Origin of the sequence: Acinetobacter sp. AC1-2 (assembly GCF_016124155.1) — a bacterium.
Taxonomy (GTDB): Bacteria; Pseudomonadota; Gammaproteobacteria; order Pseudomonadales; family Moraxellaceae; genus Acinetobacter; species Acinetobacter calcoaceticus.
Genome location: NZ_JABFFO010000005.1, coordinates 115,344 through 173,014 on the forward strand (window position 1 = coordinate 115,344; position 57,671 = coordinate 173,014).

Sequence of the window (57,671 nt, forward strand, 5' to 3'; positions counted from 1 at the left end):
TGAGCCCGTAAGGAAAACACCAAGCCAACCTAAGAATGGCGAGAAGAAAGTAAAAGCATGACCCGTATGCGATAGAGCCAAAGCTAAAGTTGCAGATAACCCTGAATAGTTCGCAATAAAAGCAAAAGCTAACACCATACCAATTGAATAAATTGGTGTTTTTAACTCATTTAGCGTTTCACCAAAGGTCGTTACTGCCTCACTCGCTTTCATTTTCAAGAAAATAGCGGTGATAATTGCAGCAATAAAAATTGCAGTACCTGTCGCAGAGAACCAGTCAAACTTATAAATCGCTTCATATGGCTTCATCTCTGAGACAATCGGCGGCATTTTTTCGACTAATTTATGTAAGTACGGCACTTCAAGTTTAAAAATTAAATGTTCCAGTGCACCATCTTTTGCAAATAATGCTTTAAACGGCTTAACACTCCAGATGGTTACCATCACTGTTAAGATGGCAAATGGAGACCACGCCTTAGCAATTTTCCCAATGCTATAACGCTGAATTGTTGTAGGTTGCTGAGTTTGCGTTTGACCAGCTTCAGGTTCAAAACGGAAAATATGTTTTGGTTTCCAAAAACGGAACAACACAGTCAGGCTGACCAATGAAGCAATTGCCGCTGTAATATCAGGTAATTCAGGACCAATAAAGTTAGATGTTAAATATTGTGCAATCGCAAAAGCGCCACCACCAACTAACACCGCAGGCCAAGTTTCCTTAACACCACGCCAGCCATCCATAATCGCCATAATCCAGAACAGCACAATCAGCGTTAAAAACGGCAACTGACGCCCAACCATCTGGCTAATTTCCATGGTATCTACACCAGAAACCTGCCCCGCCACAATAATTGGAATACCCATCGCACCAAATGCAACTGGCGCAGTATTCACAATCAAACATAAGCCTGCAGCGTAAAGTGGTTTAAAACCTAAACCGACAAGTAGTGCAGCGGTAATTGCGACAGGGGCACCAAAACCGGCAGCCCCTTCAAGGAACGTACCAAAAGCAAAGCCAACCAGTAACATTTGTAGGCGCTGATCTTCGGTAATTGACAAAATGCTTGAGCGAATCACCTCAAACTGGCCTGTTTTTACCGAAATTTTATATAGAAAGACTGCCCCAATAATAATCCATGAAATTGGCCATAGACCGTAGAAGAAACCATAAATAATGGATGCAAAGGCCATTTGACCCGGCATTTGATAGAAAAAGAGAGCGATCAATAATGCAATAATGACTGTGCCCGTACCCGCAATACTGCCTTTTAAACGAAAAACCGCCAAGGCCAAAAAGAAGAAAATAATCGGGATTAATGCAACCGCACTGGACAGCCAAATATTATTTAAAGGGTCATAAAGTTGTTGCCACATATTGAGCATTGTCATCTCCTTGAAATGCTGGGGCGAATTTTTTGTACCTTAAAATTTTAAACATTTAGCAAAATTGGTATGACCAATTAAAATTTACGTGCAAATGTTATTCCTTAAACCACAGATCGCATCATAAACACGAGCATTAGCAAGTTCAAGCATTAAATAATCAACACAATTGGTATGACCAATAGTACCAAGTAAAATCAAGCTATTTCTAATTCATAAATTTATTTATTAGACTAAAGTCGTAAAAACACTTTCTTATAAACTTAAATATAAACTACAGAAATGAAGCGTAGAACTTGAATATAAAAACTATAAACATAACCATTAATTGATAAATGTATAATAATGCTCAAAACTCAAATCATTTGTATTGAACTGAATAATGACTACTTTAACGTGTTTTAAAGCCTATGATATCCGAGGTAAACTCGGCACCGAATTGAATGAAGAAATCGCCTATAAAATTGGCCGCGCTTACGGACAAATCTATAAACCAAAGACTGTAGTTGTAGGTTGTGATATTCGTCTAAGCAGTGAGTCTTTAAAACAAGCGACCATTCGCGGCCTAAATGATGCTGGTGTGAATGTGCTTGACTTAGGCATGACGGGTACTGAAGAGGTCTATTTCGCCGCTTTTCATTTAGATGTACAAGGTGGTATTGAAGTTACCGCTAGTCATAACCCAATGGACTATAACGGTATGAAACTGGTACGAGAAAATGCTCGTCCAATTAGTGCAGATACGGGTTTAAAAGAAATTCAGGCTTTAGCAGAAACAGATCACTTTGAAGAAGTTAGTCAAAAAGGGACTACTCAAAGCTATAACATCTTGCCTGAATTTGTCGAACATTTAGTCACTTATATTGACCCAGCAAAAATTCGCCCGTTAAAGTTAGTAGTAAACGCGGGTAATGGTGCGGCTGGCCATGTCATTGATGCCATTGAAGAAAAATTCAAAGCGCTCAATATTCCTGTTGAATTTATCAAAATTCACCATGAAGCAGACGGCACCTTCCCAAATGGGATTCCTAACCCAATTTTAATTGAAAACCGGGACAGTACCCGTAATGCTGTACTTGAACATCAAGCAGATATGGGTATTGCTTGGGATGGCGACTTTGACCGCTGCTTCTTGTTTGATGAAAAGGGGCAGTTCATTGAGGGCTACTATATTGTTGGCCTATTGGCTCAAGCTTTCTTGATTAAGCAACCTGGCGAAAAAATTGTTCATGACCCACGTTTAGTGTGGAATACGTTTGATATTGTCGATGAATATAAAGGTGTTGCAGTACAGTCAAAATCTGGTCATGCCTTCATTAAAGATGTCATGCGTGAACATAATGCCGTATACGGCGGCGAAATGAGCGCCCATCACTACTTCCGTGACTTTGCTTACTGCGACAGCGGCATGATTCCGTGGTTACTCACCATTGCCCTACTCTCTGAAACTGGACAATCCCTCTCAACCCTCGTTGAAAATATGATTGCCAAATTTCCTTGTAGTGGTGAAATCAACTTTAAAGTGGCTGATACACAGACCACTATTCAAAAGATTTTCGATTTCTATGCTGATCAAAACCCACAAATTGACCGTACTGATGGTGTAAGTCTGGACTTTGGCGCATGGCGTTTTAATGTACGTGCGTCAAACACAGAACCATTGCTACGTTTAAACATGGAAAGCCGTGCAGACCGTCAAGCCCACCCTATGCAACATTATGTAGATGAGTTGACAGGATTGATTCAAGGCTAATCCATAATAAAAAAGGAGCGATTCGCTCCTTTTTTATTGGTATTTAATTATATCCATTAGGATTTTTTTTCTGCCAGTTCCAACTATCAGCAAGCATATCTTCTAAACCATATTGAGGCTGCCAACCCAACTCAGCAACTGCACGGCGATTGTCTGCAAAAGATATTGCAACGTCTCCAGCTCGGCGCGGTACAAATTCGAAGGCTATAGCTATACCATTAACCTGTTCAAAAGTATTTTTGACTTGTAAAACAGAGGAGCCATTACCTGTACCAATATTCCATACACGACAACCTTTTGCTTCCAATCGGTTGTTTAATGCACATAAGTGCGCATTCGCTAAATCGACCACATGAATATAGTCACGTACACCAGTGCCATCTACTGTGTCATAGTCATTGCCATAAATGGACAATTTTTCACGGCGACCCACAGCAACTTGAGTCACATACGGCATTAAATTATTTGGAATACCTTGTGGATCTTCACCAATACGTCCACTCTTATGTGCACCTACTGGGTTAAAATAACGCAGCAATGCGATTGACCACTCAAGATTAACTATTGAAAGCTTTTGTAATAATTGCTCAACAATTAATTTAGTATAGCCGTAGTTATTACTTGGCATACCTGTGGGCATATCTTCATTTAGTGGAGAAGTATTAGCTTCATCGTATACAGCGGCAGAAGAGCTAAACACAAGCGTATAAACACCAGCTTTTTCCATTGATTTAACCAGTTGAATACTACCCGCAATATTATTATCAAAGTAAATGAGCGGTTTTTCTTGGCTTTCACCGACCGCTTTTAAACCTGCAAAATGGATAACGGCATCAATAGTATACTCTTGAAATACACGATCTAACTCATCTGGGTTGCGAATATCACCCTGAACAAAAATTAAACTTTTTTTGGTTATACCCTGGACTCTATCTAAAGATTCTTTCAAACTATTTGAAAGATTATCAAAAACAATAACTTCATGACCAGCTTCTAAAAGCTCAACACATGTGTGTGAACCAATGTAACCAGCACCACCAGTGACTAGAATTTTAGCCATCTACCTTTCCTAACAATATTTTAATTAATCCACACGTCGAGGCATCAAGTTTTGAAAAATCATTTTGAATACCATTTAGAATCGGAAGTAACTGATCAGCAATCTGTTTACCTTTCTCAACACCCCATTGATCAAACGGGTTAATATTCCAGATCACAGACTGCACAAAAACTTTATGTTCATATAAAGCGATCAGCATTCCTAAATTATACGGGTTTAGCTCATTTAATAATAATGTAGAACTTGGTTGATTACCTTCATATTGCTTATAAATTGGTAAATTCTCTAATTCAGTCGAGTCTAAAGCTTGATTACCAAAGGCTAATAATCTTGATTGTGCTAAACAGTTTGAAAGTGCAAGATGATGTTGTTCGACTAGAGCTTCTGCATTTTCCACATAGGTAAAATGATTTGCATTATAACGTTGGACTGGGGCAATAAAGTCACAACTTACAGCTTGCGTTCCTTGGTGTAACAACTGATAGAAAGCATGCTGGGCATTGGGTCCAACCTCGCCCCATATAATAGGGCAAGTATCAAGCTCAACTTTTAAACCATTACGCTGTACTGACTTCCCATTAGATTCCATTTCTAGTTGTTGCAGATAAGCTGCAAAATACTTTAATCGTCCATCATAGGGTAATACGGCATGAGTCTGAATATTTAAAAAATTATTATTCCAGATTCCTAACAATGCCATCAAAACTGGAATATTTTGATCAAAACTCGTATTTTGAAAATGCTCATCGACTGCATGAGCCCCTGCTAAAAGTTGCTGAAAACCGTCCACACCAATCGTCAAGGCTATAGGCAAACCTATACAAGACCATAGAGAATAACGTCCACCTACCCAATCCCACAGCAGTAACTGGTTTTCAGGCGCGATTCCCCATTCTGACATTTTGTCAGCTTTTGTAGATATGCCAATAAAGTGACTTTTTAATACACGGGCATGTGTTCCTAAGGCTTTTTCAAGCCACTGACGAACTGTTTGTGCATTTGATAAGGTATCAATCGTACCAAAAGACTTAGATGAAATAATGAATAATGTTGTTTCAGGACGAAGTTGATGGAGTAATTCTGATAACTGGCTACCATCCATAGTCGAAACAAAGTGAACATTTAAAGGCTTAGCCGTTTTCACCTTGAAATCAGACAACGCATGAGTAACCATTTGCGGTCCTAAATCAGAACCACCAACCCCAATATTAACAACATCTTGAATCACCTCACCAGTTGAACCCCGATATTGCCCTACATGGATTTTTTCCACTAAGGCATACATACGTTGTAACTGGCTATGAACTTGTTCTGTTAAGTCTGGAAACTTTGAATAGCCAGTCGGTAAACGCAATGCCCAGTGCATTGCTTCGCGTTGCTCGGTACAGTTAATTTTATCTTGTGAAAAAAGGCGATTAATCCACTCAGTTAAGTTTTTAGTATTCGCAAGAGCTACTAATTGTTCTAAAATATCTTTGGTTAAGCGATGCTTACTATAATCAAAAAATAATTGATCAAATTTTACAGAATAATTTTGAAAACGATCTGGCTCTAAAGCAAATAGCTCTTTTATATGTAATTTCGAGTTTTTTTCACCTAAAGTTTGCAGATGAGCTAAAGGCGAGACTAATTCCTTTGGAAATTGCTCAATTGATTTACTCATAAGCGACCTACTCCTTCATAAGCAAAACCTTTCGCCTTTACATACACAGGATCATAAATATTACGTCCATCTAAAATTAAAGGATGCTTCATTAATTGTTGTAGTTGCTTAAAGTCAGGACTCCAATATTGCTTCCATGCAGTGACTAGACATAGTGCATGCGCATCTCGTACAGCCTCATATTGATCAGTACATAAAATTAAATCTTCACGATGCCCATAAGCTGCTGCTATTTCATCTAAAGCTTGAGGGTCATGTAGGCGTACTATTACACCTTGTGCCCATAATGCAGCTAATAAAATATGAATCGGTGAGTTGTGTATATTCGAAGTATTTTCTTTAAAAGAAGCACCCCAAATCGCAACTATTTTGCCATTTAGGCTACAGTGATAATAATTCCATAACTTACGAAATAAAATTTCTTTCTGCTGCTCATTAATAGCCCAAACTTGTTCCAAAAGGCGGCTTTTTGTTCCAGTTTCAGACACAGTGCTCGAAAGTGTTAAAATATCATGCGAAAAATTCTCACCACCAAATCCTACACCTGGTGATAAATATGCAGCACCAATACGTGTGTCAGCAGCGATACCATGTTTTACATTCGCAATATCAATGCCTAACTTTTCAGCAACCATAGCCAAGTCATTCATATAACTAATGCGGGTAGCCAACATGCCTGAAATACTAAGTTTGGTGAACTCAGCATCTAAAATCGGCATAAATAAATATTGGTAACTAAATTGGAAAAAAGGACGCAATAACTCTTGCATGGTTTCACTTGCATCTCTAGATTCCACACCGATAATGACATGCTTTACATTCAATACACTATTAATGGCATTACCTTCCTGAATCACATCAGGGAAGTAAACCCACTCATCTTTTGGCAAATGCTGTTTTAATTTTTCTGTACCGTGCAAACCAAAAGTAGAACCATTAATCATTAACCGTGGGTGAACAATTGGTCGTTCACCCAATTTTTCAACCGTTTTTAATGCAAGTTCAATTTGTGTTGGGCTAAAACAGAATAAATAAACTTCAATATCTAAAGGAATCTCAGAAAAAGGGCTCTCTTTTAAGAAACCCGCTTTTCGCTGCTTATTTAAGTAATTATTTACGTCTTGATCTTGATACGAAAGTACAGAAATATTTTCTTCACAGGTGACACTTGTACACCAGTAAATTTGATTACCATATTCAGCTAATAACGCTGCCATCACGCCGGCATGTAACGTTGTTCCAAATACTGCGATTTTCATTGCACACCTGATTTTTTCGTATTTTATAGATTTCTCTTCCCTTTACAGGAAGAGAATATACTGCTCAGCTACTATATTCAGTAGTTTTTACAAATACTTAAGCAGAACTACAAAACTTTATAATTTAAGTTCTTGAATCAGCTGTTTAAATTCCAATCCTAACTTAGGGTGTGCAACACCATAGTGTAGTACAGCTTTCAAATAGCCAAGCTTGCTGCCACAGTCAAAAGTTTGGCCTTGCATCCGGTAGGCTTCAACGGTATCAGTTTCTTGAAGCATCGCAATAGCATCAGTTAACTGTATTTCATTGCCCGCACCTTTGGGTGTATTTTCCAAAAGCTGCATAATCTTAGCAGGTAAAATATAACGCCCCACCACGGATAAATTAGAAGGTGCAGAACCTATAGCAGGCTTTTCGATAATTCCCTGCATAGCAATACTTTCACCCTCATTCGGGCTCTGCTTCACATCAACAATTCCATATTGATCTACAAGATGATCTGGTACTGCCTCAACCATGATTTGAGCAGCTTGACTTGCTTCATAGCGTGAAATCATACGCGATAGATCATTTTTCCCTGAGTTATCTTGAACCAATACATCTGGCAATAACACAGCAAAATCATCTTGCCCAACAATACTTTTTGCACATAAAACAGCATGCCCCAAACCCAAAGGTTGGGGCTGCCTTACACTTACCACACTCACATGAGAGGGAATAATCTGAGTAATTTCTTCAAGTAAATCGAACTTTTTCTTTTGCTCTAGAGTCGTTTCTAGTTCAAAGTTTCGATCAAAATAATTTTCAATTGATGCCTTAGATGAATGAGTTACCAAAATAATTTGCTCAATTCCGGCTTCTACAGCTTCACGCACTACATATTCAATTGCAGGACGATCTACCACTGTGACCATTTCTTTGGGAATTGACTTACTTGCTGGTAAAAAACGTGTACCTAATCCAGCTACAGGTAAAATTGCTTTTTTGATCATAAAAATTAAAAATTGTGGATGATTAAAAGTTATGTTTAGTATAGTTAAATTTACACCTTTAATCTCTAGTTCCAATTTAACCATGGTTTTAGCACAAAAACTCTCTTGATGACTTCATTTTTAAAGTGCTATGTGAATGATTAGAGCATTGATGCTACCTTTGCCACAGTCATATGAATCAGTTGATATCGATGGAGGCTATCTCTGTATAAGCTTAATGTCTATAACTCTCTTTAAAACTATCAATAGATGTCCACTTATTTATTAATGGGCATTATCAGAGGATAAAACATAGATTTCGCTAGATGATTATTTTTCCAATTAAATAAAAATGACCACCTATTCCAGAGACAGGCTGTCATTTAGATCTAAAAAATATATTAATAATAACTCCAAATATTCTCCACTTACAACACTATACCAATACTTTATTTTGATATAACTAAAGTTGGAAAAAAATTAAGAGCATTTATTTTATATGCTGGTGAATTTGGTAAATAACCAGCATAATATTTATTCATGAATTTTTGGTCTTGAATATTAGTAGAATATATCAAGTTATATATAGTTTCACCAAGTTGTAAAAGTAATGGATCATTTTTCCCCCATACAATATAACCACCAGATAAATAAGAATTACTCAAACCATAAGGAGAAACACCTTCATCACAAGTCTTTCCTCCTTTATGATATCCCACTCTATACCACCCATTCGCGCCATTATAATAATTAGAAAATAGTGGATATTGCTTATCCTGATTCCAAATATTTGATTTTAATTGGTTAATAAAGCCCACCCTATCAGCATCTGATGGCAAAATATTACTAATATTATTACCATACACTTTTTTGATTGCCATACGATTTCTATCTAAGGCAAAGAACAAATTAGTTAACCTACGTGCATGGCTAAAATCCCAACCAAGATTTAGTTGTTTTTTGATATTTTTTAAATTAACTACAGCTATAGTTTTTTGGGAATTATTAGAGTCACAAGTCACTGGCCCTTCTAGACTAGAATAACCTGCATATTTATTCTCATTAATAGAATTCCAAAACCCCCGATCAATATCATTAATGCTAATTTTTTTATTATTATATATGATTGGATTTTTACTTACTCTAGCTTTCATTAAAGAAGATAGTGCTGAAAAATAGTTTTTTTGTTGGTCAAAATTACGTTGATTACCGAAAATCTTTATAAGATAATCTGGATGTCTATCTACGATACCTGCGATATTACTAAAAATTACGATCTGCCATAAGTCTTTATCTGTAAACATACTAGAAGATCCATTATGTATATCATTTGGTATTGCTGTTATTCTTTTAGAAATATTTGGAAGTGTATTCGTAGACCACTCACTTAATCGATTTACAGATATTTTTGCCGTTTGCAAAACGAACTGCTGAGCATGAGAATTCTTTGGATAAACTCGATCTAGCTCATTAGCCACTTCAGAAGCAAAACCTAAAAACTGTACACTATTTAACTGAACTTCTTTCCCTAGTAAATTTCCGTTTTGACAACGAGTGCCTCCACGACATACCCAGACAGCAGCCTGTCCCCCTATTTGAGGTAAAGGTTCTAACTTTTGATAGGTCATCTGGATAATATCGGCAAATTCTCGAATTCTATCTGGATAATGGCAACGAACAGCTAAATCAAATAAATTATTAAATAAAATTTGTGTATCATAAAGCGCATAGGTATCGCCTTGCTTTATGAGGCGAATATTTAATGTATCTGTGATACGTTTTTTCCCATAACTATCCCATAAACTCCAAGATTGTTGATCATGCAGCCCACCGCAACTATTGGCAGTATTGACTATATCTGCATGGGTAATATTTGTAGTTATATTTAATACGAATAGAGTAGCCAACAAAAATCTTAGAATAGATGAAAAATAAGTTCTTTTTCTTACTATTTTCATGGCAGCTTCTCTTTTTTATAGGTAATAAACAAATATAAAATTAGGGAAGTAAACACCATTTCCTATTTTTATTGCAGTCTATTAGTCCTTTTTATCGTATAAAAACAGCAAGCTGAATATCTAATAGATAAATTAAATTTACAGCTTGCTATATCTTGATATGGATTACATTTTACTTATCCCAAAGATATGTTTGACCTAAAAGCTTAAACAAAACTTTTTTACTATCATACGCTATTAGAATAAACTGCTTATCACAAAGTACTCTTAGTTCACTCTAACTTCACCGCTACGCTTGTAACCATCTACATAACGTTCAAGCTGAGTTAAAGCCCAGTCCACATCATGATCAATTGCCGTCATTTGATTGATTTTACCAAATACACACTCAATTTCTTGTAATGGGAAATGCTTCTCAAACGAACGTAAGATACGGGTATGTTCAGTATATTCAGTATTATCCTGATCAATAAGCAGTTCTTCATAAAGTTTTTCACCAGGACGCAAACCACTATAGGCAATTTCGATATCACCGTCCGATGATCCTGTTTCTTTCACTTTTAAACCGCTGAGCTTAATCATTTGGCGTGCCAAATCTTGAATTCGGACCGGCTCACCCATATCAAGCAAGAACACATCGCCACCAGAACCTAATGCACCCGCTTGGATCACCAACTGAGAGGCTTCAGGAATGGTCATAAAATAACGGGTTACTTCAGGATGCGTCACTGTTATTGGGCCCCCTTTCGCGATCTGCTGTTTAAATAATGGAACAACAGAACCAGAAGATCCCAACACATTACCAAAACGGACAATACTGATTTGCGTAGCAGGTTTGGTTTCGGCCACCGCCTGACAATAGAGCTCGGCCATGCGTTTTGAGGCACCCATGACATTAGTGGGTCTCACCGCTTTATCGGTTGAGATCAGAACAAAGGTTTCAACCTCTTTCTTCACTGCTGCATTTAAACTATTTGCTGTGCCAATCGCATTATTTTTTAATCCTGCAATTGGATTACATTCTACCAAAGGCACATGCTTATAAGCTGCAGCATGGTAAACCGTTTGTATATGATATTGTTCAATAATACGCTCCAGTTTTTGCTGATCCTGCACAGTTCCTAAGATCGGAACAATTTCACATGCCGCTGTTTGTCTTAACTCTTTATCAATATCATATAAGGCAAACTCTGTGAGCTCATATAGCACCAACATTTTTGGTTGATTCTTGATAATTTGACGACATAATTCCGAACCAATTGAACCACCCGCACCTGTTACCATCACGATTTTATTTTGAATATTTTTAGCAATTAAATGAGCAACTGGCGGAACTGGATCACGTCCCAATAAATCAATAATATCAACTTCTTGTATATCTGAGACCTGAATTTCACCATCCACTAGACGAGTCAAACCAGGCAATTCAGTAATTTTTAAGCGGGCAATTTCGAACTGCTGAATGATTTCTGTTTTACGAACTCGCCCCACAGAAGGCAGTGCCAGTAAAATTTCATCAATACGATCTTTCCTAAAGCGTTGTAATGCCTTTTCAACAGAATAAACTTTTAAACCACCAACCATATGGTCTTGCAAAGAACTATTATCATCAATGAAGAAAACAGGTAAATGGTTGTCAGAACGATAAAGCACAGCTGCAATTTGCTGACCAGCATCACCAGCACCATAAATTGCGATACGCTTTCTCTCTTCACCTGTGAGTAATGCAGTCTTTACAATAAAACGAATAAATGCACGGCTACACCAAACCCAACTAAACATTAAGAAACCAAACATCAATGGAATTGAAGTTGGAACAAACGCTGCTGAGAATGCATTTAGGCTATATAAAACAACTACCATCAGTGCAACAGCAATCGCTAATTTTGCAATAAAGGCTTCGTTAAAAGTACGGACAATAAAGCGATATACCCCTGTTATCATTAAACTTAAAATAGCAACGATAGTTACGATGGCTACTCCATAGTTAATGCCTGGGATAACTTCAGCACCTAAATCAAACAGTCGAATAGCGTAACATAGCCACAAAATAACAGGAAACGCAAAAAGGTCTACAAGAACCAAAAAACATTGTTTGGCGAGTCTTGGGGCAGACGCAAACTGATAAATAATCTTTTTCACAATACTCTTCTAGTCGTTCTAGTAACCGTGCGATATTTATACTCATTTCTCATATAACTAGAAATAAAATTTACGCAGCGGTTACATAACTTTAAATCAGATCATAATTCAAAAGGAAGCTATGTGAATAGCTTCACATTTTTTATGATTGTATAGCTCTACTAACGGCATTAATTGCAATAATTGTTTTTTCTATACTGTCTGGACTCAAAGTCGGATGCACCAAAAACATTAAGCTTGTTTCACCTAATTGCTGCGCATTTTCCAAACGTTTTTCTGGACGCCATGGGGTGCCATCGAAAGCATGCTCTAAGTAAACTTCTGAACAAGAGCCACTAAAGCAAGGTATACCTTGAGCATTAATTTCTTGCATTATACGATCACGTGACCAGCCATCTGGTAACGCCTCTAAATTCACTTGCACATAACATTTATAGTGTGCATGAACATAATCATCTGAAGGGATATGAACGTTAAAATAAGCAGAATTTTCAAACGCTTTTAAAATCTTTTCTGCATTTTCAGTACGCTTTTGTGTCCATTCAGTCATACGTGTTAACTGAATTCGGCCAATAACTGCTTGCATTTCCATCATGCGCCAGTTGGTACCAAATGAGTCATGCAACCAGCGGAAACCAGGAGGGTGTTGTTTATTATAAATACTGTCGTAGCTTTTACCATGGTCTTTATATGACCACATTTTTTTCCAAAGCGCCTCATCATTGGTGGTGACCATCCCGCCCTCACCACCAGTTGTCATAATTTTATCTTGGCAAAAAGACCAAGCAGAAATATGACCGATTGACCCAGCAGCTTTTCCTTTATATTTTGCACCATGAGCCTGTGCGCAATCTTCAATAACATAGATACCGCGCTCAGCAGCAAGTTGCATAATCGGATCCATATCGCACATCCAACCAGCCAAATGCACACAAATAATCGCTTTAGTATTTGGTGTAATTACAGCTTCAATTGTACGACGTGAAATATTCTGAGAGTCCAACTCTACATCTGCAAAAACAGGATTAGCGCCCGCCGTTACAATAGAACTTGCCGAAGCTAAAAAAGTGCGGGATGTCACAATAACATCATCACCTGCACCAATATCTAAAGCTTTCAATGCAACATCTAGTGCCACCGTACCATTTGCTAAAGCAACCGCATATTTTGTATCAGAAAATTCTGCGAATTCTTTTTCAAAAACTCTACACTCTTGACCGGTCCAATAATTTACTTTATTTGATAATAGTACATTTTTGACTGCGTCAGCTTCTTCTGTGGTAAAACTTGGCCATGGTTCAAATGCTGTGTTTAACATTTTGACTTCCTAATAAAATATTTCTTACTACTTTCTTTCTAAAATTCTTGCAGGATTACCTACAACAGTTACGCCAGCAGGAACACTTTTCGTTACTACTGCACCCATTCCAACAATAGCACCTTTACCAATTACTAAAGGCTTATCAGGCGTACCCTGTTTGATTACAGCTCCTGTACCAATGTAGGCATGATCTTCAATATGAATATTACCGTTACACTTAGCACCAGGCGCGAATGTAACATAATCTCCAATTATGCAGTCATGAGCCACATAACTATAAATATTAGCGTGGAAAAACTTTCCGATTTTTATATTAGAAGTTAAGCAAGTAAATGGGCAAAGTAAACTCCCTTCTCCTATCTCAACCTCATCAAGAATAACTGTGTTTGTCGCCTGAACCGCTAAATGCTGTATACCATCTTTTTCTAAAAGGCTAACTAACTTCTCACGAACAACACTATTTGCTATAGCGATTGTTACAGCTTTATGATCGATTGGTTTACTAATAAATTCGAAATAAGTTAGTACTGGATATCCATTTAAATTCGTTCCAGCTTGACTATCATCAATAAAAGCAAATTGTTCTTTACTTAATGTTGGGAACTGTTGACGCACTAAAGGCATAACTTCCTTACCAAAACCACTAGCACCATAAACACCAATAATTATTGTCATTTCTTCTCTATTTCCTTCTCTGCTGAACCTGTGAATTTACTCATCGTCGCTTCACCCGCCTGATTAATATCATCTTTAGCGATTACTTTTTTAACGGTTTGTAGCATAATTTTAAAATCTAACCAAAGCGATCTATTTTCAACGTACCACGTATCAAGTTTAAATTTTTCTTCCCAACCAATTGCATTACGTCCATTAACTTGAGCGTAACCAGTCATTCCTGGACGTACATCATGTCGCTTTGCTTGTTCTTTATTGTAAAGCGGTAAGTACTCCATCAATAAAGGTCGTGGACCAACAATACTCATATCACCTTTTATTACATTCCAAAGCTCAGGCATTTCATCCAAACTGGTAGAACGAAGCATTTTACCAAATGGCGTTAGGCGCTCACTGTCTGGTAAAGGATTACCCTGTGCATCTGTTGCATCTTTCATGGTTCGAAACTTAATCATTTCAAACGGTTTACCATATAAACCGGGGCGAACTTGGCGAAACAATACTGGTGAACCCAAATTCTTCTTTACCTTATAAGTAACATATAGGTATAAAGGTGAGAGTAGAATCAAAGCAATAGATGCAATAATGATATCTAGTAATCGTTTCATAAGTTATCCTTAAAAACAATATTCTCGAGCTTTTCTGCAATCATGGCATATTCAAGGTTTTGTAATACGAACTGTTTACCATTGGCGCCTAGCTGTTGCCGCTGCTCTGCAGTAAGCGCATATAATTGTTCTACCGCCCCTACGATTGCTTGAGGATCTTCTGCTTCAATCGTAATTCCCGCTTGCGCTTGCTGCACAATATCACCCTTACCAGAAAAGGCATGAATAATTGGCTTACCTGCATATAGGTATTCAGGTAATTTATTGGGTGCTATACCAAAACGATAAAGTGGATTTTTCTGCCAACCTATATAACAAACATCAAATTGCTCAAGCATTGACTGAATTTGTTTCTTTGGAATCGCATCAATAAAAGTAATATTCTGTAAGCCCAAAGAATTAACTTTTTGTATTAAATTATCTTTTTCCTTTCCTGAACCCACAAGAACAAAATGTAAATGTGGATTATTTGATAGCATTTGTGCTGCTTCAATAAGATCATCTATAGCATTAGCAACACCAATTGTTCCTGTGTAACCAATGATAAATTTGTTTTGAGGTAATTGAGTAAACGTTTCTGTACTTAGAAGTTGTTTTTGAGAAACTTCCGCTAAAGGCACCCCGTTAGGGATCCAATGAAACTTACTACTGTCTAAACCTCGACTTTGCATATGTTCAACAGCATTATATAAATTCGAAAATACGTAATCAGCTTTTCTATAAGCCCTGTCTTCAATCCATTGCATAAATTTGATGAATGGATGGCTTGGAGAATGGCCCCCTAACTCCATTAATGTTAAAGGCCAAATATCGCGCACTTCAAAGATAAAAGGAGTCTTAAATTTATTAGCTAAATATTTAGCACCCAAATAACCAATAAGTGAAGGAGAAGAATATAAAATTACATCTGGTTTTACTGGAATTACATTTGCCAAAGTACGCAAAAGCCATGAAAATTTAAACCAGTTTAATACACGTTGTTTGCTATGCGCTTCTTGGTATTCTGGTAAATTCACCCATACAAATGAGAAATTAGGAATAATTTCCTCAACGAGATACTGTTCTTCAAATTTCTTCGGATTACGAAGCAAATGACTATAACGCCCAGCAATCACATAAACTTGATGACCCTTTTTAGCTAACTCTTGCGCCAAATAGTAATGTCGACCACCCATTGCTGTTTCAGGGGTTGAACTATATTGGTTGATCAACCAAAATGTTTTTTTATTTTCCATAATTTCAAATATCCAAAATACTTGAATAGAAATTCAAAAGTTTATTTTCTTCAATGCTCCAATTGTACTTTTCTACAACTGCAGCTCTTCCCTGCTCTCCCATGACTCTAGCCTTATCAGGATTATTTATAAAATAATCTATAATCTTAGCAATTTCATGAGGTTTTAAAGGATCAACACAAAACCCACACTGTGCGTCATTTACAATAGAGCGCCATAAAGGAAAGTCTGAAGCAATTACTGGTATTCCTGCACACATATATTCAAACATTTTTACAGGTAACGAATCTAAATAGCTTCGTGTTGGATGTAAAACAACTAAGCCTGCATTAGATGAAGCTAAAGTATTTTTTATTTCCATTCGTCCTACATAGCCTAAAAAATCAACTTTACTCCATCCTTCCATTTCCATTACAGCTTGCTCTAAATTTTTATCTGCGAAATCTCCAGCGAGTACCAGCTTTGCTTGGCTTTGTGCTAGATTAATTGCCTGAACCATTTCAACAATCCCACGCACATCTGCTAAGCCCCCAATATAACAAACTTGATTTCCTTTTAAAGTATCTGTAGGGATCGAACTAAATTCTTCTAATTTAGGGTAATTATTGATATCAATTGTATTTTTATTAATTTTAAGAAATTTATCTCGAATAAAAGGTGTAGCTGCCACAACACCATCTAATTTCGCACAAGCATATTTTTCATAAGCTTTAACTAAAAAAGCGATGATCTTTTTAGATATAGGATTCAAATAATGTTTCGACATAATCTGATTAGGTAAATCTTCATGGGCATCAAAAAAAACTTTTTTTCCCATTTTTTTTAGTTTTAAACCTATTGGAATAAGTTCAGGATCGTGGAGATGATAAATTTCTGCCTCTAAAGCAAGTGCTTTTTCAAATACAGCATTAGGAGCATTAAGCATACGGTCTTTACGACCGTTAAATTTACCAACATCAAGAATATTAACCTGATTTTTGACTTCATTCCCGTTTCCATCAGCCACAACTAAATAAGTATCGTAGCTTTGGGTAAGAGAACAACATTGCTTAACAAAAATACGCGTATCAAAACGAGGATGGGCAGAAGTCAAATGTGCAACTTTCATAGCTTTACCTTCTGTTTAGCATCACAATATATAATAATATACAATAATACAGTTATAGACATTAATTGATATCCACTATAAGCATTATTAGTCAACATAATAATTAACGTTGCAATGGTATATAGAAACAGTGTTAAACCAGCAACATTATTTCTATTTTTAAAACCCTTAATTAAGAGATAGAAAATCAAAGAGGAAAAAACTAGACAACCTAAAACTCCATATCTCATTAATATAAGAATATATTCAGAGTCAAAATTTGTAGTATATTCTTCCTTAGATGGACCTACACCAAATATAGGCGAAGTATAAAACACATTGATAGCCATATCTAATGTATCTAAACGAGCATTTACACTACTATTGTCACCTTCTTTCGCATATTCATATCCATTCACTATATAAGATAAATCAAGATACTTGAATATAAGAAAGACTCCCACTCCCAAGAATATAGGAACTAAAATTTTATATATTAATCTAATTTTAGATAAAAAAGCATAAAATACTAAAGAAACAATTAAAGCAACTAAAGTTGTACGGCTCTGAGTATAAAAGACAGAAATAAAGCAGCATATAAAAATAATTAAAGCAGCTTTATTTTTCCTATATGCAAACAATATTAAGAAAAATAAAGTAAAAAATACTCCAATAACTGCACCTACATTAGGATTTGAGCCAGTTATTGGTAATCGAAAACCAGTTTCAATACCAAGCAAATGAGGACTACTAGCTCCGCCTAAATAAAAAATACTAACTAAATAACCTAAATTCAATGGGTTAATTAATTGTAAAAAGAAAACTAACAAATATATAAATACGGAAAAATAAATATATTTCAAAAATAGATCAAATGAAATATATTTATTAACACTATGAAAAATCATAATATATGGAATATATTGAAAATATTTAAAAGCCTCTAAATAATTAGAAAAATTATAAACAGAAAAACCAAAAGCATTTGAATACAAAGAACTAACAAAGACTACTAAACACAATAAAAAAACAAGAATTGTAAACCAACCTATTTTTACATTGTAGAATAAAATACAAAAAAGTAGAATTAAAGATATAAAGCTAGTTAAATATAGTCCAAAACCAAAAAAGGAAAAAAAGGGGAAAACTAATGAGGAAACTAGACCAAAAGAAGCCAAATTTATTAGTATATCATCTTTACTCATATCAAACCTTTAAATAAATAATCTTACCTATACTTCCAAATATTAATTAAAGAAGTAAAACTCATCTTAAAAATATTTAGAAATATAGCAACATTTGAAATAAGTAAAAGAAAAGCTCCAATAGCAATATAAATATAATTTAAATGCATTATTCCTACACTTAGCACAAAGCCAAGACATAAGAATGTTGATAAATATATTTTCTTACTATTAATACTTTCCCATACAATTTTAGAGAATTCAGTGCGAAAAATAAAATATAACCAAAAGGATACTGATATAGATATAGCGGCCCCTAGTGCTCCATAAGACGGCACTAAAATAACTAATAAAATTAAATTAACTATCAAACCCAAAATACTGATTAGCACAGAATATTTTGTTTTTCTTTTTACTAAAATACCCACTGCGGTAGCTTCAGATAAGGTATAAAACAATGGTTGCATAACACATAAGAGCACTACATACTCAATTCCTAAATAGTTATTAGGTAAAAACTTAGGGATTATAGGCATTAAAATACTAATGAAAATCACAACAATAGAAATTAATAAGGCAATATATTCGCTAACTTTTTCGACCTCATTTTTACCCCTTCCTTCTTTAATTAGCTTAAATACTGTAGGAGCCCAGATTGTATTAAAGATAGAAGTTAACACACTAAAACCTGCTGCTACACTAGTTGCAACTCCAAAAATACCAACTTCTTTTAATGTGGAAAATTTTAGCAGAAAAATTCGAGAAGAAGATTGCATTAACCAAAAAACTAATCCACTAACAACTAAAGGCAACCCAAAAGCCAACATTATTTTTAGTAAATAAATATTGAATTTTGCATAAAAAAGTTGCAAAAACTCCTTTCTAGTAAAAAAGATAAATATTAAAAAAACAAAAAATAAAGAAAAACTTTGTATTATTATTAAATTTTTAAAATCAAAAGTACTTTGGCCAAAAAAATACAAATAAAGAATTGCTAACAACAATATTAGTTTAGGAGAAAATTGACTAATAGAATATAACAATCCTCTTTCCTGCATTCTTATTGTTAAAGATATATATCTCAAAAATATTGTTAAAAGCACACATATTATCGTCATCCATGACAATAAGGCAGAGGGAACATGATAAGCATATTGTGCTATTAATTTAATATTAAATAAGAAAAAAAATACACACATCAAACTAAGCGAAATCGATGTTATTAGTACTGTTTTAAATAATACACTATGATTATCTGTTTCATGATATTCTCTTACATAAGCTTGGTCTAAACCTAAAGTAAATAAAATACATGAAAAACTCAAAATAATTTGTAAAATACTGAACCGACCAATATCTTCAATAGAAAACAGCCAAGCTAACATAGGTATTGTTAGAACACCTAAAACAGCAGCTCCAATAGGCCCAATACTAAAATGTAAAATTTTCTTTATATTCATTTTAAAACTATTTCATAGAGTTTCTTAAATTTATCCACTATTGCTTGGGCAGAATAATCACTATTTAATGCCAAGCCTCCTAATTCAAGTTGATCATTTAATATTTTATGCTCCAAATTATTCAAACTAAATTCAGAATAATCTTCTAAGATAAAACCTGAATTTTGCTCTACAAAATTCTTATATGGTTTTATATTACTTAATATTGGGAAGCTTCCTCTTAAAAATGGTTCAATTACCCCTCCTCCTAAGGCATCAGAAATAGGGATCGATACATGATATTTTGTTTGACTATAAAGAACAAACAGCTCATTTGTATTTAGTAATCTATTAATAAAAATGATTTTCTCCCCTAGTGCTGCTCCTAACTTATCTTTAAAATTTTTAACATCTTCCTCAGATGAGAAGCCACGCAAAACAACAATTTTTAATTCTTTAATATTCGAGAGCTTTTTAATAACTTTTACAACATTATCTGGATCATATACTTTTGATAGCCCCCGAGGAAAAACTATCAAATGATTATCCTTTTCAATACTATATTCCTTTTTCAACATAGCTTGAATCAATTGATAATTAGCATCTGAAGGTTCTTCTACAGGAAACCCCCAATAAAAAACATTAATTTTATTTTTAATAAATTTTCCATGTTTCTTTGTAAGCTCCTCTAATATATGATTAGAAGAGGTATGCATCAAATTTGCTCTTTTTATAACTATTGCATTAATTAACTTAAATATTTCTCTCTTTAAAAGTGAGCCTTTATTAGGTGCTAACATAACATCAGAACCCCATAATCCTACTATTAATGGCTTTTTCTGGAATATAGCCATAACCCCATAGTGATTAATAATATGAGCGTGAACAATATCAGGATTTAGCTCTTTTACTAATTTATTAACTTTATAAAATTTGAAATAATCAATAAAACTATTAATTTCACCTAAACTAATTACTTTTTTTTCTAAATCAGTTTCCACATTAAAGCTTGCAACCCAAACCTCACATTCACTATATTTTTCTAAAGCTTTAGATAAACGCTGAACAATAGGTGAAGAATAGGGTGCAAGCATTAATATTTTCATTTTATTTCCAACAATTTACAACTTTAATAATTTTTACTTCATCTAAGTAAGGGTGCATCGGCAAGCTCATTACTCTTTCAGCAATCGCATCACCTACAGGCAACATTACACTTGTATCGGCTACAGCAGGTTGTTTATTCAAAGGGATTGGGTAATGCACAGCTGTTGGAATACCTTGAGCTTTTAGTTTTTCTTGAACTTCTGCACGGTTATCAACCTGAATCGTATATTGTGCCCATGCACTCGTATTATGCGATTCAAGATGTGGTGTTGTGTGAATACCTGCCTGATTAAATAACTGATTATAAACTTCAGCTACTTTTTGACGTGCCTGCATTTCATCATCCAAAATTTCTAATTTTGGTAATAAAATTGCTGCCTGAATCGTATCTAAACGACTATTAACACCTACACGGATATGATGATAACGCTTGTCTTGACCATGACGTGCAATCTGACGAATCACTTTCGCCAACTCATCATCATTAGTAAAAATAGCTCCACCATCACCATAGCAACCCAATGGCTTACTTGGAAAAAAGCTAGTACAGGCAACCGTACTTAAATTACAGCTTTTACGACCTTTGTAGGTTGCACCAAAGCTTTGTGCAGCATCTTCTATTACAGGAATACCATACTTTGCAGCAATCGCGTTGATCGCATCAAAGTCAGCACACTGGCCATATAAGCTCACCGGAATAATGGCCTTAGTGCGAGGCGTAATAGCTGCTTCTAGTTTTTCAGCATCTAAATTATAAGTCTTCGGATTTACATCCACATAGACCGGCTTTGCGCCCAATAAAGCCACTGTTTCCGCTGTCGCAATATAAGTAAAGCCTGGTGTAATGACTTCATCACCTGGTCCGATACCAAATGCCATTTGTGCAATTTGTAATGCATCTGTCCCATTGGCACAAGTAATGCAGTGTTTAGCACCTACATAGGCAGCAAGTTTTTCTTCCAACTCAATTACTTCTGGGCCTAAAATGTACTGACCATGTGTCAATACATTTTGAATGCCAGCATCAATTTTATCTTTAATTCGATTTTGCTGTGTTTTTAAATCAATAAAGTCAATCATATTAGCCCTGCTTTATCAGTATCGTTCCATCGAGTTTATAAACTGCTCCTGTATGTGAACAGATTACTTGTGCTTGTCCCTGCAAAGGAAGGTCAAGCTGCTCACCAAATTCACTCATCCAGCCAATTTGTTTCGCGGGCACCCCAACCATTAGCGCATAAGCTGGTACATCTTTATTTACTACAGCACCAGCACCAACAAAAGCATAAGCCCCAATGGTAACACCACAAACAATAGTACAGTTTGCCCCAAGCGTAGCGCCCTTTTTCACCAGAGTGTCACGATATTGATCTTTACGCTCAATTAAAGAACGAGGGTTGTAGACGTTAGTAAACACCATGCTTGGGCCACAAAATACACCCTCTTCCAAAAATACATTATCGTAAACCGATACATTATTTTGGACTTTACAATGATCACCAATCACAACGCGGTTACCAACAAAGACGTTTTGACCTAAAGACACGCCTTTACCGATTTTGGCACCACCACAGACATGAACGAAATGCCAAACACGTGAGTCTTCACCAATTTGTGCGCCATCATCGACTATGGCAGTTTCATGTTGATAAAAGCTCATGCTTTTTTCACCTTTGCCAATAATGGATGTGGATTTTCTGGGTTTTCAACAATTGGAGAAACACGGATCACTTCAACCGTTTCAATTGCTGCACGGTTCTCTTCAACACCATAACCTTTACCTTCTAATACACGTTGATAGCTTTGTGTATGTAAATCGGTAAAGCCACCTGAAAACTCAAGCTCTTCATTTTCAATGGTAATACTACGATAGGTTAACTTTTCACCTTGCACAGCATTTTCTGGCAAGTTATTCGCGTCAATTGACAAGAACCAACGCACGCGCGCACGTTCGTATTCCAAATAACCAGAAGCCGTTTTCTCATCACGGAAATGCACTTCATTTTTAACGATTTTGCCAAAAATAAAATGCAACATGTCGTAGAAATGTACGCCGATATTCGTTGCTACACCACCTGACTTTTGGTCCAGCCCTTTCCATGATTTTAAATACCATTTACCACGAGAAGTTAAATAAGTAAGGTCAACATCAAATACTTTATCTGCTGGCGCAGCTTGGACTTTATCACGTAATGCAATAATTGAAGGATGTAAACGTAATTGTAAAATTGAGTTTACTTTGGCACCGTATTCCTTTTCATATTCAGAAAGCATATTTAAGTCTTCTGAGTTCAGCACCAGCGGTTTTTCACAAATGACTTCAATGCCATTTTTCAAAGCATATTTCATATGTGGTGCATGTAGATAGTTGGGTGAGCAAATCGCTACATAATCCAGCTTTTCACCTTTTAGCTTTTGGTCTTCTACATAGGCTTCAAATTCTTCAAACTCAGTAAAGAATTCCGCTTCAGGGAAATGACTATCCATAATTCCCACAGAGTCATTTACATCCATAGCAACTGCTAAAGTATTACCTGTTTCTTTAATAGCTTTAAGGTGGCGTGGTGCGATATATCCAGCTGCACCAATAAGAGCAAATTTTTTCATGATCAAAACTTCAATTTAATAATAAGATAAAATTAGAGACGGAATACAGTAAAGCCTGCAGCTGACATTTCAGTGCGATCAAAAAGACTCTTAACATCAGCTAACACAGGCTTTTCACCCTTCATATAACTGCGCAATTCACTTGCTGAAAGTGAACGGAATTCATTGTGACCTACCGCAATAATGACGCTATCTACAGGGTTTTGAGCATTAACTTTCCCAAGCTCAACACCATATTCATGTCTAACTTCGTCTGCATCTGCCCATGGGTCAGCTACTACAACCTGTGCTCCCCAGAACTCTAGCTCTTTAATAAGATCAGCTACTTTACTATTACGAATGTCAGGACAGTTTTCTTTAAAAGTTACTCCGAGTACACCAACTTTCGCACGAGGCACGTCAATACCGTTTTGAAGCATCAGTTTAATCGTGTTACGAGCAACGTAACGGGCCATATTGTCATTAATACGACGACCCGCAAGAATCACTTGGGGATGATAGCCAACTTCTTCTGCTTTATGAGTCAAATAATATGGATCGACACCAATACAGTGCCCACCGACTAAACCTGGACGGAAAGGCAAGAAGTTCCATTTACTACCAGCTGCTTCTAAAACATCTAGAGTGTCAATACCAATACGATCAAAAATTACAGAAAGCTCATTTACTAAAGCAATATTTAAATCACGTTGCGTGTTTTCAATCACTTTGGCAGCCTCTGCAACTTTAATACTAGTTGCTTTGTGAGTACCTGCAGTAATAATACTTGCGTACACCGTATCTACAGTATCTGCCACTTCAGGGGTACTACCACTCGTAATCTTTTTAATTTTAGTTAAGGTATTAACTTTATCGCCTGGATTAATGCGTTCAGGGCTATAGCCAGCAAAGAAATCTTGATTAAACTTTAGTCCAGATATTTTTTCTAGTATGGGAATACATACTTCTTCTGTCGCACCTGGGTATACCGTAGATTCATATACAACTATATCGCCTTTCTTTAAAGCGTGTCCTACAGTTTCACTCGCTTTTCTTAAAGGAGTTAAATCAGGACGATTGACCTGATCAACAGGAGTTGGAACAGTTACAATAAAAAAGTTACTTTGTTGTAAATCATCTAAATTTGCACTAAAACTTAAGTTTTGTGATTTTTGCAGCTCTTCAGGTGTAACTTCTAGAGTATGATCTTGGCCACTTTTCAATTCATCAATACGTTTTTGATTAATATCAAATCCAATTACGGGCCCTTTTTTTCCAAACTCAACCGCCAATGGCAAGCCTACATAACCTAAACCTATAATCGCTATTCTTAAATCGGCAAGTTGCATAAAAGTTAGCCTTATTCCTTACAAATTGTATATATTAAATAATGATACATATTGACCAAATATAGTCGTGCGTAACTATATCAGTTTTTTTTTATTAACCGTAATTCAATTGTATAAAAGTGTTTACAGATCTTAGGCACTTTTTAGATAACCTAATTTATACTTTTCATCAACATTCTGGTTCAGTAGAGGTTAGCTAATGATGTGGTAAAGAGTATTGATATAAATTAAACATACAAAGCTCTACGTTTTTTTCTATGTTTTTTATTTTTTTTTCAGCTAGAATCAGACCATCTCTGTCTAACCTAAGCATTTAATGCTATACGATTAATGATACAGACAGTATCAATTAAAGATAAATACACAAAGGGTTGCTTGTGAAGTATTGTCAGTTTTTTTCTGTTCTTACCTTAAGTTTAAGTGCTGCCAGTTGTGCAGTTACATCTGGTTTACAAACTTACGATATTCCAAATGAAGGCGTTTATAGAACCGACCTTGGAACTACGGTTAACGTTGTTAAAATTTCTCAAGAAACACTACCAGCAATACAACCAGCTCAGGTCGACTATCAACGTGACTATGCAGCTCTATTTAAAAATCAACAACCCATTTACCGCTTAAGCTCTGGTGATGTACTCTCAATTCAGCTTTGGGCTTACCCTGAGATTACTCCACTTGTAAACAACGTTAATAATGAACAATCTGTTCAAGCGAGTGGCTACCCTATTGACCAAAGTGGCTACATTCAGTTTCCACTTGTAGGACGCTATAAAGCTGCCGGTAAAACTCTGGCGCAAGTTAATCGTGAATTACATGGTCAATTAGCCCGATTTTTAAAAAATCCAGATGTAACTGTAAGAGTGTTATCCTATGAAGGTCAGCGTTTTTCGGTACAAGGCAGTGTAATAAAAGGCGGACAATTTTATTTAAGTGACCAGCCTGTAAGTGTATATACAGCTTTAGGACTTGCTGGTGGCGTGAGTGATAAAGGTGATAATACTTACATTCAGCTTATTCGTAATGGCCAGACCTATAATTTAAATACGATTGAATTAGAAAAAATTGGGTATTCTCTACATAAACTACTAGTTCAACCGAACGATACAATTTATGTGAGTACACGCGAAAACCAGAAAATTTATGTGATGGGCGAATCAGGTAAAAATCAAGCTTTACCAATGCGTGATCAAGGGATGACGCTAACTGATGCATTAGGTGAAAGCTTAGGAATTAACCCAATTTCGGCGAGTGCAAGTCGTATTTATGTAGTACGCACCAACCCTAATGACCATACAACAGAAATTTATCATTTAAATTTAATGAGCATTGGTGACTTTGGCTTAGCCAATCAATTTAAACTACGTAGTAATGATATTGTCTATGTTGATGCTACAGGCTTGACTCGCTGGCAACGTGTGGTTAACCAGATTATTCCTTTCTCAAATGCTTTATATAACATAGACCGTTTGGGGCAATAATTGTTATGCAATTTAAAAACATTTTAGTGGTCTGTATTGGAAATATCTGTCGTAGTCCTATGGCAGAATATTTTTTAAAACAACAATATCCCCAATTAAATATTGAATCTGCAGGCATTTCAGGGCTTGTAGGCTATCAAGCAGATAATAAAGCACAACTTTGTATGCAACGTCTAGGCATCGATATGCAGCCTCATATTGCAAGAAAGTTAAATGCGGAACATATTAAAAAAGCTGACCTTATTTTAGTGATGAGTCACAACCAGCAAAAACATATTGAGCAAGCTTGGCCCTTTGCAAAAGGTAAAACTTATCGCTTGGGTCATTGGCAGAATAGAAATGTGCCTGATCCCTACCAGCACGACCAAGCTATTTTTGATGAAACCTGTCAGCTCATTCAACAGTGCATTGCTGACTGGAAACCTTATATTTAACGCCAAGATTTTAAGCTTATGAACCAAAATACGAATACCGAAGATACAATTGATTTAAAAGAATTGTTTTTTTCACTCATTGCGCAGTGGAAGCTTATCGCTCTATGCGTTATTTTAAGTCTTGTATGTGCTCTACTCTACTTACGTGTCACCCCCAATACTTACTCTGTTGATGCACTAGTTCAAGTAGAAGACAGCAAGGGAGCTTCTGCTGCACTATTAGGTGATCTGTCCAATATGATTGAACAGAAGTCACCGGCTCAAGCTGAAATCGAAATTTTAAAGTCTCGTTTAGTTTTAGGTTCTGTCATTAAAGAACTACATCTAAATATACAGATTTCCAGTACAGAAAATACTCTTAGTCATCGCTTATTGAGCGATACTGAATATAAAACTGAATATAATAAAAAATCCGTCATCTTTAAGGATGGTCTAAAAAGTTTTGAAATTCGCACACTAGAAATTCCAGCGTATTATCTGGATAAAACCTTACATCTTAACTTTGATAAACAATCTTTACGTTTAACTGACCCAGCAACTGAAGAAGTAGTATTAAATGTCCCTTTAAATCAGTTAAACCAAATTACCGGACCACATGGCTCTTGGAAAATTGCTATTTTTACAAAGGATCAGTTTGATACAACTTATAACATCAGGAACTTATCCTTACCTGCTGCAGTGAATGCAATAAGCTCAAATTACTCCGTTGCAGAACAAGGGAAGCTTACCGGAGTGTTAGGCTTAAACTATCAAGGACAAGACAAAGAGCATATTACTAAAGTTTTAAATGCAATTTTAGCAACCTATAGCGCACAGAATATTGAGCGTCGTTCGGCAGAATCTGCTCAAACCTTAAAGTTTTTGGACGAACAACTTCCCGACCTTAAAAAACAACTGGATGATGCAGAGCGTCAATTTAACAAATTCCGTCAGCAATACAACACGGTTGATGTGACTAAAGAATCTGAGTTGTACTTAACTCAAAGTATTACTTTAGAAACTAAAAAAGCGGAGTTTGAACAAAAACAAGCTGAAATGGCTGCAAAATATACTTCTGAACATCCAGCAATGCGCGAAATTAATGGACAACTTGCTGCCATTAATAAACAAATCGGTGAGTTAAATAGCACATTAAAACAACTACCAGATGTACAGCGTCAATATTTACAATTGTATCGAGAAGTTGAAGTAAAAACTCAGCTTTATACAGCACTACTTAACTCTTACCAGCAGCTTCGTATTGCAAAAGCAGGTGAAATTGGTAATGTACGGATTGTAGATACTGCAATTGAACCCGTTGAGCCAATTAAACCTAAAAAATTACAAGTCCTTATCTTATCTTTATTCTTAGGTGGTTTTATTGGTACTTTAATTGCCCTATTACGCAATATGTTACGCACAGGCATCAAAGATTCTGGCCAAATTGAAAATGAACTGGATTTACCTGTTTATGCAACGGTACCACGTTCACCAATTCAAGAAAGTCGCATTAAGATTTTAAAGAAAAAGAAGAGTATTCCTATTCTTGCAGTTAAAAATAGTGATGATATTGCAATTGAAAGTTTACGTAGTATTCGTACCGCTATTCATTTTGCATTAACAAATGCTAAAAATAATATCATTATGATTGCCGGCCCTTCGCCAGAAGTCGGTAAATCATTTATTTCGACGAATCTTGCAACAATTTTTGCCCAAGGTAACAAACGTGTATTACTGATTGATGCTGACATGCGTCGTGGTTATATGCATAAATACTTTGATGTCGATGTTAAACCGGGACTCTCTGAGTTACTAAGTGGCCAAGCTGACCTACAAAAAGTATTGCACAAAACTCAAGTCGCTAACCTTGATGTGATTACCCGTGGTAAAAGCCCAACGAATCCTTCAGAGATATTGAGTTCGACGCAATTTAAAGACTTACTGGAAACGGTTCAAAGTCAATATGACCACATCATTATTGATACTCCACCAGTGCTTGCTGTAACTGACGGTATTATTATTTCGCAATATACTGGTGTGAACTTAATTGTTGCCCGTTATGCTAAGTCGCAAATGAAAGAGCTTGAATTAACACTTAATCGCTTTGAACAAGCGGGTGTTAAAGTCAACGGCTTTATTCTCAATGACATTCAACGTGCTAGCGCGGGTTATGGTTACGGCTATAACTACGCCTATGCTTACAAAGCACAAAAAGAAGATTAAGCGTAAAGTCATAAAAAACCGGATCAAATGATCCGGTTTTTTATTGAAGATTTTTTTAAGTATATCCCTACTAAAACTAACTAAAATATATAAAAAACCACTCGTTTTTTTTCTTAAACATTCTATGCTTAAGCATGCTAAGATCAAAAGCAGCCTTTTTAGACTCAAATGATTATTTTTGGAACCTTTTATGAGTAAAGCCTTACCCATTGCTGTCGCTGTAGTTTTAGGCGGTGCTGCACTTGTACCAGTATATTATGCAAGCCAACATCCGACCACAGAAGTCGGAAGCAAAGCAAATAAAAATGCCACCCCAATTGAAAAAATCAGTTATGTTCTTGGGTATGAAGTTGCTCAGCAAACTCCGCCTGAACTAGATACAAAATCATTTGTGAAAGGGATTCATGATGCTCGCAGCAAGCAGCCAAGTGCTTATACTCAAGAAGAGTTGAAAGCTGCTGTAGCCGCTTATGAAAAAGAATTGCAGCAAAAAATGCAGCAACAGAATAAACCAGAACAAGCTGCTGGTGTTACTCCTGAGTCTGCCGATGCTCAATTTCTTGCAGAAAATAAAACAAAAGCTGGTGTAAAAACTACGGCGTCTGGCTTGCAATATATCATTACTAAAGAAGGCACAGGTAAACAACCCACTGCGCAGTCTATGGTTAAAGTACATTACGAAGGCCGTTTAATTAATGGTCAAGTTTTTGATAGTTCTTATAAACGCGGTGAGCCAGTTGAGTTTCCACTCAATCAGGTTATTCCAGGCTGGACTGAAGGACTTCAATTGATGAAAGAAGGCGGTAAAGCGACGTTCTTCATTCCATCAAATCTTGCCTATGGCCCTCAGGAAGTTCCTGGCATTCCAGCAAACAGTACACTGATTTTTGATGTAGAACTCATTTCAGTGAAATAAAAACATTCAGGAGAGTAGAACATTACTCTCCTTTTTTTTGGAAAACGGCATGAAAAAAATTGGTCTAATTATTGCAGCATCAACAATGAGTTTATCTGTTTTTGCTGCAACTCCTATAACGAATAAAAGCCCAGCAAAAGAACAATTTAGCTATAGTTATGGCTATTTGATGGGTCGTAATAATACTGATGCATTAACAGATCTAAATCTTGATACTTTTTACCAAGGTCTTCAAGAAGGTGCACAAAGTAAAACAGCACGCCTAACTGATGAAGAAATGGCAAAAGCGATTAATGACTATAAGAAAACCTTAGAAGCCAAACAACTCGTCGAATTTCAAAAAACAGGTCAACAAAATGCCCAAGCAGGTACAGCATTTCTTGCTGACAATGCAAAGAAATCAGGTGTAATCACGACTAAATCTGGTCTTCAATACCAAGTATTAAAAGAAGGTAATGGTCAAAAGCCGAAAGCCACATCTCGTGTTAAAGTAAATTATGAAGGTCGTTTACTCGACGGGACCGTATTTGATAGTTCTATTGCCCGTAATCATCCAGTTGAGTTTCAGCTCAGTCAAGTGATTACAGGTTGGACAGAGGGTCTACAGACCATGAAAGAAGGAGGAAAGACTCGCTTCTTTATTCCTGCGAATCTTGCTTATGGTGAGGTCGGTGCTGGCGACAGTATTGGCCCAAACAGTACTTTAATTTTTGATATTGAATTACTGCAAGTTTTACCGAAATAAATTCATTAGATATAAAAAAAGCGATCATTTAAGATCGCTTTTTTTTATTTTTAGTGTTTTAAGTCTCTAGGACGAAAACCTGTAACGACGAGAGCAACCAGATAAGCGACTACGCCGACTACACACAATCCAACCACTTCGGCAACACGTAACCATTGTGAAAGTTCACCGTTATACCAATTTAACGCAAACCAAAGTGCTCCAATCATGACAAGGTTCGCTAAACCATATTGAAGAAACAGCTTTTTCCAATGTGAACCAAATCGGAAAATATTACGTTTATGTAAATAGAAGTAGAGTAAACCTGCATTCACCAAAGCTGAGCCTGAAGATGCCAAAGCAAGTGCCATATGCTCTGCATGCCAATCAATCAGCTTAAAGAAACCAATAAATATAACGTTTAAAATAGCATTCGCTGCGACTGACATTAAACCGACACGTACAGGTGTTTTGGTATCTTGCTGTGCATAGAAACCCGGAGCAAAGACTTTAATCAGCATAAACGAAATCACGCCTGCACTCATACATTGCAGTGCTAGAGCTGTCATTTGTGTATCCCGTAGGTCAAATTCACCACGCTGGAATAATGCCTGAATAATCGGTGTAGAAAGCATAAATAAGGCAATACTTGCCGGTAAGCCAACTAATACAATAATTTTTGCAGCCCAGTCGATCATACCGCGGAACTTTGCTTGATCTTGTTCTGCATGACGGGCAGAAAGTGAAGGTAAAATCACTGTACCAATCGCAACGCCAATTAAACCTAACGGCAATTCAGTCATACGCTCTGCACTGTAGAGCCAAGACACTGAACCATCTTGCATGAAAGAGGCCCAAATCGTATTTAATAACAAGTTAATCTGCGTAACAGATACCCCAAATAATGCTGGCAGCATTAATTTTAAAATACGTTCTACACCTTCGTGTTTAAAATCAACTTTAGGTGGAATCAGCAGATTTTTACGCCATAATTCTGGAATCTGCAAAGCTAACTGCAACACCCCTGCCACAACCACTGACCAACCTAATGCTTTGATCGGTTCAGCCATATACGGCGTAAGCCACCATGCGCCTGCAATCATCGCTACATTCAGCAAAACTGGTGAAAAAGCTGGTGAAGCAAACGATCCATAACTATTTAAAATACTGCTGGCAAAAGCAGTCAGCGACATAAACAATAAATAAGGGATGGTCAGACGGAACATACTGACGGCTAAATCGAACTTTTCAGGATCACTATGGAAACCTGGGGCATACATATAGATGATTGCAGGGGCTAGAACCATAGCGACAAAAGTTAGTAGGGTCATGACTGTCAGCAAACAGCCAAATACCCGACTAATCAAGATCTGCACTTCAGCGTGTGCTCGGCCTGTTTTATATTCAGTTAATACTGGAATAAAGGCCTGAGAAAAGGCCCCTTCGGCAAACAATCGTCGAAAGAAGTTGGGAATACGAAAAGCGACGACGAAGGTATCGAAATCTTTACCCGCACCAAACACATTGAGCAATACAACATCACGCACTAACCCTAACACTCGTGACAACATCGTCATTGCACTGACAATAAAAGTCGATCGCCATAATGCCATCGTACTCACCTACAGCTATATTCGAAAGACGCTATTGTAATGAAACTAGAAAATCTTTTCGTTGTGAAATGATGAACAAACTCAAGTTTTTTTCTGACCCAACAATTGTCTAAAGTGCTGCCATTTAAAATAAGGTCCCGGATCAGTTTTTCGGCCGGGTGCAACATCTGAATGTCCTGCAATATGGTTTTTAATTTCAGGATAAGCCTGACGAATGGCTGTAACGACCTCGGTTAATATATTGTATTGTACTTCTTCAAAGGGCAAATCATCACTTCCTTCAAGCTCTATACCAATTGAATAATCATTGCATTCCACTTTGGCTAAATAACTCGAACGCCCTGCATGCCATGCCCGATCATTAAAATTAACAAACTGTAGGACTTCTCCACTACGTAAAATCAGCAAATGCGTAGAAACCTGCATTCCTTCAATGGTCTGGAAATAAGGATGGACTGACCAATCTAACTTGTTTTGAAAAAACTGCTCAATATACCCACCTCCAAATTGAGATGGTGGCAAGCTAATATTATGAACAACAATCATTTGAATTTCGGTACCAGCCGGACGCTGGTTAAAATTTGGAGAAGGGATTTGTCTCGCCCCTTTTAATTGTCCATCTATAACTTCATACGGTGTAATTTGCTTCATTGAGATGCCAATAAATTGCTTGCCAATTGTTTTAGTTTAAAACAGTTATCTACTTTTCAAAGTAGTAAATGCGATTGTTTATCGCGATTAATCTGATAAAACAGCTTATTTTTAAAGTCGACGGTGCTAATATATCGCAAGTTTTAGGGTCATCTACAAAATGGAAACCGTATGAGCATATCTCAGTCTTTGCTTGAACAATCAATTCAAATCAATATTCAACAAGCATTACAAGAAGATATTGGGGACGGCGACATTACCGCTATGCTCACACCCGAAGATGAGCAAGCCACTGCGACTATTATTAGCCGTGAAGATATGGTTTTAGCTGGACAGCCTTGGGTCAATGCACTCATCTCAGCTTATGACAACACCGTTCAAGTAACTTGGCTTAAACAAGAAGGTGAGCGTGTTGCTGCAAATGAAGCCTTTTTAAAGCTTGCTGGTTCTGCGCGTAGCTTACTTACTGTAGAGCGCCCTGCTTTAAACTTTATTCAAACTTTATCTGCGGTTGCGACAAAAACAGCTGAATATGTTCAACAGCTTGAAGGTTTAAATACAAAACTTCTCGATACACGCAAAACCTTGCCAGGCTTACGTATTGCACAAAAATATGCTGTAGCTGTCGGTGGTGGTCAAAACCATCGTCTAGGTTTATTTGACGCTTTCTTAATTAAAGAAAACCATATTATGGCGGCTGGTGGTATTGCTCAGGCAATTGCTAAAGCCCATCAAATTGCACCGGGTAAACCTGTTGAAGTCGAAGTTGAAACTTGGGATGAGCTAAATCAAGCGCTTGAAGCTGGGGCAGATATTGTAATGCTCGACAACTTCAGCCAACAGCAGATGATTGATGCCGTTAAACATGTTGCAGGCCGTTGTAAGTTAGAGGCATCAGGTAATATCACCATTGAAAACTTACGCGAAGTTGCCACCACTGGTGTTGACTACATTTCTATGGGCGTGCTGACTAAAGACGTTAGAGCTGTTGATTTATCAATGCGTTTTAATGCTTAAATAAAGTCCACATCGTTATTAGTATTTTTTTGCGACTTGGTCATGTCTGCTGCTTGTGTTTTTTGCCATGCTGACTGAGTCGCTTGCGCCCCACTATCACGAGGGTCGGCAGCCATTAAAACAAATGTAACTACTGCTAATAATACAATAAAACCTTGTAGCATAAATTTTCCCCATCACTCTTAAAAAATTAAGATCCTACAATAAAAGATAAATATGACCAGGCTTAGGAGATTCTGTTACAAAAGGTAAGTCTTTATTTTTATTATTCATCTGTACAACAGTCTCTCCCCCCAAATACAATTTTATATCAACAGCCTAAACCCTGTATTTACTATTGCGACAGGGATATCTTGTTTCTCTCTATCAACCTACGCGACGGAGTCTTACCGTCTAGAATTTTTTGCCAACAGCTAGTTCTGTTACTTTGGTTTTGCCCTGAATGGCGACTAAAGCCATGCAAGACCAAAGGCATTGTCATCTGCAAAACCTGCCCACTTTCATCCTCTATCCTATTTTGTTGCAAAAATAAGATCCTTATAGATTATAGACAGGTTGCAGATGACTTTTAGCACCAGCTAATGAGGAATAAATTCCAATACCCTCATTAAGGAAAATAACTTACCAACTTAAGACTCTAAATAACCCATATATGGGTCAGAAATTGAATCTTCTTGAGTTTCAATACGGCCAGCAAAGCGACGGCTAAAAGTAGCATCATCAGCTAATGTCACAGTGAAGTCATACCAGCCACCAAATTCAGACATATCCCAAACCAGTTCTTTTTCAGAATGGTCGGTTTCTATAGTCCATGTCTTATTTGCAAGATAAGCATTTGCTTTGACTGTCAGCTTGACTGACTTACTACCATCATGACGCACTTTTAAATATAAATTCGCATCACATTCTTCCACACACACTCTAATTTCCGGCAATGCTTGAGTCTGGTTAGCTTGGCTTAAATTACCTTTAAACGCACGATGGAAACCATTTGGCCCAAGTACCCATAAATCGTACTGCCCATTTGTAGCATTCCAGACATCATCTAACTGTTTACCCGCTTCAACCATATAACGGCGTGGAATCGCTGTAAGATCTAATCGGTTATACACATGGAAAACCGCTGCCTGTTTACCTGTATTTGAAAACATCAGCTTTACTGTCTTTTGTGCTGCATCAACTTTAGCACTGGTATGCAAAATATAAGGCAAAGCACGTGAAGGTCTAATGCCCATTTCCTGCTGTGCAAATTGTTGCTGGCTTGGAACCGGAACTTGTGGCAATAAAGCTTGAGCAACACGAATAGCATCGGCTTCTGCTTTTGTTTTCTTACCAACTAACTCATTTACAGGCAAAAGGTTCGGTGTTTTAAAATCAAAAGCTGTAGTTAAATCGCCACACACGGCACGGCGGTATGGACTAATATTGGGTTCTTGCACACCAAAGCGCTTTTCTAAGAACTGTAAAATAGAAGTATGGTCAAAGACTTGTGAATTCACCCATCCCCCACGACTCCATGGTGAAATCACATACATTGGAACGCGCACACCCGGTCCATAAACACGTCCATCTGTTGCGGGTTGAGATTTTGCTGTAGCGACTGCTGGATGATTAAAGTACTCATAAGACACTTGTTGATCATTTAAAGTCGTTTTCCCCTGAACTACACCTTTTTCATCTTTAGAAGGTGCACTTGGTGAAGGAATATGGTCAAAGAAACCATCATTCTCATCAAAGTTCACTAATAAAACCGTCTGACTCCAAACTTGAGGGTTTTCAGTTAAAGCATTTAATACTTCCTGAATATACCAAGCACCCTGTACAGGACTAGATGGCCCTGGATGTTCACTGTAGGTCGCAGGAGCAACCAACCAACTGACTTGCGGTAATTTACCTTGAGCAATATCTGCTTTAAAACTACCTAAAAAACCACCGTCTGGCATAGTATTAGCAATACCCTTATAAAGCGGCTGTGTTGCATCGATTTTTTCATCGTATGCAGGGCAAACGAGAACATCATTACTTACAGGTTGCCCTGACTGCTCATTTGCACGGCGGTACTGTTTGAAACCAGCTAGAGGATTGTCGGTAAAGTTATCCGGCATATTTTGATAGATTTTCCAGCTAACGCCAGCCTGTTGTAAGCGCTCAGGATAAGTCGTCCATTCATAACCCTCATTTGAAGGACCAATACCATCAAACTCATTTACAACACTGGCAACACCAGCACCTGTAGGGCCATTCGTTCCAGTCCAGATAAATTTACGGTTTGGATTGGTACCAGCATGCATCGCACAGTGGTAAGCGTCACAAATGGTAAAAGCATTGGCTAATGCAAACTGATATTCCACTTCCTGTTTTTTGTAGTACCCCATCGATTGCGGCTTTTTATGCGCTACCCAATCACTCATACGACCATTATCCCAAGCGGCTTGACCATCCGACCATGAATGAGGCGTACCTGAAACGCGCTGTGCATTTCCTAAGCGGCTATCTAAATGATAAGGCAATACTTTATTTTTCTTGGCATCATATTGTTCCCAAACCTTTCGGCTTTCTGTCATTGGAATGGTAAAGCGGTCACCGAAACCACGTACACCTTTTAGTGTTCCGAAATAATTATCAAATGAGCGATTTTCCTGAGTCAGAATCACGATGTGTTTCACATCTTGAATAGTCCCACTTTCAACTTTGGCATCGATTGCCAGCGCTTTTTGAATACTTAAAGGGAAACTAGCCAGAGCAGCTGTCCCAAACATTGTTTTTGTAGAATTTAAAAGAAATTCGCGACGATTCATTAGTTCTATCCTAAGTTCTTATTATGGTGCACAGTGCATTTTGCAATTACTGGTTGGCGGTGTTGTTGGCGATGAATTGTCTGAGTCGTTATCATCGTTACAAGCACTGAGCAGAAGTGCTAAAGAAGTAATTAATAGAAGTGAAAGTTTTCGCATCAGTTTTTTCCAAACGGTTTAAATGCGAACTACTAATAACGTGTAAAAGTGACAGGCAAGTGATGTTTTGATGTCGATTTCATGAAGGCATAAAAAAACGCATCCGAAGATGCGTTTTTAGAAAGCGTAAAATTACCAGCCTAAAGCTTCTTGTTGCTTTTTAACGAGCTCGGCAATTCCTTTTTCAGCCATTTCTAACATGGCATTGCTTTGTGCGCGAGTAAACGGTTTGTCTTCAGCAGTACCTTGAATTTCAATGAATTCACCTGCTTGAGTCATCACCACGTTTAAGTCAGTTTGACAGTTCGAGTCTTCTTCATAGCAAAGATCAAGCAATACCTCATCTTGATACATACCCACAGAAATTGCAGCAACTAATCCTTTAAGCGGATCATGCTTAATTTTCTTTTGAGACAATAAAACATTCATAGCATCAACCAATGCTACAGCCGCACCAGTAATTGAAGCAGTACGCGTACCACCATCTGCCTGAATCACATCACAGTCGATGGTAATCGTGTTTTCGCCAAGCTTTTTCAAATCGACCATAGCACGTAAGCTACGACCAATCAGACGTTGGATTTCCTGTGTCCGGCCCGACTGTTTACCACGCGCTGCTTCACGGTCACAACGTGAGTGTGTTGAGCGCGGTAACATGCCATATTCAGCAGTGACCCAGCCCTGTCCTTTTCCTTTTAAAAACCGTGGAACCGAATTATCGATACTTGCAGTACAAAGGACTTTGGTGTGACCAAACTCAACCAGAACTGAACCTTCTGCGTAACGGGTATAGTTACGTGTGATTTTTACTTCACGTAACTGGTCTAATTCACGTTGGTCAATACGCATAATCCTTCCTAACTTCTCTTAAATACAAATCTGGGCATAGTATAGCAAAGGATTTTGACAGGTTGAGTTTATTCCCTACTTTCAAATGTAAGTCTGCACTTTTAATGACTCAAAAAATAAAAATAGCCCCTTAAAAGGAGCTATTTGGAATACCTTAAACAATGCTCTGTCTTTATTAAGCAACTTTGCCAAACATGCCTTTCACCGCCCCAACAAAGGTCCGCTTGGTCGCCACTAAACGATCAACCACATTGTCAGGCAAAGAGTGAACAGCCAGACGTTTATACACACTCAAAATTTGAGACCCAAAGGGCGCGGTATTGTACTGTTGACCGAACTCTGCACAAACTTCACGTACTTTAGGTGCCATCTCTTGATAGCGGTTGGCAGGTACATCAGGAAACAAGTGATGTTCGATTTGATGACTCAAGTTGCCACTCAAGAAATGCATGATTTTACCGCCAGTAAAGTTTGCTGAACCACGAATCTGACGCAAGTACCACTCTGCTTTGGTTTCATTATCAATATTGTCAGTAATAATTTCAGAGTCTTCTGTGAAATGACCACAATAAATCACGGTCGATGCCCAGTAGTTACGGATCAAGTTAGCAAAAAAGTTACCAGCCAATACTGGCAAGAACATTGGTCCTGCAATTAGTGGGAACAGCACATAATCTTTACCAAACTGACGTACCATTTTTTTACGTAGATTTTTAGATTCTACATACACTTCTTTCCAAGTTTTGGTGCCATCAAACAACACTTTTTCCATCTCTAGACGTTGCAAAGCCAGTAGCCATTCAAAACCCGTTGACAATACAAAACCCATTGGCACGTTGAATAAAAAACGAGGTTCCCACTTTTGCTCACGGCTCATGCGCATCACACCATAACCGCTAATATCATGATCCATACCAAACACATTGGTATAGGTATGATGCTTATAGTTATGGGTATATTTCCAGTCTTCACCCGTACACACTGTATCCCAGTCATAGGTTGCACCGTTAAGCGTTGGATCATTTAACCAGTCAAACTGACCATGCATCACATTATGACCGAGTTCCATGTTTTCAACGATTTTAGATACGCCTAGCATAGCCGTACCCAACAACCATACTGGTGGAATCCAACCACCAAACATCAACATGCCACGTGATGCAATTTCGGTGTAGCGTACAAAATTACGTACTTTGTAAATATATTTTGAATCTTCTTCCCCGAGATCTTTCATCACTTCAAGACGAATTTCTTCAATACGGCGACCAAAAGCTTCTGTTTGCTCTGGGGTTAAATGTGCCGATTTTGATGTTGCTTTAAGTTCTACTGCCATATTCATAATGGTATCCTCAAATCTCTTTTATGTTTGTTTTTATAGATCAATCGTGACTGGGCTAAGGGCTTGATTCACGCATAACTTAATTGCACGATTTGGTTGATCGTCAATTTCACCTGTTAATATATTCTGGGTGACACCACTGACTTTGGTACACGTACATTGGTTGCATACACCCATACGACAACCATGCTGTGGACGTAAACCAGCTTGCTCTGCACTGCTTAATAACGTTGTCGTGGCAAGAAAATTTTGTTGCGAACGACGGAATATGATTGGTTGTGCTTCATTAGACTGTTCGATTTGAACAGGCATGAAAAACTCTTGATGGAAGTTTTCCAACACATCATGTTGCTTATAAATATCTTGTGCCTGACGCATCATGCCGTGATGACCACATGCATACATTTGTAGGTCTTTAAAGTTCGGGACCAGTTTCGTCAACAATTTCGCATCTAAATGCTGCTTTTGCTCAGTGGTATTAAAAAAATGATATTGAAGCTCTGGATGCTTTTCTGCCAAAGCTTTTAATTCAGCATGAAAAATTTCTGCGCGATTAAAGTAAATGACATGAATCTGTTCAAGCTGCTGTTTCAAGGCTTGCTTCAAAAGTGAATAAATTGCAGTAATGCCACTACCTGATGCAATTAAAATCGCAGGTTGCTGGCCTTGGTGCAAAGTAAAATCACCTTGTGGCTGTGAAATCTCAATGCACTCTCCAACATGTAAGAGTTGAGCTGCACTAGACACTAAGCCCTGTACTTTAATACCTAAAGAGATTTCACCTTCATTCGTTACTTCAATAATTGAATAACTACGCTGGTGGTAAACCCCATCTATAAGTAGGGTCAATAAAATACTTTGTCCAGCACATACCTGATCGAATTTAAAATTACGATTCGGTTTTAGCTTGATAAGCACCATATCGGTATGTAGAGACTGAACTGCTGTAACTTCTGCAAGTACGCGTTTCCAAGCCCAAGTCACGTTAATTTTCTGCAAAACAAAATCAACGAAATCTTCTCGAACCAAATGTGGCTGATAACTAAGTGTTGCGTTCATACGTTCCTCTTTTGTATCTGGCTATTTATTTGAGTGAACACATGTTCGTATAGTGAACATATGTACACTATATTTATAACCGTTCACTCAGTCAACACTTGTTCACTATTTTTTTTATGAAAGTTTGCTCTTTTTTGTTAGACTCTGGCTCACGGTTTAAATAGGTTCTTTTAATGTCGATACGGGATGAACGAAAACAGCAAAGTCGTCAGGCACTCCTTGATGCAGCCTTGCATCTGAGCACGTCTGGGCGTTCGTTCAGTAGTATCAGTTTGCGTGAAGTTGCACGTGAAGTTGGTTTGGTACCGACAGCGTTCTATCGTCATTTTCAAGACATGGATGAACTTGGTAAAGAACTGGTCGACCAAGTCGCACTACACTTAAAAAGTGTTTTACATCAATTGGGTCAAAGTTATTTACAACATAAATCTACGAAAACTCAGACCAGCATTGAGCTATTTGTTCAGGCGGTAAATCATAGCCCTAAGCAGTGGCAATTTATGATTTCCGAGCGTTGGGGAGGTTCAGAAACGGTTCGTGCAGCAATTGCCCGAGAAATCGAATTTCTGATTGAAGATTTGACTACAGATCTCACCAAACTCGAAAATTTCAAACATATTCAACAACCTCAAGACTTAAATGTCTTGTCTACTATTTTGACCAACATGTCATTTACATGGGCAATGACGTGGCTCAACCTATCTAAACAATATCAAGACGAGCAGCTCAAACAGCAACAAACTGCCTTTATCGAAAATGCCTCTACACAAGTTCGCTTACTCTTTAGAGGGATTGCAAACTGGGAACGATAGAAGCGGCAAATGACAAAAAACAGGTTATGTGGTAATACGTAAAGAGAGAAAGAAAAAGGCTAAAAATTTCGAGAAAAGTCTTTTTCTTTTTACAGGAAGTAAATTATTAGTTAGGCCAAACTGGTGTGGGAATACCTATGAATCTTGATCGTCATACACAGTTTTTGATGCGCAAAGAAAAAATTCTAAGCGTGGCAGAAAAATTGTTACTAGAAAACAATCAGGAAATTACTCTAGATGAGTTAGTGGCCGAGCTGGATATTGCTAAAGGCACACTTTATAAGCATTTTAGAAGCAAAAATGAGCTTCTACTTGAGTTAATTATTCAAAATGAAAAGCAAATTTTAGAAATTTCTAAAAAATATAATACAGATTTCAAAGAGTATGCTCCTCATTACATGCTTCACCATTTGCTTACGCCTGGAAAAACGATTCTATTGCATCAACTTGAAGAAAATCTGACGATGACAGAGTCTAAGTTGAAGCATCTTTTTGAAGAGCTTTATGAAATCCGCCAACAGCGCATTTTAGCTATTAAAGATATTACTGAAAATTATTTAAAATCATTAAATTATGATATGTCTATTCGTGATTATTTGTCTTACATCTGGTCACTAACTTATGGCGCATCATTGCTTTTAAATTCTACGTATTACCAGCGTTCTATTGGTTCTCGCCAAAAATTAATTAATTTATATATTAATCAGGCCCTATCGCTACCAACCCAAACAGTTAATTTTGATGTTTTAAATTTTCAAATTGAAGATGAAAGCCCCAAAAATTAATTGAAATATTTCGTGATAATTAACAAAAAAATTAAACATCGATATAAATTTTAATTGAATAAAAATGGGCTTCAGATGAAGCCCATTTTTGAAGTAAAGCCTAAACAACTTATTTTGCTTTACGTTCTTTCTCAATTAAATAATTAAGAACTTGAGTGACTTTACCATCTTCACCCTGCACGACATATTTACCATTAACTACAACCGCAGGAACACCTGTTAATTGGTACTGTTGAGCAAGTTTATTCGACTCAGCAACTTTTGCAGTCACAGCAAATGAGTTGTAAGTACTATTAAATTTCTGTTCAGGCACGCCATAACGAGTAAAGAACTTCGCAGCAGAAGCCTGATCAAAAATTTGCTGACCATTCACCTGAATCGCATGGAACAACGGTAAATGCGTACGTTTACGTACACCTAATGCCTCAGATGTGTAATATGTACGCGCCCCTTGTTCCCACATTTTATTCATTGCAGCTGGTGTACGTACAAAACGCACATCTTTAGGAATCTGTTTTAACCACGTTTGCATATGCGGTTCAAGTTTAAAACAGTGTGGACATCCATACCAAAAGAACTCTCGAACTTCGATTTTCCCCGGGACTTCCACTTTGCCAGGATTGGCAATCACGGTGTAGTCTTTACCAGCAACAAAATCTGCTGCCATTGCACTACCCGATACGGCCATAATTGCTGCACTCAAACCACCCAAAACCAATTTTTTCATTGCTACAGCTTTTCCTCTAAGTTGTTATGCATTAGCTTATGCCCTAAATATAAAACAAATATGCTAAATTCGTTTTGCTTCTGTGAAGTTTTTTATTGGGTTTATCGCTTTTTTCCCAATAATCGCTACACTAACGGCGAACTACATCCAAAAAGATAACTCAAGTTTAGAGGTAGCACCATGTCGCAATTGAATGTTGATTTACAAGAAATCGCAAAGTTTGAAGCACTTGCTGCCAAATGGTGGGATCAACATTCTGAATTTCGCCCACTTCATCAAATTAATCCACTACGTTTAAACTGGATTGATGAACGCGTAGGCGGTCTTGCTGGTAAAAAAGTACTGGATGTCGGCTGTGGTGGCGGTATTTTGGCCGAGAGCATGGCACGTCGTGGCGCAGATGTACTCGGTATTGATATGGGTGAAGCACCACTAGCTGTAGGCCGTTTGCATGCTCAACAAGACAATGTTCAAAATATTGAATATCGCCAAATTCCAGTAGAAGAATTAGCACAAGAACAAGCTGGCCAATACGATGTGGTGACTTGCATGGAAATGATGGAACACGTTCCAGATCCTGCATCTATTGTAAGAGCTTGTCAGGCTTTGGTTAAACCGGGCGGCCATGTGTTCTTCTCAACTATTAACCGCAACCCAAAATCTTATTTATTTGCCATTATTGGTGCAGAATACGTACTACGCATGTTGCCAAAAGGTACACATGATTATCATAAATTTATTCGCCCATCTGAAATGGCACATGACATTCGTAATGCAGGCCTTACTTTAAAAGAAATGACTGGACTGCATTACAACCCGCTTACCAAACATTACTGGTTAGCGCCAAATGTCGACGTTAATTATATGGTTCACACGATCAATACAGGTGCATGATGAAAGCTGTTTTGTTTGATTTAGACGGTACTCTTATCGATACGGCTGCCGACTTCATTCGTATTATTCAGCAAATGTGCCGTGATGAAAGACGTCCGGTTGTTGATGCCGACCTAATTCGTACTCAGGTTTCTGAAGGCGCTCGTGCGATGGTTAAATTGGTCTATCCAGAGCTGGATGTGACCAATCCGATTTTCTTGGCACATCGCCAAAACTTTTTAGACATTTACGGCAATAACATTGTGGTCGATACAGACCTGTTTGAAGGCATGTATCCGCTTCTAGAAACTTTAGAAGCTAAAGAAATTCCGTGGGGTATTGTGACCAATAAACCTCGTGGTTTAAGCGAGTCTCTCTTAGAGAAGTTAAATCTGACTGAACGCTGCGCGGTTTTGGTATGTCCTGAGGATGTTAGTAAAACTAAACCAGACCCTGAACCAATGTATTTGGCTGCTAAACAGTTAAATATCCCAGCAAATGAAATTATTTATGTGGGTGACCACCCACGTGATATTGATGCTGGTCGCAATGCCAATATGTATACTATTTTAGCTGCATATGGCTATTTACCAATCGAACACCGTGATGATCTCACTGCATGGCAGGCCGATTCGATTGTAAATACGGTGACAGAATTACACGATATGTTACGTCAAAAGCTTCCTGCTCTACAGGAAAATCAGCGTATGATAAGTTAACATAAGAGTTTTATAGGCTTTTTTAATAGTTATTCGTTTTATCAATATAAAAAGAAGGAGGTTTACCAATGAAATATTCAGAATACCAACCTCGTCCGGATCTACTCAAAGATCGAATTATTTTAATTACCGGTGCTGGCGATGGAATTGGGCGAGCTGCAGCTCTGACTTATGCCCTACATGGCGCAACCGTTGTACTGCATGGTAGAACCTTAAATAAACTAGAAGTTATTTATGATGAAATTGAAAGTCTAGGTGCACCGCAACCGGCAATTTTACCATTACAGCTTTCGAGTGCTTCTGACCGTGATTATGATTTTTTAGTCGATACCCTTGAGAAACAGTTTGGGCGTCTTGACGGTATTTTGCATAATGCAGGTATTTTAGGTGAACGCGTAGAACTAGCACATTATCCAACCGAAACTTGGGATGATGTCATGGCAGTTAACTTACGTGCCCCTTTTGCCTTAACTCAAGCGTTATTACCGCTTTTGCAGAAATCAGAAAATGCCTCTGTCGTATTTACCAGCTCTGGTGTAGGCCGTGAAGCACGTGCTTTATGGGGCGCATATTCTGTCTCCAAAATCGCAATTGAAGCAGTCAGCAAAATTTTTGCAGCGGAAAATATTTATCCGAATATCCGCTTTAACTGCATTAATCCAGGCGCGACACGTACTGCAATGCGTGCTAAAGCCTATCCACAAGAAGATCCTAAAACACTACCTACACCAGAGTCGATCTTGCCTGCTTATCTCTATTTAATGGGTGAAGATAGCTTGGCGCTCAATGGTCAAAGTATCGATGCACAGGATTAAAATGTTAAAGATGAAAAGCTAAATAAAATTACAGCCGATCATCAAATCTGGCTTGCCTATACCTGAAAAGATATATACAAGCCTTTTTTATTATTGATAAAAACTCTTGATCTATCCGTAATTTTAATTGAACCATTAAATGATCTTCACAGTTTCTCTGCATTTTGCGCGTAGAGTATTCAACATGAGAGACATCAGATGTAAACGAGGATGCATCATGAAAAAGTTGTTCACAATCTTAACCCTTTCCATAGCCGTACTCACTACAAGTATGGCGAGCTTTGCTGATCCTCCTTTTGACCGAGGCCATGGCCCCAAAGGTCCTAAAGGTGGAGGACCACGCGGTGAATGGAACGATCGTGGGCCAGGATTTGGACGTGATCATGATGAAGATCGTGTCCGTGACGAACGCCGTATGCGCGAGGAACGTGGCTTTGAACGCCTTAAACAGCATCGTTGGCAGCCGGGCTATGTGATGCCACAGCACTATCGTGGTAATGGCTACAAAGTCGACTATAAAGACAGTAACTTGCCGAAACCAGGCCGCAGTCAACAATGGTACAAAATCAATAATGACTATATTTTAGTCGATACTGATTCTAATAGTATTGTTAGTATTCGTGGTTTTTAACGCGATAGAACCTCGCTATCGCTGAGCAAGAAGGATAAAGCCGTATGGTTTTATCCTTTTTTATTATTTATATATCTTAGAAATAAAAAGATTTTTTATAGTCTTACACTTCGTATTTTCTTAATTTCTTCTTATTTCATCGTTAGTTTTCACATTTATTCTTCGTAGCCTCCACGATTTATCTGTAATTGTTCACTAATCTTTAGTTATTGAAATTTAATTCATCATTCGAGGTTTACAATGAAAAAACTAACAACAGCAATTGTTCTTTCACTCAGTGGTTTAGTTGCAACAACAGCAATGGCAGCACCTAACGATCATAATCATCATGGCAATTACCAAAACCATGAAGTAAAAACTGTTAAAGTAATTAAAAAAGACGACCATCGTAATGTTTGGCGAGCAGGTCAAGTTGTACCCCGTGAATATCAACACTCACGTTACGTAATTGACTACCGTCAACATCAGAAATTAACTAAGCCAGGTCGCTACCAAAAATGGTACAAAGTGAACGGAAATTATGTCCTTGTGAATGAACAAAGCCACAAAATCATTAGAGTTGTTCACTAATTCTAAAATTCTTTAAACACCCAAACTCTGATTTGGGTGTTTTTTTATCTAAAACATGCGACTTTAATCTTTTTTGTTTAGAATCATCTCTATATCTTTTTGCTGTTGATTCGAGATCGGTATGCCAAGCAAGTCTTTAGAAAAGTCGCATAATAACACCCAGCATTATGTACACTGGTTTCGACACTCAGCGCCCTACATTAATGCTCACCGCGATAAAACATTCGTATTGATGTTTGGTGGTGAAGCAGTCCGTCATCCTAATTTCGAACATATCATTCACGATATTGCTTTATTACACTCTCTTGGTATCCGTTTAATTCTCGTGCACGGCGCACGTCCGCAAATTAATCAAAATCTTAAAGAAAAAGGAATTGAAACCCCTTTTTATGACAACTGCCGCATTACTACACGTGAATCTTTAAGCTGTGTCATGAGTGCCGTAGGCTCCATTCGCCTAGAAATTGAAGCATTACTTTCTATGGGCTTAGCGAACTCTCCAATGTACGGCGCTCGAATAGATGTGATATCGGGTAATTTTGTGACTGCTAAACCTTATGGCATTCGTGATGGAATGGATTTCCAGCTCACAGGTGAAGTTCGCTCTATTGATACCGATGCAATTGATCGACACCTCGATAATCATAATATTGTGCTACTGGGGCCAACAGGTTATTCCACTACAGGCGAAGTATTTAACTTAAGAGCAGAAGAAGTTGCGACCAAAACTGCAACTTATTTAAAAGCAGATAAACTCATTTTTCTTGGGGAACAACAAGGGCTTCTTAATGAGGATGAACAAATATTACGTGAGTTAAGCCCACATCAGCTCGACTACTATATTCAACAATACCAAACCATTAGTCCAACGCTCACTTTACATTTGCAACAAGCCAAAAAAGCGTCTTTATCTGGCGTACATCGCGTACATCTTATTTCATATGCCTATGATGGCGCCCTTCTTCAAGAGTTATTTACTCGAGATGGTATAGGTACCATGATTACCGATGCACATTATGAAGAAGTTCGCACAGCCCATATTCAAGATGTGGGTGGTTTAATGAATTTATTACGCCCTTTGGAAGAAGAAGGCATCTTGGTTTATCGTTCACGAGAACGTTTAGAGCAAGAAATCAGCCAGTTTGCTGTCATTGAACGCGACGGTATGATTCTAGCGTGTGCTGCACTTTATCCAATTCCGACTGAGTTTAACGAAACTCGTTCTGCAGAAATTGCCTGTGTTGCCGTGCATCCAAGTTATCGTAAATCAAACCGTGGTAGCCAAATTCTGCAATTCCTTGAAGAAAAAGCCAAAGAACAAGGTATTCGTCAATTATTCGTTTTAACAACGCGTACCGCTCACTGGTTTTTAGAACATGGTTTTCATCAGGTCAGTGTTGATGACTTACCGAATGCCCGTCAAGCACTCTATAACTACCAAAGGAATTCTTTAGTTTTTAAAAAGCTGCTCCCTTAGCCTTTGCTCTTTTTAAGATATTCTTATTTCAGATAAGCTTAGTTAAAAAAGTACATCCATAAATGCTATTAATTTATGGTTGTACTTTTTTTAAATCTCTATTTTTAATGTTTTAATATTTTTTATTTTATTTACATTAACTTACTTACAATCCATCAAACATATTTCTTTTAGATAAATCATTTTTTTGCATAAGTTTATAGCCTATTGTGTTTAGCTTTTTTTTGCATAATTAAAGACCGAATACTTATTTTTTCTGAAATAAAAATCCCTTTAGGGTATCTGCTCATCCAATTATTTTTTCTTTTCTCTTTCGGGGAGCACGAAACCTCATGGCACTTTTCAACACCACTTCATGGGCAAAATATTCAGTCATCGCGGCCAGCCTAGCAGGAGTGATGATGTTAAGTGGTTGTGCCAAAAAAGAGGAACAGGCCACCACAACTTTAAATATTGGCTATCAAAAATATGGCATTCTTCCTATTTTAAAGGCCCGTGGTGACCTAGAAAAAGTACTAAAAGATCAAGGCGTGCAAGTAAAATGGGTCGAGTTTCCTGCTGGACCTCAATTACTTGAAGGTTTAAATGTAGGGAGCGTTTCACTCGGTGAAGCAGGTGAAGCACCACCCATCTTTGCTCAAGCTGCCAATCCAAATTTAGTCTATGTCGCAAACCAACCCGCTGCTCCAAAAGCAGAAGCACTATTGGTACAAAAAGACTCTCCAATCCACTCTATTCAAGATTTAAAAGGCAAACGTGTTGCTCTTAATAAAGGCTCGAATGTTCATTACCTGTTATTGAAAGTTCTAGAAGCCAATAACTTAAGCTTAAGCGATATTCAACCTGTTTATTTACCGCCATCAGATGCACGTGCGGCCTTTGAAAAAGGTGCGGTAGATGCATGGGTGATTTGGGACCCGTTCTTTGCAGCGGCTGAACATCAAATTCAGGCACGAGTTTTAGCAACAGGTGAAAATTTGGTAAGCAATCATCAGTTCTATTTAGCTGACCGTAAGTTTGCAGAAAATAATCCGAAAGTTCTCAACACTGTTGTGCAAACCCTTAACCAGACAACTGAATGGGTCAGCACACATCAGGATGAAGCTGCCAAGCTACTCGAAAAACCTACAGCACTTGAGTTTGATGTACTCAAAACTTCCATTTCACGTATGGGTTTTGGAGTTCAGCCAATATCTGACAAGGTGGCGAAAGAACAACAACAAGTAGCTGATGCCTTTTATGCGCAAAAGCTCATTCCAAACAAACTCACCATTCAAGACGCCATTTTAAAACTGAAATAAACCCAGCATAGGCACGGCTTAAATAATCATATAAATGCTGTGCCTTGCCTCAAGGGGAACAAGGATATCAATATGCAACATCAGTCATTTTTCAATAAAAGTCAGTGGGTCCAGTTAGCTAAACGTATTAGCGCAGTCACTGTATTAGGTTTAACAATTGCAGCACCAGCTTGGGCAATTGATCCAACTGTGAAAGAACTTCGTATTGGTTTTCAAAAAAGCTCTATTAATTTTGCGATTGCCAAACAGCAAAAATTATTTGAACAAGAATTTCCAAATGCCAAAGTTACTTGGAATGAGTTCCCTGCTGGTCCACAAATTTTAGAAGCTTTAGCTGTCGGTTCACTTGATGTTGGAGTCACTGGAGATACCCCGCCAGTCTACGCACAAGCGGCTGGTAAACCTTTATATTACATTGCCTATGAAGCAGCGAAACCGTTGGCATCGGCAATTTTAGTTCCTAAAAACTCACAACTGAAACAGCTTAAAGACCTCAAAGGCAAACGTATTGCGCTGCAAAAAGGTTCCAGTTCACATTATTTACTTGTACAAGCCGTACGTAAAGCAGGCCTAAACTGGAGCGACATTACTCCAATTTGGCTTACTCCTGCCGATGCTCGTGCTGCATTCCAAAAAGGTGCCGTTGATGCATGGGCAATTTGGGACCCTTATTTCGCTTCAGCACAACTAGAAGACCAAGCCCGTGTTCTTGCATCAGGTAAAGGCTTAAGTCCGAACTATACATTTTATTTAGCTGCTCCAGATTTTGTTAAACAACATCCTAAAGCCGTTTCAGGACTTATCAAACAAATCAATCAAGCCGACAAATGGGTTCAAAGCCATCAAACAGAAACGGCAAGTGCTATTGGTCAAAGCACAGGCCTTAAGCCTGCGACCAGTGACTTATTCATTAAACGTCGTCCACGTCCATCATCGGCAGCGCCACTCAACAGCAAAGTTATTGCTGAACAGCAGCAGCTCGCAGACATTTTTAGCCAACAAGGCATCATTCCAAAACCAATCAGCATCAAACAAGCTGTTTGGATTGCCAAGTAATTTCAATAGACATATAGGTAATGCACATGAAAATTTTCTGGTTTATTCCTACTCACGGTGATAGTCGCTATTTAGGTACAAGTAAAGGCGCTCGTCAGGTTGACCATGCCTATATGAAGCAAATTGCTGTGGCGGTAGATAATTTGGGTTATGAAGGCGTACTTATTCCAACAGGTCGTTCATGTGAAGATCCTTGGATTACAGCGGCTAGCCTGATTGATGCAACACAGCACCTTAAGTTTTTAGTCGCGTTACGTCCGGGTGTAACTACACCAGCTTTGGCTGCGCGTATGGCTGCAACATTTGACCGCTTGTCGAATGGCCGTGTGTTACTCAACTTAGTGACTGGTGGTGATGAAGCTGAACTACGCGGCGATGGTTTATATGAAGATCACTCAACGCGTTATCAAACTGCTAATGAATATGTAAAAATTTGGCGTGAAATTTTGACGCGTTCACATACGGGTGAAGCTTTTACATTCCACGGTGAACGCTTACAAGTTGATGATGCAAAACTACTTTACCCACCTGTTCAAAAGCCTTACCCACCGCTTTGGTTTGGCGGTTCTTCAGACGTCGCTGTCGACTTGGCCGCTGAGCAAGTCGACACGTACCTCACGTGGGGTGAGCCACCAGCAGCAGTTAAACAAAAGATCGAACATGTTCGTGCTAAAGCTGAAGCTAAAGGTCGTAAATTAACTTATGGCATTCGCTTGCATGTCATTGTTCGCGAAACCAATGAACAAGCATGGGCAGCAGCTAACGAACTTATTCAATATCTTGATGATACGACCATTGCTGCCGCACAGAAAAAATTTGCACAAATGGACTCTGTCGGTCAACAACGTATGGCAGCTCTTCACGGCGGTAACCGCGACAAGCTTGAAGTATCTCCAAATCTCTGGGCAGGTATTGGCTTAGTCCGTGGCGGTGCGGGTACAGCACTTGTAGGTGACCCTGAAACAGTCGCTGCCCGTATTCAGGAATATGCTGACCTAGGTATCGATACCTTTATTTTCTCAGGCTATCCGCATCTTGAAGAGTCAATCCGTTTTGCAGAGTTAGTATTCCCTCTATTACCAATCGAAACCCGAGCGAAACTTGCTCAGCCAAATTTAACCGGTCCATTCGGTGAAATTATTGCCAACAACTATGTTCCCGACGAGAAGAAGCAAAATAGTTCCGTCAAGGAGCCTGCATGAGTAAAGATGAAAGTATTGTTTCACGTGGAACAAAACAAATCGGGCAGCATTTGCTGCCTTGGATTTTCCCGATCATCCTATTGATTGTCTGGCAAATTGCATCGAGTTCTGGTCTTTTAGAAAGCCGTATTTTGCCGGCACCCACGGCAGTCATTTCCGCTTTTTGGCACTTACTCGTTAGCGGAGAATTATGGCATCACGTTAAGGTCAGTGCAGGTCGCGCTTTGCTTGGGCTTTTAATTGGGGGCGGTCTAGGTTTGCTATTGGGTTTACTGAATGGCTCTTCGCGATTTGCTTCTACCCTACTCGATACAACCTTGCAAATGATTCGTAACATCCCAGCATTAGCACTTATTCCACTCGTTATCTTGTGGTTCGGTATTGATGAAACCGCAAAATTATTTTTAGTTGCAGTAGGTGTTTTTTTCCCAATTTATATCAACACCTATCACGGTATTCGGTCAGTTGACCCTCAATTGATTGAGATGGGTAAAAGCTACGGACTTTCTCGCTGGCAACTTTACAAAGAAATTATTCTTCCAGGTGCGATGCCTTCTATTTTAGTCGGTTTACGTTTTGCTTTAGGTTTAGTTTGGGTCTTGCTGATTGTTGCCGAAACCATTTCTGCTCAAGCTGGTATTGGTTATATGACCATGAATGCACGCGAGTTTTTACAAACAGATGTGGTACTGGTCGGTATTCTTCTTTACGCCTTACTAGGCAAACTAGCAGATGTCTTAGCACAGATTTTAGAGCGCTATTTACTACGTTGGCACTCTGGATATCAGAAATAAGGGAGCTTAAAACATGACAAATCTGAATTTAAATATTAATCAGAATGACGTGCAGCTCATTCCTGAAGAGCCAACAGAATCACAAGAACCTACATTAGGCGCAGAGATTCTGATTGAGCAGCTATATAAATTTTATGGCGAGGTTAAGGTTCTTGAAGATCTTGACCTACACATCCAACCTGGTGAATTTTTAGCAATTGTTGGTCGAAGTGGTTGTGGTAAAAGCACGTTACTACGTTTAATTGCCCAACTTGAAAAAGCCAGTTTTGGAGAAATTAAATTTAAGTCTGCTCGCCATTTGCGTGAAGGCATTACCAATGATGATATTCGAGTTATGTTCCAAGATCCACGTTTGCTTCCTTGGAGAAATATTCTTCAAAATGTTCAACTTGGACTACCAAAATCGCAACATGCTTTAGCTGAAGAGTTACTAGAAAAAGTTGGTTTAAAAGAAAAATCGGGACAATGGCCTTCACAACTCTCTGGCGGTCAGCGACAACGTACAGCTTTAGCACGCGCACTGTCGCATACGCCACGCATTTTGTTGTTAGATGAACCTTTGGGTGCATTAGATGCCCTAACCCGTCTTGAAATGCAAAGCTTGATTGAGCGCTTGTGGAAAGAGCAAGGCTTTACCGCCATTTTAGTCACACATGACGTAAGTGAAGCAGTGCAATTGGCTGATCGTATTATCTTATTAGATAAAGGTCAGATTGCTCAAAGTTTCCAAGTTAATTTGCCACGCCCGCGTAAAAAGAGCATTAGTTTTGCCCAACTTGAGCAACAAGTACTCGATGCGGTTTTGGCAACTTAGGTTTGCGATGAGTAATGAGAACCGTTCAACCGAAAAATGCCCAATTTACGAGCAATAAAGCTGCTGTTTTATTGCTCTTTTTTAGGGCGAAATTTTAAAAATATTTTTAAGAATAACAATAAACTAGTTAAATTCTTTATTTTTTGCACAATAGTATATCTATTACGCAAATAACTAGCCGTTTTTTGATTAAAAAAGCAAGACACCTGTGCACAAATCAAACAATTTCCCTTACAATGGGAATAATATTTTTTTAATTATGCAGCAGATGGAACAAAAAAAGAGTACCCAAAAGCGCAATCAGCTTCTTGCTGCCGCCCTTGACGTATTTTCGGTCTATGGGTTCACTGGCGCAAGTCTGGATGAAATTGCCCAACTCGCCGACATGCATAAGTCGAATATTTTCTATTACTACGAAAATAAAGAGTCTTTATATGTAGAAGTGCTCACAACTGTTTTACAAAAATGGTTGGCTCCCTTACAAACATTAGAATCTGAATTAGAACCAGCCGAAGCCCTATCTCACTATTTAATACAAAAAATCGAACTGTCTCGTAGCCAACCGAAAGCATCTAGATTGTTTGCATTAGAAATAATTCAAGGCGCTCCGCATATTTTACCTATTCTCAAAGGACCATTAAAAAAACTATTTAAGCGTAAAGCTAAAGTCATTCAGACTTGGCAAGAAGAAGGAAAGATTTCACCAGATATCGATCCAGAATTATTAATTTTAAACATTTGGGGCCTTACGCAAAACTATGCAGATTTTGCAACCCAAATGGAAATGGTGACTGGAAAAACTCTTCGTAACCGAAGCATGTTCCAACGCTCAATTGAGCACACAGTACACCTGATGCTCTACGGCGTATTGCCTCGTTAAAACCAAAAAAAGATCGGCAAACTTGCCGATCTTTTTTTAGAAATGATTTTGATAAAGAGCCAAAAGTTTTTGGGCACCTAATAATAAATTTTCTTCCCAATCCAGATGTGCAGTGTCATCTGCTCCATCAGTAATATACTTCACAGAAATCAAGCGAACTCCTAGCTTATGGCAGACTTTGGCTAAAGCATAACCCTCCATATCCACCACATCGCAAGCTACCTTTGGCTGGCCTGTTTCAAATGAATCGCCAGTACCACAAATCCCCTTTGGCAAATCAGCAAAATGTGGTTGAAGGTGAATTTCAGCTGGCAAGTGATCATCTAACGGCGTTACACCTACTTCAAACCCTAACGGTGAAACATCCATATCACGTTGTACAAAAGTCTTCACCTCGACCAAATCATGGCGATTAAACGTAGAGCTTCCTGCTGTACCCAAATTAATTAAAGTTTTACACCCTGTTTTTTGAATAACCTCAAATGCTTTAAAAGCAGCATTAATCTTGCCAATACCACTGTAATGGACTTCAACACCTGCCTGTTCAAATAAACCTTTAGATTCATTAGGAAGTGCCATAATTAAAGCAATATCAGTGTTCATTCAAAAAGCTCAAATCAAAATTAAATAAAATTAGAAAATAAGTATAAATCAGGTGCAAAAGCTTTTTGCACCTTTTCATAATCACTGCATTTTTTGTTGTAAAGCGATTAAGCATGGAGAAAAGAACAGTTGACCACTATATGCTCCTGCTAGCGTTTTCTTCATTACAACGCCCCACATTGCCAATAATAAAAGACTCAATGCAACAGCAACGTATTGTAAAAATACAATTTCAACCTGATGTCCTAAATTAAATAGCGCCAGAATAAATACACCTAATGGAAAGGTTAAGCCCCACCAACCTAAGTTGAATGGAATACCTGTCTTTGCATGACGAAGCGTTGTTAAGATTGCTAGACCAAGCCACCATAACCCGAAACCTAAAAGCACCAGACTACCCACAATTCCTAAAGCTTGAAAGACATTCGCGAATTGGTCAAATCCTACATTTGGTGCCACTCTTTGTGCCTGTTGCCCTAGCAACAATAATCCTAAAGCACCTGTACCAATTGGGCCTAAAGAGAGCCAGCTAGAAATCGCGACTTCTTTTTCAGGTAATTGATGCAAAGCCATACGCAACATTAAAATTGTCAAAATAGCGAATGCCGGTAAAACAGAGATTCCCCAAAGCACATAACCAGCCAGTAATAAATGAAAGCTATGCAGATCTGCTGGTAAATGAGCTACTAACATCCCCGCAGAGCTTGCAGCCACCTCACATGCAACTACAGGTAAAAGCCAGATTGCAGTCATAGTGTGTAGTTGATGGTTCTGACGGCTAAACATGCAAAACGGTACAATCCACGCAATTGCTAGAGCTAAAAAGACATCGATGTACCATAAAGCTTGGGCAATATGGATTGCCACTTCACCGTAAAGCCCAATACCAAAGCTTAAGAAACCATTTAATATAGTAGCTAACCCCATCGGAATAGCACCTAAAAACAAGCTCATATTTGGATGCTTAAATATTTGCTTCGCTTCATGAGGGAAAAGCAACCACCGTAATAAATAGAGACCTGAAAAAACACTAAATAGGACAATATTAAATTGCCATAACAAGGTTGCTAGCATGAATAAAAATGATTGAGCAAAAGGAAGCTGAATTAAAATCATACTTACCACACCAGTACCCATAGTCGCTGTAAACCAATTTGGGGTAAAATGTCGTATAACATCTTTGCTTTGATTTAATTGGTAAAAGGGTTTTTTCATCTTAATTCTCTAATCAAAGAGTGGATGAAAATATAGTAGAGTAAATAATTAATAAGAAAAATTGATTTATTTTTATTTAATTCATCAATATTTTAAATATAAAGAATATTCATATTGAAAAATAACTGAGTAAAAACACAACAACAAGACGAATCTGTGAGATTATGGCAATATATAGCCCTTGCAAAAATAGCCATATTTTAAGTTCATGAAACTGCTTCGTCTTAATGCGTTATCGCCCAATTTTCAGTTACCACCAACAGCGGTAACTATTGGTAATTTTGATGGTGTCCATTTAGGTCACCAAGCGATGATTGCTCAACTCAAAAAAATTGCTGCAGCACAAGGCTTAAAAACATTGGTCATGATTTTTGAGCCACAACCTCTTGAGTTCTTTCAAGGCTACGATGCTCCTCCTCGTATTAATTCATTACGAGAAAAAGTCGAATATCTAGCCGAACTTGGAGTTGATTACATTGCGGTTGCTAAATTTGATCAGCACTTCCGTAGCATGAGTGCTACTGAATTTGCCGATTTATTAAAAGACAAATTAAACGCACAAGCTTTGGTTTTAGGTGATGATTTCCATTTCGGCAAAGACCGTCAAGGCAATAGCGAATTTTTAAAAGATTACGGATTTGGGGTCACCAACTTACATACCATTGAACTCGAAGGTGAACGTGTAAGTTCAACTCGTATTCGTCAGGTACTTCAGGCAGGAAATCTTGCCTTAGCCGCTAAATTATTAGGCCGTCCATACAGTATTACTGGACGTGTTCAATATGGCGACCAGATTGGACGAACTCTCGATTTTCCAACCATTAACGTTCGCCTCAACCGCCATAAACCTTGTTTAAATGGCATTTATGGGGTTGAAGTCATTTGCGAAACAACGTCGTTAACTCAAAAAGTACTTCAGGACGCACCTGAAAAACCGGGAATTGCCGGATATCATGAAAACAGCCTATATGGCGCGGGTCATGTCGGTACACGTCCAGCCATTCAGCAAGAACATCCAGAGTGGAGATTAGAAGTACATTTCCCTGATGTTTCTGCTAATCTGTATGGCTTATTTATGCGGGTGACTTTTCTTCACTATCTTCATGGTGAATTGAACTACCCTTCGCTTGAAGCACTTAAGGCAGGAATTGATAATGACGTGCATCAGTTACGACAATATCGTAACGACACGACACAATTTCCTTTTTAATTCGAATTTTGATTGTAAAACATGTCGGCTCCCAAGCTGATTAAACTGGATGAAAACTTGCATGAGCGATAAGCAAACTCCTGAGAATGCAGTGGACTACAAAGCCACGCTAAACCTGCCGGATACTCAATTTGCAATGAAAGCAAATTTGGCAGTACGTGAAGTGAAATGGTTAGAAGAGTGGTATACCGACAACATTTATCAGCAGATTCGTGCATCGCGTATTGGCAAGAAAAAATATATTTTGCATGATGGCCCTCCATATGCGAACGGTACAATTCACTTAGGCCATGCGGTCAACAAAGTACTCAAAGACGTTATTGTAAAAAGCCGTACTCTGTCAGGTTTCGATGCGCCTTATGTACCGGGCTGGGACTGTCATGGTTTGCCAATCGAACTAAAAGTTGAAGAAAAAGTAGGTAAAGTTGGCGAAAAAGTTGACGCGGCTACTTTCCGTAAACTTTGCCGTGAATACGCACTAAAACAAATTGATTTACAGCGTAATGACTTTAAGCGTTTAGGTATTTTAGGTGACTGGGATAATCCTTATCTCACCATGAACTATAAACAAGAAGCCGATATCGTTCGTGCTTTGGGTTTAATTCAAAAAAATGGTCATATCCAGCCGGGCTTAAAGCCAGTGAACTGGTGTATGGACTGTGGTTCTGCGCTTGCTGAAGCTGAAGTTGAATACGAAGATAAAAAATCTGACGCAATTGATGTTGGTTTTGGCGTTGTCGATCTAAAAGATTTAAGTGCTCGTTTAAGCGTAGATGTTCAAGATCCGACTGATATCGTGATCTGGACCACTACACCATGGACATTGCCTGCGAACCAAGCCGTTGCTTTGCACGCCGAAATTGAATATCAATTGGTACAAGTGACTACTGAGCGTGGTAAGCAAAACTTCATTCTTGCTAAAGACTTAGTTGCTTCAGCAATTGAACGCTATAAACTTGAAAATCCAGTAGTTTTAGCTGACTTTACTGGTTCGGCTCTTGAAAACCTTACATTACAACATCCTTTACTTACCGATCGTCAAGTTCCGGTGATTTTAGGTGAACACGTTATCGCAACAAGTGGTACAGGTGCAGTACATACCGCTCCTGGCCATGGTGCAGACGACTATAAAGTAGGTCTTCAATATAACCTTACAGTAGATAACCCAGT

Annotated in this window: 52 protein-coding genes (2 of these 52 cut by a window edge); 23 read left to right on the forward strand and 29 right to left on the reverse strand. The window is 38.0% G+C overall.

Annotated elements, in window-relative coordinates; all coding sequences use genetic code 11:
* Window positions 1-1,389, reverse strand: the 5' portion of a protein-coding gene (gene lldP / locus HL290_RS15310; RefSeq protein ID WP_198496926.1) for an L-lactate permease. Its footprint begins 279 nt before the window's first position; the window shows 1,389 of its 1,668 coding nt (coding positions 1-1,389); it begins with the start codon at window positions 1,387-1,389; the stop codon falls past the left edge of the window.
* A gap of 376 nt (window positions 1,390-1,765) precedes the next feature.
* On the opposite strand from lldP, the gene HL290_RS15315 reads away from it, so the two are divergent.
* Window positions 1,766-3,136 (forward strand): phosphomannomutase CpsG, encoded by a 1,371-nt coding sequence (locus HL290_RS15315; RefSeq protein ID WP_198496927.1) that lies wholly within the window; start codon window positions 1,766-1,768, stop codon window positions 3,134-3,136.
* 43 nt (window positions 3,137-3,179) lie between these two features.
* Here HL290_RS15315 and galE read toward each other — a convergent pair whose 3' ends face one another.
* The 18 genes from galE to tviB all read right to left on the reverse strand — a co-directional run bounded on the left by galE (window position 3,180) and on the right by tviB (window position 24,781).
* Complete coding sequence (gene galE, locus HL290_RS15320; protein ID WP_198496928.1) at window positions 3,180-4,196, reverse strand: UDP-glucose 4-epimerase GalE; 1,017 nt, start codon at window positions 4,194-4,196, stop codon at window positions 3,180-3,182.
* Window positions 4,189-5,859 carry a glucose-6-phosphate isomerase gene (pgi, locus tag HL290_RS15325; protein ID WP_198496929.1) on the reverse strand — a complete coding sequence of 557 codons (1,671 nt, stop codon included), beginning with the start codon at window positions 5,857-5,859 and terminating at the stop codon, window positions 4,189-4,191. Before pgi ends, galE begins: the two co-directional genes overlap by 8 nt.
* The gene (locus HL290_RS15330) at window positions 5,856-7,118 is read right to left on the reverse strand and encodes a nucleotide sugar dehydrogenase (protein ID WP_198496930.1); all 1,263 of its coding nucleotides are present in this window, start codon (window positions 7,116-7,118) and stop codon (window positions 5,856-5,858) included. Before HL290_RS15330 ends, pgi begins: the two co-directional genes overlap by 4 nt.
* A gap of 117 nt (window positions 7,119-7,235) precedes the next feature.
* Entirely contained in the window at window positions 7,236-8,111 is an 876-nt protein-coding gene (galU, locus tag HL290_RS15335) for a UTP--glucose-1-phosphate uridylyltransferase GalU (protein WP_198496931.1), read from the reverse strand.
* A gap of 428 nt (window positions 8,112-8,539) precedes the next feature.
* Window positions 8,540-10,048 (reverse strand): hypothetical protein, encoded by a 1,509-nt coding sequence (locus HL290_RS15340; protein WP_198496932.1) that lies wholly within the window; start codon window positions 10,046-10,048, stop codon window positions 8,540-8,542.
* A 267-nt stretch (window positions 10,049-10,315) separates the two neighbouring features.
* Window positions 10,316-12,190, reverse strand: coding sequence for a polysaccharide biosynthesis protein (locus HL290_RS15345; RefSeq protein ID WP_198496933.1), 1,875 nt, complete (start codon window positions 12,188-12,190; stop codon window positions 10,316-10,318).
* Between the two features lie 142 nt (window positions 12,191-12,332).
* Window positions 12,333-13,508, reverse strand: a complete 1,176-nt coding sequence (locus HL290_RS15350; RefSeq protein WP_198496934.1) for a DegT/DnrJ/EryC1/StrS family aminotransferase — start codon at window positions 13,506-13,508, stop codon at window positions 12,333-12,335.
* 27 nt (window positions 13,509-13,535) lie between these two features.
* On the reverse strand, window positions 13,536-14,186 hold the full coding sequence (locus tag HL290_RS15355) for an acetyltransferase (protein WP_198496935.1): 651 nt from the start codon (window positions 14,184-14,186) through the stop codon (window positions 13,536-13,538).
* Entirely contained in the window at window positions 14,183-14,794 is a 612-nt protein-coding gene (locus tag HL290_RS15360; RefSeq protein WP_198496936.1) for a sugar transferase, read from the reverse strand. The genes HL290_RS15355 and HL290_RS15360 overlap by 4 nt, the downstream gene beginning before the upstream one ends.
* Window positions 14,791-16,032 carry a glycosyltransferase family 4 protein gene (locus HL290_RS15365; protein WP_198496965.1) on the reverse strand — a complete coding sequence of 414 codons (1,242 nt, stop codon included), beginning with the start codon at window positions 16,030-16,032 and terminating at the stop codon, window positions 14,791-14,793. Before HL290_RS15365 ends, HL290_RS15360 begins: the two co-directional genes overlap by 4 nt.
* A gap of 1 nt (window position 16,033) precedes the next feature.
* Window positions 16,034-17,137 (reverse strand): glycosyltransferase family 4 protein, encoded by a 1,104-nt coding sequence (locus tag HL290_RS15370; protein WP_198496937.1) that lies wholly within the window; start codon window positions 17,135-17,137, stop codon window positions 16,034-16,036.
* Complete coding sequence (locus HL290_RS15375; protein WP_198496938.1) at window positions 17,134-18,321, reverse strand: O-antigen ligase family protein; 1,188 nt, start codon at window positions 18,319-18,321, stop codon at window positions 17,134-17,136. Before HL290_RS15375 ends, HL290_RS15370 begins: the two co-directional genes overlap by 4 nt.
* Window positions 18,322-18,344: 23 nt before the next feature.
* On the reverse strand, window positions 18,345-19,760 hold the full coding sequence (locus tag HL290_RS15380; RefSeq protein ID WP_198496939.1) for a lipopolysaccharide biosynthesis protein: 1,416 nt from the start codon (window positions 19,758-19,760) through the stop codon (window positions 18,345-18,347).
* Window positions 19,757-20,845, reverse strand: coding sequence for a glycosyltransferase (locus HL290_RS15385; RefSeq protein ID WP_198496940.1), 1,089 nt, complete (start codon window positions 20,843-20,845; stop codon window positions 19,757-19,759). The genes HL290_RS15380 and HL290_RS15385 overlap by 4 nt, the downstream gene beginning before the upstream one ends.
* Window position 20,846: 1 nt before the next feature.
* On the reverse strand, window positions 20,847-21,926 hold the full coding sequence (locus HL290_RS15390) for a DegT/DnrJ/EryC1/StrS family aminotransferase (RefSeq protein WP_198496941.1): 1,080 nt from the start codon (window positions 21,924-21,926) through the stop codon (window positions 20,847-20,849).
* Window position 21,927: 1 nt separating this feature from the next.
* A complete protein-coding gene (wbpD, locus tag HL290_RS15395) occupies window positions 21,928-22,506 on the reverse strand; it encodes a UDP-2-acetamido-3-amino-2,3-dideoxy-D-glucuronate N-acetyltransferase (RefSeq protein WP_198496942.1) in 579 nt (192 codons plus the stop codon).
* Window positions 22,503-23,453 carry a Gfo/Idh/MocA family protein gene (locus HL290_RS15400; RefSeq protein ID WP_198496943.1) on the reverse strand — a complete coding sequence of 317 codons (951 nt, stop codon included), beginning with the start codon at window positions 23,451-23,453 and terminating at the stop codon, window positions 22,503-22,505. The genes wbpD and HL290_RS15400 overlap by 4 nt, the downstream gene beginning before the upstream one ends.
* A 32-nt stretch (window positions 23,454-23,485) precedes the next feature.
* Window positions 23,486-24,781, reverse strand: a complete 1,296-nt coding sequence (tviB, locus tag HL290_RS15405) for a Vi polysaccharide biosynthesis UDP-N-acetylglucosamine C-6 dehydrogenase TviB (RefSeq protein ID WP_198496944.1) — start codon at window positions 24,779-24,781, stop codon at window positions 23,486-23,488.
* A 377-nt stretch (window positions 24,782-25,158) separates the two neighbouring features.
* Here tviB and HL290_RS15410 point away from each other — a divergent pair, with 377 nt between their 5' ends.
* The 5 genes from HL290_RS15410 (at window position 25,159) to HL290_RS15430 (ending at window position 30,556) form a co-directional block, all read left to right on the forward strand.
* Window positions 25,159-26,259 carry a polysaccharide biosynthesis/export family protein gene (locus tag HL290_RS15410; protein ID WP_198496945.1) on the forward strand — a complete coding sequence of 367 codons (1,101 nt, stop codon included), beginning with the start codon at window positions 25,159-25,161 and terminating at the stop codon, window positions 26,257-26,259.
* 5 nt (window positions 26,260-26,264) lie between these two features.
* Window positions 26,265-26,693, forward strand: a complete 429-nt coding sequence (locus HL290_RS15415; protein ID WP_198496946.1) for a low molecular weight protein-tyrosine-phosphatase — start codon at window positions 26,265-26,267, stop codon at window positions 26,691-26,693.
* 18 nt (window positions 26,694-26,711) lie between these two features.
* Entirely contained in the window at window positions 26,712-28,895 is a 2,184-nt protein-coding gene (locus HL290_RS15420) for a polysaccharide biosynthesis tyrosine autokinase (RefSeq protein ID WP_198496947.1), read from the forward strand.
* A 190-nt stretch (window positions 28,896-29,085) separates the two neighbouring features.
* On the forward strand, window positions 29,086-29,811 hold the full coding sequence (locus HL290_RS15425; RefSeq protein WP_198496948.1) for an FKBP-type peptidyl-prolyl cis-trans isomerase: 726 nt from the start codon (window positions 29,086-29,088) through the stop codon (window positions 29,809-29,811).
* 49 nt (window positions 29,812-29,860) lie between these two features.
* Entirely contained in the window at window positions 29,861-30,556 is a 696-nt protein-coding gene (locus HL290_RS15430; protein ID WP_198496949.1) for an FKBP-type peptidyl-prolyl cis-trans isomerase, read from the forward strand.
* A gap of 50 nt (window positions 30,557-30,606) precedes the next feature.
* Here HL290_RS15430 and murJ read toward each other — a convergent pair whose 3' ends face one another.
* Both murJ and ampD read right to left on the reverse strand, forming a co-directional pair.
* Complete coding sequence (gene murJ, locus HL290_RS15435; protein WP_198496950.1) at window positions 30,607-32,157, reverse strand: murein biosynthesis integral membrane protein MurJ; 1,551 nt, start codon at window positions 32,155-32,157, stop codon at window positions 30,607-30,609.
* A gap of 72 nt (window positions 32,158-32,229) precedes the next feature.
* Window positions 32,230-32,799 carry a 1,6-anhydro-N-acetylmuramyl-L-alanine amidase AmpD gene (ampD, locus tag HL290_RS15440; RefSeq protein WP_198496951.1) on the reverse strand — a complete coding sequence of 190 codons (570 nt, stop codon included), beginning with the start codon at window positions 32,797-32,799 and terminating at the stop codon, window positions 32,230-32,232.
* Between the two features lie 171 nt (window positions 32,800-32,970).
* Between ampD and nadC the strand changes: the two genes are divergently transcribed.
* Complete coding sequence (nadC, locus tag HL290_RS15445; protein ID WP_198496952.1) at window positions 32,971-33,816, forward strand: carboxylating nicotinate-nucleotide diphosphorylase; 846 nt, start codon at window positions 32,971-32,973, stop codon at window positions 33,814-33,816.
* On the opposite strand, the gene HL290_RS15450 is transcribed toward nadC, so the two are convergent.
* The 5 genes from HL290_RS15450 to HL290_RS15470 form a co-directional block, all read right to left on the reverse strand.
* Window positions 33,813-33,980: a hypothetical protein gene (locus tag HL290_RS15450; protein WP_005049256.1), complete on the reverse strand. Its 168-nt coding sequence runs from the start codon at window positions 33,978-33,980 to the stop codon at window positions 33,813-33,815. The genes nadC and HL290_RS15450 overlap by 4 nt on opposite strands.
* Window positions 33,981-34,445: 465 nt before the next feature.
* Entirely contained in the window at window positions 34,446-36,614 is a 2,169-nt protein-coding gene (locus HL290_RS15455) for a phosphocholine-specific phospholipase C (protein WP_198496953.1), read from the reverse strand.
* A gap of 288 nt (window positions 36,615-36,902) precedes the next feature.
* Window positions 36,903-37,619, reverse strand: a complete 717-nt coding sequence (gene rph, locus HL290_RS15460) for a ribonuclease PH (RefSeq protein ID WP_005037670.1) — start codon at window positions 37,617-37,619, stop codon at window positions 36,903-36,905.
* Between the two features lie 175 nt (window positions 37,620-37,794).
* Entirely contained in the window at window positions 37,795-38,958 is a 1,164-nt protein-coding gene (locus HL290_RS15465; RefSeq protein WP_198496954.1) for a fatty acid desaturase family protein, read from the reverse strand.
* A 33-nt stretch (window positions 38,959-38,991) separates the two neighbouring features.
* Entirely contained in the window at window positions 38,992-40,017 is a 1,026-nt protein-coding gene (locus HL290_RS15470) for a ferredoxin reductase (protein ID WP_198496955.1), read from the reverse strand.
* A gap of 173 nt (window positions 40,018-40,190) precedes the next feature.
* Between HL290_RS15470 and HL290_RS15475 the strand changes: the two genes are divergently transcribed.
* Window positions 40,191-40,829 (forward strand): TetR family transcriptional regulator, encoded by a 639-nt coding sequence (locus tag HL290_RS15475; protein ID WP_003655781.1) that lies wholly within the window; start codon window positions 40,191-40,193, stop codon window positions 40,827-40,829.
* A 137-nt stretch (window positions 40,830-40,966) separates the two neighbouring features.
* Complete coding sequence (locus HL290_RS15480) at window positions 40,967-41,614, forward strand: TetR/AcrR family transcriptional regulator (protein WP_198496956.1); 648 nt, start codon at window positions 40,967-40,969, stop codon at window positions 41,612-41,614.
* A 109-nt stretch (window positions 41,615-41,723) separates the two neighbouring features.
* Here HL290_RS15480 and HL290_RS15485 read toward each other — a convergent pair whose 3' ends face one another.
* The gene (locus tag HL290_RS15485) at window positions 41,724-42,341 is read right to left on the reverse strand and encodes a thiol:disulfide interchange protein DsbA/DsbL (protein WP_002120747.1); all 618 of its coding nucleotides are present in this window, start codon (window positions 42,339-42,341) and stop codon (window positions 41,724-41,726) included.
* A 180-nt stretch (window positions 42,342-42,521) separates the two neighbouring features.
* Here HL290_RS15485 and ubiG point away from each other — a divergent pair, with 180 nt between their 5' ends.
* The 12 genes from ubiG to HL290_RS15545 all read left to right on the forward strand — a co-directional run bounded on the left by ubiG (window position 42,522) and on the right by HL290_RS15545 (window position 53,473).
* Complete coding sequence (gene ubiG, locus HL290_RS15490; protein WP_003655787.1) at window positions 42,522-43,235, forward strand: bifunctional 2-polyprenyl-6-hydroxyphenol methylase/3-demethylubiquinol 3-O-methyltransferase UbiG; 714 nt, start codon at window positions 42,522-42,524, stop codon at window positions 43,233-43,235.
* A complete protein-coding gene (locus HL290_RS15495) occupies window positions 43,232-43,933 on the forward strand; it encodes an HAD family hydrolase (protein WP_080026059.1) in 702 nt (233 codons plus the stop codon). Before ubiG ends, HL290_RS15495 begins: the two co-directional genes overlap by 4 nt.
* Window positions 43,934-44,001: 68 nt before the next feature.
* The gene (locus HL290_RS15500; RefSeq protein WP_004640337.1) at window positions 44,002-44,748 is read left to right on the forward strand and encodes a YciK family oxidoreductase; all 747 of its coding nucleotides are present in this window, start codon (window positions 44,002-44,004) and stop codon (window positions 44,746-44,748) included.
* A gap of 217 nt (window positions 44,749-44,965) precedes the next feature.
* Window positions 44,966-45,379, forward strand: coding sequence for an RcnB family protein (locus HL290_RS15505; RefSeq protein WP_004640334.1), 414 nt, complete (start codon window positions 44,966-44,968; stop codon window positions 45,377-45,379).
* A 240-nt stretch (window positions 45,380-45,619) separates the two neighbouring features.
* Window positions 45,620-45,949, forward strand: coding sequence for an RcnB family protein (locus tag HL290_RS15510; RefSeq protein ID WP_004640333.1), 330 nt, complete (start codon window positions 45,620-45,622; stop codon window positions 45,947-45,949).
* Window positions 45,950-46,070: 121 nt separating this feature from the next.
* Window positions 46,071-47,426: an amino-acid N-acetyltransferase gene (argA, locus tag HL290_RS15515; protein ID WP_198496957.1), complete on the forward strand. Its 1,356-nt coding sequence runs from the start codon at window positions 46,071-46,073 to the stop codon at window positions 47,424-47,426.
* A 332-nt stretch (window positions 47,427-47,758) separates the two neighbouring features.
* Complete coding sequence (locus tag HL290_RS15520; RefSeq protein WP_198078005.1) at window positions 47,759-48,727, forward strand: sulfonate ABC transporter substrate-binding protein; 969 nt, start codon at window positions 47,759-47,761, stop codon at window positions 48,725-48,727.
* A gap of 72 nt (window positions 48,728-48,799) precedes the next feature.
* Window positions 48,800-49,783, forward strand: coding sequence for a sulfonate ABC transporter substrate-binding protein (locus HL290_RS15525; protein WP_198496958.1), 984 nt, complete (start codon window positions 48,800-48,802; stop codon window positions 49,781-49,783).
* 26 nt (window positions 49,784-49,809) lie between these two features.
* The gene (gene ssuD, locus HL290_RS15530) at window positions 49,810-50,985 is read left to right on the forward strand and encodes an FMNH2-dependent alkanesulfonate monooxygenase (RefSeq protein WP_198496959.1); all 1,176 of its coding nucleotides are present in this window, start codon (window positions 49,810-49,812) and stop codon (window positions 50,983-50,985) included.
* Complete coding sequence (gene ssuC, locus HL290_RS15535) at window positions 50,982-51,779, forward strand: aliphatic sulfonate ABC transporter permease SsuC (RefSeq protein ID WP_003655804.1); 798 nt, start codon at window positions 50,982-50,984, stop codon at window positions 51,777-51,779. Before ssuD ends, ssuC begins: the two co-directional genes overlap by 4 nt.
* A 13-nt stretch (window positions 51,780-51,792) precedes the next feature.
* Entirely contained in the window at window positions 51,793-52,593 is an 801-nt protein-coding gene (locus tag HL290_RS15540) for an ABC transporter ATP-binding protein (RefSeq protein ID WP_003655806.1), read from the forward strand.
* 259 nt (window positions 52,594-52,852) lie between these two features.
* Window positions 52,853-53,473: a TetR family transcriptional regulator C-terminal domain-containing protein gene (locus HL290_RS15545; RefSeq protein ID WP_003655809.1), complete on the forward strand. Its 621-nt coding sequence runs from the start codon at window positions 52,853-52,855 to the stop codon at window positions 53,471-53,473.
* Between the two features lie 36 nt (window positions 53,474-53,509).
* On the opposite strand, the gene HL290_RS15550 is transcribed toward HL290_RS15545, so the two are convergent.
* On the reverse strand, window positions 53,510-54,076 hold the full coding sequence (locus HL290_RS15550; RefSeq protein WP_198496960.1) for a 5'-nucleosidase: 567 nt from the start codon (window positions 54,074-54,076) through the stop codon (window positions 53,510-53,512).
* Window positions 54,077-54,157: 81 nt separating this feature from the next.
* A complete protein-coding gene (locus tag HL290_RS15555) occupies window positions 54,158-55,291 on the reverse strand; it encodes a TDT family transporter (RefSeq protein WP_198078009.1) in 1,134 nt (377 codons plus the stop codon).
* Window positions 55,292-55,499: 208 nt separating this feature from the next.
* On the opposite strand from HL290_RS15555, the gene ribF reads away from it, so the two are divergent.
* Window positions 55,500-56,501: a bifunctional riboflavin kinase/FAD synthetase gene (ribF, locus tag HL290_RS15560; protein ID WP_003655815.1), complete on the forward strand. Its 1,002-nt coding sequence runs from the start codon at window positions 55,500-55,502 to the stop codon at window positions 56,499-56,501.
* 61 nt (window positions 56,502-56,562) lie between these two features.
* A protein-coding gene (gene ileS, locus HL290_RS15565) for an isoleucine--tRNA ligase (RefSeq protein WP_198496961.1) crosses the window boundary here: on the forward strand, window positions 56,563-57,671 show its 5' portion. Its footprint extends 1,729 nt past the window's final position; only the first 1,109 of its 2,838 coding nucleotides appear in the window; its start codon is at window positions 56,563-56,565; its stop codon lies beyond the right edge, outside the window.

Excerpts from the sequence above, each read along its gene's own strand:
- ribF (WP_003655815.1), top strand. The coding sequence starts at position 55,500 with ATGAAACTGCTTCGTCTTAATGCGTTATCGCCCAATTTTCAGTTACCA.
- HL290_RS15375 (WP_198496938.1), bottom strand. The coding sequence starts at position 18,321 with ATGAGTAAAGATGATATACTAATAAATTTGGCTTCTTTTGGTCTAGTT.
- ssuC (WP_003655804.1), top strand. The coding sequence starts at position 50,982 with ATGAGTAAAGATGAAAGTATTGTTTCACGTGGAACAAAACAAATCGGG.
- HL290_RS15545 (WP_003655809.1), top strand. The coding sequence starts at position 52,853 with ATGCAGCAGATGGAACAAAAAAAGAGTACCCAAAAGCGCAATCAGCTT.
- HL290_RS15550 (WP_198496960.1), bottom strand. The coding sequence starts at position 54,076 with ATGAACACTGATATTGCTTTAATTATGGCACTTCCTAATGAATCTAAA.
- HL290_RS15500 (WP_004640337.1), top strand. The coding sequence starts at position 44,002 with ATGAAATATTCAGAATACCAACCTCGTCCGGATCTACTCAAAGATCGA.
- HL290_RS15485 (WP_002120747.1), bottom strand. The coding sequence starts at position 42,341 with ATGAAAAAATTGGTTTTGGGTGGTTTGAGTGCAGCAATTATGGCCGTA.
- HL290_RS15400 (WP_198496943.1), bottom strand. The coding sequence starts at position 23,453 with ATGAAAAAATTTGCTCTTATTGGTGCAGCTGGATATATCGCACCACGC.
- HL290_RS15315 (WP_198496927.1), top strand. The coding sequence starts at position 1,766 with ATGACTACTTTAACGTGTTTTAAAGCCTATGATATCCGAGGTAAACTC.
- tviB (WP_198496944.1), bottom strand. The coding sequence starts at position 24,781 with ATGCAACTTGCCGATTTAAGAATAGCGATTATAGGTTTAGGTTATGTA.
- HL290_RS15450 (WP_005049256.1), bottom strand. The coding sequence starts at position 33,980 with ATGCTACAAGGTTTTATTGTATTATTAGCAGTAGTTACATTTGTTTTA.
- HL290_RS15370 (WP_198496937.1), bottom strand. The coding sequence starts at position 17,137 with ATGAAAGTTGCACATTTGACTTCTGCCCATCCTCGTTTTGATACGCGT.
- HL290_RS15495 (WP_080026059.1), top strand. The coding sequence starts at position 43,232 with ATGATGAAAGCTGTTTTGTTTGATTTAGACGGTACTCTTATCGATACG.
- HL290_RS15350 (WP_198496934.1), bottom strand. The coding sequence starts at position 13,508 with ATGTTAAACACAGCATTTGAACCATGGCCAAGTTTTACCACAGAAGAA.
- HL290_RS15385 (WP_198496940.1), bottom strand. The coding sequence starts at position 20,845 with ATGAAAATATTAATGCTTGCACCCTATTCTTCACCTATTGTTCAGCGT.
- HL290_RS15430 (WP_198496949.1), top strand. The coding sequence starts at position 29,861 with ATGAAAAAAATTGGTCTAATTATTGCAGCATCAACAATGAGTTTATCT.
- ubiG (WP_003655787.1), top strand. The coding sequence starts at position 42,522 with ATGTCGCAATTGAATGTTGATTTACAAGAAATCGCAAAGTTTGAAGCA.
- ampD (WP_198496951.1), bottom strand. The coding sequence starts at position 32,799 with ATGAAGCAAATTACACCGTATGAAGTTATAGATGGACAATTAAAAGGG.
- galE (WP_198496928.1), bottom strand. The coding sequence starts at position 4,196 with ATGGCTAAAATTCTAGTCACTGGTGGTGCTGGTTACATTGGTTCACAC.
- HL290_RS15465 (WP_198496954.1), bottom strand. The coding sequence starts at position 38,958 with ATGAATATGGCAGTAGAACTTAAAGCAACATCAAAATCGGCACATTTA.
- HL290_RS15470 (WP_198496955.1), bottom strand. The coding sequence starts at position 40,017 with ATGAACGCAACACTTAGTTATCAGCCACATTTGGTTCGAGAAGATTTC.
- rph (WP_005037670.1), bottom strand. The coding sequence starts at position 37,619 with ATGCGTATTGACCAACGTGAATTAGACCAGTTACGTGAAGTAAAAATC.
- ssuD (WP_198496959.1), top strand. The coding sequence starts at position 49,810 with ATGAAAATTTTCTGGTTTATTCCTACTCACGGTGATAGTCGCTATTTA.
- argA (WP_198496957.1), top strand. The coding sequence starts at position 46,071 with ATGCCAAGCAAGTCTTTAGAAAAGTCGCATAATAACACCCAGCATTAT.
- wbpD (WP_198496942.1), bottom strand. The coding sequence starts at position 22,506 with ATGAGCTTTTATCAACATGAAACTGCCATAGTCGATGATGGCGCACAA.
- HL290_RS15390 (WP_198496941.1), bottom strand. The coding sequence starts at position 21,926 with ATGATTGACTTTATTGATTTAAAAACACAGCAAAATCGAATTAAAGAT.
- HL290_RS15355 (WP_198496935.1), bottom strand. The coding sequence starts at position 14,186 with ATGACAATAATTATTGGTGTTTATGGTGCTAGTGGTTTTGGTAAGGAA.
- HL290_RS15555 (WP_198078009.1), bottom strand. The coding sequence starts at position 55,291 with ATGAAAAAACCCTTTTACCAATTAAATCAAAGCAAAGATGTTATACGA.
- HL290_RS15510 (WP_004640333.1), top strand. The coding sequence starts at position 45,620 with ATGAAAAAACTAACAACAGCAATTGTTCTTTCACTCAGTGGTTTAGTT.
- HL290_RS15480 (WP_198496956.1), top strand. The coding sequence starts at position 40,967 with ATGAATCTTGATCGTCATACACAGTTTTTGATGCGCAAAGAAAAAATT.
- HL290_RS15420 (WP_198496947.1), top strand. The coding sequence starts at position 26,712 with ATGAACCAAAATACGAATACCGAAGATACAATTGATTTAAAAGAATTG.
- nadC (WP_198496952.1), top strand. The coding sequence starts at position 32,971 with ATGAGCATATCTCAGTCTTTGCTTGAACAATCAATTCAAATCAATATT.
- HL290_RS15415 (WP_198496946.1), top strand. The coding sequence starts at position 26,265 with ATGCAATTTAAAAACATTTTAGTGGTCTGTATTGGAAATATCTGTCGT.
- HL290_RS15505 (WP_004640334.1), top strand. The coding sequence starts at position 44,966 with ATGAAAAAGTTGTTCACAATCTTAACCCTTTCCATAGCCGTACTCACT.
- HL290_RS15540 (WP_003655806.1), top strand. The coding sequence starts at position 51,793 with ATGACAAATCTGAATTTAAATATTAATCAGAATGACGTGCAGCTCATT.
- HL290_RS15380 (WP_198496939.1), bottom strand. The coding sequence starts at position 19,760 with ATGAATATAAAGAAAATTTTACATTTTAGTATTGGGCCTATTGGAGCT.
- HL290_RS15455 (WP_198496953.1), bottom strand. The coding sequence starts at position 36,614 with ATGAATCGTCGCGAATTTCTTTTAAATTCTACAAAAACAATGTTTGGG.
- HL290_RS15340 (WP_198496932.1), bottom strand. The coding sequence starts at position 10,048 with ATGAAAATAGTAAGAAAAAGAACTTATTTTTCATCTATTCTAAGATTT.
- pgi (WP_198496929.1), bottom strand. The coding sequence starts at position 5,859 with ATGAGTAAATCAATTGAGCAATTTCCAAAGGAATTAGTCTCGCCTTTA.
- HL290_RS15425 (WP_198496948.1), top strand. The coding sequence starts at position 29,086 with ATGAGTAAAGCCTTACCCATTGCTGTCGCTGTAGTTTTAGGCGGTGCT.
- HL290_RS15525 (WP_198496958.1), top strand. The coding sequence starts at position 48,800 with ATGCAACATCAGTCATTTTTCAATAAAAGTCAGTGGGTCCAGTTAGCT.
- HL290_RS15475 (WP_003655781.1), top strand. The coding sequence starts at position 40,191 with ATGTCGATACGGGATGAACGAAAACAGCAAAGTCGTCAGGCACTCCTT.
- HL290_RS15520 (WP_198078005.1), top strand. The coding sequence starts at position 47,759 with ATGGCACTTTTCAACACCACTTCATGGGCAAAATATTCAGTCATCGCG.
- galU (WP_198496931.1), bottom strand. The coding sequence starts at position 8,111 with ATGATCAAAAAAGCAATTTTACCTGTAGCTGGATTAGGTACACGTTTT.
- HL290_RS15360 (WP_198496936.1), bottom strand. The coding sequence starts at position 14,794 with ATGAAACGATTACTAGATATCATTATTGCATCTATTGCTTTGATTCTA.
- HL290_RS15330 (WP_198496930.1), bottom strand. The coding sequence starts at position 7,118 with ATGAAAATCGCAGTATTTGGAACAACGTTACATGCCGGCGTGATGGCA.